General features: G+C 62.4%; 55 protein-coding genes and 2 tRNA genes (2 of these 57 cut by a window edge). 26 read left to right on the forward strand and 31 right to left on the reverse strand.

What is annotated here, in order from left to right:
• Together DGA31_RS03370 and DGA31_RS03375 are read left to right on the forward strand one after the other, a co-directional pair.
• On the forward strand, window positions 1-17 hold the 3' portion of the coding sequence (locus tag DGA31_RS03370; protein ID WP_056839750.1) for a glutathione S-transferase family protein. The gene continues 571 nt to the left of window position 1, outside the view; the window shows 17 of its 588 coding nt (coding positions 572-588); its start codon lies beyond the left edge, outside the window; the stop codon is at window positions 15-17.
• 89 nt (window positions 18-106) lie between these two features.
• Window positions 107-1390, forward strand: coding sequence for an arsenic transporter (locus DGA31_RS03375; RefSeq protein ID WP_056839751.1), 1284 nt, complete (start codon window positions 107-109; stop codon window positions 1388-1390).
• A gap of 22 nt (window positions 1391-1412) precedes the next feature.
• Here DGA31_RS03375 and DGA31_RS03380 read toward each other — a convergent pair whose 3' ends face one another.
• Complete coding sequence (locus DGA31_RS03380) at window positions 1413-1895, reverse strand: OsmC family protein (RefSeq protein ID WP_109511546.1); 483 nt, start codon at window positions 1893-1895, stop codon at window positions 1413-1415.
• Window positions 1896-1943: 48 nt separating this feature from the next.
• Entirely contained in the window at window positions 1944-2246 is a 303-nt protein-coding gene (locus tag DGA31_RS03385; RefSeq protein WP_056839753.1) for a chorismate mutase, read from the reverse strand.
• Window positions 2247-2377: 131 nt separating this feature from the next.
• Between DGA31_RS03385 and DGA31_RS03390 the strand changes: the two genes are divergently transcribed.
• The 3 genes from DGA31_RS03390 (at window position 2378) to DGA31_RS03400 (ending at window position 6367) form a co-directional block, all read left to right on the forward strand.
• Entirely contained in the window at window positions 2378-2800 is a 423-nt protein-coding gene (locus tag DGA31_RS03390; RefSeq protein ID WP_109511828.1) for a MarR family winged helix-turn-helix transcriptional regulator, read from the forward strand.
• A gap of 96 nt (window positions 2801-2896) precedes the next feature.
• Window positions 2897-4192, forward strand: coding sequence for an MFS transporter (locus tag DGA31_RS03395; RefSeq protein ID WP_109511547.1), 1296 nt, complete (start codon window positions 2897-2899; stop codon window positions 4190-4192).
• Between the two features lie 183 nt (window positions 4193-4375).
• Window positions 4376-6367, forward strand: a complete 1992-nt coding sequence (locus tag DGA31_RS03400; RefSeq protein ID WP_109511548.1) for a hypothetical protein — start codon at window positions 4376-4378, stop codon at window positions 6365-6367.
• Window positions 6368-6521: 154 nt separating this feature from the next.
• On the opposite strand, the gene DGA31_RS03405 is transcribed toward DGA31_RS03400, so the two are convergent.
• The 3 genes from DGA31_RS03405 to DGA31_RS03415 all read right to left on the reverse strand — a co-directional run bounded on the left by DGA31_RS03405 (window position 6522) and on the right by DGA31_RS03415 (window position 9562).
• On the reverse strand, window positions 6522-7442 hold the full coding sequence (locus DGA31_RS03405; RefSeq protein WP_109511549.1) for an AEC family transporter: 921 nt from the start codon (window positions 7440-7442) through the stop codon (window positions 6522-6524).
• Window positions 7439-8605, reverse strand: a complete 1167-nt coding sequence (locus DGA31_RS03410) for a pyridoxal phosphate-dependent aminotransferase (protein WP_109511550.1) — start codon at window positions 8603-8605, stop codon at window positions 7439-7441. Before DGA31_RS03410 ends, DGA31_RS03405 begins: the two co-directional genes overlap by 4 nt.
• Before the next feature lie 90 nt (window positions 8606-8695).
• Window positions 8696-9562 carry a LysR family transcriptional regulator gene (locus DGA31_RS03415; protein WP_109511551.1) on the reverse strand — a complete coding sequence of 289 codons (867 nt, stop codon included), beginning with the start codon at window positions 9560-9562 and terminating at the stop codon, window positions 8696-8698.
• A gap of 261 nt (window positions 9563-9823) precedes the next feature.
• On the opposite strand from DGA31_RS03415, the gene DGA31_RS03420 reads away from it, so the two are divergent.
• Window positions 9824-11008 (forward strand): MFS transporter, encoded by a 1185-nt coding sequence (locus DGA31_RS03420; RefSeq protein WP_109511552.1) that lies wholly within the window; start codon window positions 9824-9826, stop codon window positions 11006-11008.
• A gap of 196 nt (window positions 11009-11204) precedes the next feature.
• On the opposite strand, the gene DGA31_RS03425 is transcribed toward DGA31_RS03420, so the two are convergent.
• The 5 genes from DGA31_RS03425 to ribBA all read right to left on the reverse strand — a co-directional run bounded on the left by DGA31_RS03425 (window position 11205) and on the right by ribBA (window position 16533).
• On the reverse strand, window positions 11205-12356 hold the full coding sequence (locus tag DGA31_RS03425; protein WP_109511553.1) for an ABC transporter ATP-binding protein: 1152 nt from the start codon (window positions 12354-12356) through the stop codon (window positions 11205-11207).
• On the reverse strand, window positions 12353-13168 hold the full coding sequence (locus DGA31_RS03430; RefSeq protein WP_056839760.1) for an ABC transporter permease: 816 nt from the start codon (window positions 13166-13168) through the stop codon (window positions 12353-12355). Before DGA31_RS03430 ends, DGA31_RS03425 begins: the two co-directional genes overlap by 4 nt.
• Before the next feature lie 6 nt (window positions 13169-13174).
• Entirely contained in the window at window positions 13175-14143 is a 969-nt protein-coding gene (locus DGA31_RS03435; protein WP_109511554.1) for an ABC transporter permease, read from the reverse strand.
• On the reverse strand, window positions 14128-15153 hold the full coding sequence (locus DGA31_RS03440; protein ID WP_109511555.1) for an ABC transporter substrate-binding protein: 1026 nt from the start codon (window positions 15151-15153) through the stop codon (window positions 14128-14130). Before DGA31_RS03440 ends, DGA31_RS03435 begins: the two co-directional genes overlap by 16 nt.
• Before the next feature lie 270 nt (window positions 15154-15423).
• Complete coding sequence (gene ribBA, locus DGA31_RS03445) at window positions 15424-16533, reverse strand: bifunctional 3,4-dihydroxy-2-butanone-4-phosphate synthase/GTP cyclohydrolase II (protein WP_109511556.1); 1110 nt, start codon at window positions 16531-16533, stop codon at window positions 15424-15426.
• Window positions 16534-16628: 95 nt separating this feature from the next.
• Here ribBA and DGA31_RS03450 point away from each other — a divergent pair, with 95 nt between their 5' ends.
• The 4 genes from DGA31_RS03450 (at window position 16629) to DGA31_RS03465 (ending at window position 19288) form a co-directional block, all read left to right on the forward strand.
• Complete coding sequence (locus DGA31_RS03450) at window positions 16629-16916, forward strand: DUF1330 domain-containing protein (protein ID WP_056839764.1); 288 nt, start codon at window positions 16629-16631, stop codon at window positions 16914-16916.
• A gap of 130 nt (window positions 16917-17046) precedes the next feature.
• Window positions 17047-17478 (forward strand): HhH-GDP family DNA glycosylase, encoded by a 432-nt coding sequence (locus DGA31_RS03455; RefSeq protein ID WP_109511557.1) that lies wholly within the window; start codon window positions 17047-17049, stop codon window positions 17476-17478.
• Window positions 17479-17483: 5 nt separating this feature from the next.
• Window positions 17484-18236: a DUF72 domain-containing protein gene (locus DGA31_RS03460; protein WP_109511829.1), complete on the forward strand. Its 753-nt coding sequence runs from the start codon at window positions 17484-17486 to the stop codon at window positions 18234-18236.
• Entirely contained in the window at window positions 18233-19288 is a 1056-nt protein-coding gene (locus tag DGA31_RS03465) for a M20/M25/M40 family metallo-hydrolase (RefSeq protein WP_109511558.1), read from the forward strand. Before DGA31_RS03460 ends, DGA31_RS03465 begins: the two co-directional genes overlap by 4 nt.
• Here the strand turns inward: DGA31_RS03465 and DGA31_RS03470 are convergent.
• Window positions 19282-20442, reverse strand: a complete 1161-nt coding sequence (locus DGA31_RS03470; protein WP_109511559.1) for a Gfo/Idh/MocA family protein — start codon at window positions 20440-20442, stop codon at window positions 19282-19284. The genes DGA31_RS03465 and DGA31_RS03470 overlap by 7 nt on opposite strands.
• Before the next feature lie 24 nt (window positions 20443-20466).
• Window positions 20467-21390 (reverse strand): sugar phosphate isomerase/epimerase family protein, encoded by a 924-nt coding sequence (locus DGA31_RS03475; protein WP_109511560.1) that lies wholly within the window; start codon window positions 21388-21390, stop codon window positions 20467-20469.
• A gap of 136 nt (window positions 21391-21526) precedes the next feature.
• Here DGA31_RS03475 and DGA31_RS03480 point away from each other — a divergent pair, with 136 nt between their 5' ends.
• Entirely contained in the window at window positions 21527-22579 is a 1053-nt protein-coding gene (locus DGA31_RS03480) for a LacI family DNA-binding transcriptional regulator (RefSeq protein ID WP_109511561.1), read from the forward strand.
• A gap of 281 nt (window positions 22580-22860) precedes the next feature.
• Window positions 22861-24486, forward strand: a complete 1626-nt coding sequence (locus DGA31_RS03485) for an FMN-binding glutamate synthase family protein (protein WP_109511562.1) — start codon at window positions 22861-22863, stop codon at window positions 24484-24486.
• 97 nt (window positions 24487-24583) lie between these two features.
• On the opposite strand, the gene DGA31_RS03490 is transcribed toward DGA31_RS03485, so the two are convergent.
• Genes DGA31_RS03490 through DGA31_RS03505 form a run of 4 tightly spaced genes read right to left on the reverse strand, consistent with a single transcriptional unit; the run spans window position 24584 to window position 28185 of the window.
• Window positions 24584-25426 carry a sugar phosphate isomerase/epimerase family protein gene (locus DGA31_RS03490; RefSeq protein WP_109511563.1) on the reverse strand — a complete coding sequence of 281 codons (843 nt, stop codon included), beginning with the start codon at window positions 25424-25426 and terminating at the stop codon, window positions 24584-24586.
• A complete protein-coding gene (locus DGA31_RS03495) occupies window positions 25419-26669 on the reverse strand; it encodes an NAD(P)/FAD-dependent oxidoreductase (protein ID WP_109511564.1) in 1251 nt (416 codons plus the stop codon). The genes DGA31_RS03490 and DGA31_RS03495 overlap by 8 nt, the downstream gene beginning before the upstream one ends.
• A 42-nt stretch (window positions 26670-26711) precedes the next feature.
• Entirely contained in the window at window positions 26712-27071 is a 360-nt protein-coding gene (locus tag DGA31_RS03500) for a MocE family 2Fe-2S type ferredoxin (protein WP_236709432.1), read from the reverse strand.
• 37 nt (window positions 27072-27108) lie between these two features.
• A complete protein-coding gene (locus DGA31_RS03505; protein ID WP_109511565.1) occupies window positions 27109-28185 on the reverse strand; it encodes a fatty acid desaturase family protein in 1077 nt (358 codons plus the stop codon).
• 560 nt (window positions 28186-28745) lie between these two features.
• Here DGA31_RS03505 and DGA31_RS03510 point away from each other — a divergent pair.
• The 3 genes from DGA31_RS03510 (at window position 28746) to DGA31_RS03520 (ending at window position 32262) form a co-directional block, all read left to right on the forward strand.
• A complete protein-coding gene (locus DGA31_RS03510; protein WP_109511566.1) occupies window positions 28746-29795 on the forward strand; it encodes a LacI family DNA-binding transcriptional regulator in 1050 nt (349 codons plus the stop codon).
• Between the two features lie 93 nt (window positions 29796-29888).
• Window positions 29889-30746 (forward strand): SDR family oxidoreductase, encoded by an 858-nt coding sequence (locus DGA31_RS03515; protein ID WP_056839774.1) that lies wholly within the window; start codon window positions 29889-29891, stop codon window positions 30744-30746.
• An 85-nt stretch (window positions 30747-30831) separates the two neighbouring features.
• The gene (locus DGA31_RS03520) at window positions 30832-32262 is read left to right on the forward strand and encodes an NAD-dependent succinate-semialdehyde dehydrogenase (protein WP_056839775.1); all 1431 of its coding nucleotides are present in this window, start codon (window positions 30832-30834) and stop codon (window positions 32260-32262) included.
• A 342-nt stretch (window positions 32263-32604) separates the two neighbouring features.
• On the opposite strand, the gene pbpG is transcribed toward DGA31_RS03520, so the two are convergent.
• Window positions 32605-33543: a D-alanyl-D-alanine endopeptidase gene (gene pbpG, locus DGA31_RS03525; protein ID WP_056839776.1), complete on the reverse strand. Its 939-nt coding sequence runs from the start codon at window positions 33541-33543 to the stop codon at window positions 32605-32607.
• Window positions 33544-33798: 255 nt separating this feature from the next.
• Between pbpG and DGA31_RS03530 the strand changes: the two genes are divergently transcribed.
• Window positions 33799-34359, forward strand: coding sequence for a hypothetical protein (locus tag DGA31_RS03530; protein WP_109511567.1), 561 nt, complete (start codon window positions 33799-33801; stop codon window positions 34357-34359).
• Between the two features lie 4 nt (window positions 34360-34363).
• On the opposite strand, the gene DGA31_RS03535 is transcribed toward DGA31_RS03530, so the two are convergent.
• Window positions 34364-34546 (reverse strand): hypothetical protein, encoded by a 183-nt coding sequence (locus DGA31_RS03535; protein WP_056840167.1) that lies wholly within the window; start codon window positions 34544-34546, stop codon window positions 34364-34366.
• 188 nt (window positions 34547-34734) lie between these two features.
• A complete protein-coding gene (locus DGA31_RS03540) occupies window positions 34735-35115 on the reverse strand; it encodes a hypothetical protein (protein WP_056839778.1) in 381 nt (126 codons plus the stop codon).
• Between the two features lie 221 nt (window positions 35116-35336).
• Between DGA31_RS03540 and DGA31_RS03545 the strand changes: the two genes are divergently transcribed.
• Window positions 35337-36152 (forward strand): shikimate 5-dehydrogenase, encoded by an 816-nt coding sequence (locus tag DGA31_RS03545; protein ID WP_109511568.1) that lies wholly within the window; start codon window positions 35337-35339, stop codon window positions 36150-36152.
• Window positions 36153-36154: 2 nt separating this feature from the next.
• On the opposite strand, the gene DGA31_RS03550 is transcribed toward DGA31_RS03545, so the two are convergent.
• Both DGA31_RS03550 and nhaR read right to left on the reverse strand, forming a co-directional pair.
• Window positions 36155-36808 (reverse strand): YceH family protein, encoded by a 654-nt coding sequence (locus DGA31_RS03550; protein ID WP_056839780.1) that lies wholly within the window; start codon window positions 36806-36808, stop codon window positions 36155-36157.
• A gap of 310 nt (window positions 36809-37118) precedes the next feature.
• A complete protein-coding gene (gene nhaR, locus DGA31_RS03555; protein ID WP_109511569.1) occupies window positions 37119-38015 on the reverse strand; it encodes a transcriptional activator NhaR in 897 nt (298 codons plus the stop codon).
• Window positions 38016-38147: 132 nt separating this feature from the next.
• Between nhaR and DGA31_RS03560 the strand changes: the two genes are divergently transcribed.
• Together DGA31_RS03560 and DGA31_RS03565 are read left to right on the forward strand one after the other, a co-directional pair.
• The gene (locus DGA31_RS03560) at window positions 38148-38393 is read left to right on the forward strand and encodes a hypothetical protein (RefSeq protein WP_056840168.1); all 246 of its coding nucleotides are present in this window, start codon (window positions 38148-38150) and stop codon (window positions 38391-38393) included.
• Between the two features lie 33 nt (window positions 38394-38426).
• Window positions 38427-39173, forward strand: coding sequence for a TerC family protein (locus DGA31_RS03565; RefSeq protein WP_056839782.1), 747 nt, complete (start codon window positions 38427-38429; stop codon window positions 39171-39173).
• Window positions 39174-39278: 105 nt separating this feature from the next.
• On the opposite strand, the gene DGA31_RS03570 is transcribed toward DGA31_RS03565, so the two are convergent.
• A complete protein-coding gene (locus DGA31_RS03570; RefSeq protein ID WP_056839783.1) occupies window positions 39279-39461 on the reverse strand; it encodes a hypothetical protein in 183 nt (60 codons plus the stop codon).
• A gap of 219 nt (window positions 39462-39680) precedes the next feature.
• Between DGA31_RS03570 and DGA31_RS03575 the strand changes: the two genes are divergently transcribed.
• Window positions 39681-40373, forward strand: a complete 693-nt coding sequence (locus DGA31_RS03575) for a hypothetical protein (RefSeq protein ID WP_056839784.1) — start codon at window positions 39681-39683, stop codon at window positions 40371-40373.
• 152 nt (window positions 40374-40525) lie between these two features.
• Here DGA31_RS03575 and DGA31_RS03580 read toward each other — a convergent pair whose 3' ends face one another.
• Window positions 40526-41809: an NAD(P)/FAD-dependent oxidoreductase gene (locus tag DGA31_RS03580; protein ID WP_109511570.1), complete on the reverse strand. Its 1284-nt coding sequence runs from the start codon at window positions 41807-41809 to the stop codon at window positions 40526-40528.
• Between the two features lie 160 nt (window positions 41810-41969).
• Here DGA31_RS03580 and DGA31_RS03585 point away from each other — a divergent pair.
• A tRNA-Val gene (locus DGA31_RS03585) sits at window positions 41970-42046 on the forward strand.
• Between the two features lie 87 nt (window positions 42047-42133).
• Here the strand turns inward: DGA31_RS03585 and DGA31_RS03590 are convergent.
• The gene (locus DGA31_RS03590; RefSeq protein ID WP_109511571.1) at window positions 42134-43009 is read right to left on the reverse strand and encodes a DHH family phosphoesterase; all 876 of its coding nucleotides are present in this window, start codon (window positions 43007-43009) and stop codon (window positions 42134-42136) included.
• A 226-nt stretch (window positions 43010-43235) separates the two neighbouring features.
• Between DGA31_RS03590 and DGA31_RS03595 the strand changes: the two genes are divergently transcribed.
• Window positions 43236-44735: a GGDEF domain-containing protein gene (locus DGA31_RS03595; protein ID WP_109511572.1), complete on the forward strand. Its 1500-nt coding sequence runs from the start codon at window positions 43236-43238 to the stop codon at window positions 44733-44735.
• A gap of 49 nt (window positions 44736-44784) precedes the next feature.
• Here DGA31_RS03595 and prfH read toward each other — a convergent pair whose 3' ends face one another.
• Both prfH and DGA31_RS03605 read right to left on the reverse strand, forming a co-directional pair.
• Window positions 44785-45399 (reverse strand): peptide chain release factor H, encoded by a 615-nt coding sequence (gene prfH / locus DGA31_RS03600; protein WP_056839788.1) that lies wholly within the window; start codon window positions 45397-45399, stop codon window positions 44785-44787.
• Entirely contained in the window at window positions 45396-46523 is a 1128-nt protein-coding gene (locus DGA31_RS03605; RefSeq protein ID WP_109511573.1) for an RNA ligase RtcB family protein, read from the reverse strand. Before DGA31_RS03605 ends, prfH begins: the two co-directional genes overlap by 4 nt.
• Window positions 46524-46854: 331 nt before the next feature.
• Between DGA31_RS03605 and DGA31_RS03610 the strand changes: the two genes are divergently transcribed.
• A tRNA-Val gene (locus DGA31_RS03610) sits at window positions 46855-46931 on the forward strand.
• Window positions 46932-47027: 96 nt separating this feature from the next.
• Here DGA31_RS03610 and DGA31_RS03615 read toward each other — a convergent pair.
• The 3 genes from DGA31_RS03615 to DGA31_RS03630 form a co-directional block, all read right to left on the reverse strand.
• Window positions 47028-47258, reverse strand: a complete 231-nt coding sequence (locus tag DGA31_RS03615; protein WP_109511574.1) for a zinc-ribbon domain-containing protein — start codon at window positions 47256-47258, stop codon at window positions 47028-47030.
• Between the two features lie 102 nt (window positions 47259-47360).
• Window positions 47361-47723 (reverse strand): NUDIX hydrolase, encoded by a 363-nt coding sequence (locus DGA31_RS03620; RefSeq protein ID WP_056839791.1) that lies wholly within the window; start codon window positions 47721-47723, stop codon window positions 47361-47363.
• Window positions 47724-48029: 306 nt separating this feature from the next.
• On the reverse strand, window positions 48030-48389 hold the full coding sequence (locus DGA31_RS03630; protein WP_056839632.1) for a hypothetical protein: 360 nt from the start codon (window positions 48387-48389) through the stop codon (window positions 48030-48032).
• 221 nt (window positions 48390-48610) lie between these two features.
• Here DGA31_RS03630 and DGA31_RS03635 point away from each other — a divergent pair, with 221 nt between their 5' ends.
• Together DGA31_RS03635 and DGA31_RS03640 are read left to right on the forward strand one after the other, a co-directional pair.
• Entirely contained in the window at window positions 48611-51472 is a 2862-nt protein-coding gene (locus tag DGA31_RS03635) for a sensor domain-containing phosphodiesterase (protein ID WP_109511576.1), read from the forward strand.
• A 168-nt stretch (window positions 51473-51640) separates the two neighbouring features.
• The gene (locus DGA31_RS03640; protein ID WP_109511577.1) at window positions 51641-52186 is read left to right on the forward strand and encodes a hypothetical protein; all 546 of its coding nucleotides are present in this window, start codon (window positions 51641-51643) and stop codon (window positions 52184-52186) included.
• Between the two features lie 129 nt (window positions 52187-52315).
• On the opposite strand, the gene DGA31_RS03645 is transcribed toward DGA31_RS03640, so the two are convergent.
• Together DGA31_RS03645 and DGA31_RS03650 are read right to left on the reverse strand one after the other, a co-directional pair.
• Window positions 52316-53614 carry a glycosyltransferase gene (locus DGA31_RS03645; RefSeq protein ID WP_241509518.1) on the reverse strand — a complete coding sequence of 433 codons (1299 nt, stop codon included), beginning with the start codon at window positions 53612-53614 and terminating at the stop codon, window positions 52316-52318.
• Window positions 53611-53988 (reverse strand): response regulator, encoded by a 378-nt coding sequence (locus DGA31_RS03650; protein ID WP_056839628.1) that lies wholly within the window; start codon window positions 53986-53988, stop codon window positions 53611-53613. Before DGA31_RS03650 ends, DGA31_RS03645 begins: the two co-directional genes overlap by 4 nt.
• Window positions 53989-54244: 256 nt before the next feature.
• Here DGA31_RS03650 and DGA31_RS03655 point away from each other — a divergent pair, with 256 nt between their 5' ends.
• On the forward strand, window positions 54245-55874 hold the 5' portion of the coding sequence (locus DGA31_RS03655; RefSeq protein ID WP_109511578.1) for a response regulator. The gene runs 1883 nt beyond the window's last position; the window shows 1630 of its 3513 coding nt (coding positions 1-1630); its start codon is at window positions 54245-54247; its stop codon lies beyond the right edge, outside the window.

Here is a 55874-nt window from a genome sequence, read left to right on the forward strand (position 1 = left end):
ATCTGCCCAAGCCCTGATTGCGAAAATAGCCCAAGGCCAGTAGTGAATCTTCGTCTGTTGGTGTATTCCAATGCCTCGCCGATCTATCCGGAGCCGAGGTCATCAGATGTGGATTGCAGTCGCAATATTTGCGCTAACGCTGGTGCTGGTGATCTGGCAACCCAAGGGGCTGGGCGTAGGCTGGAGCGCGGCCGGCGGCGCGGTGCTGGCCTTGCTCACCGGTGTGGTGGGGCTGGGGGATATCCCGGTGGTGTGGCACATCGTGTGGAATGCCACGGCCACCTTCATTGCGATCATCATCATCAGTCTGCTGCTCGATGAAGCCGGCTTCTTTGAATGGGCGGCCCTGCATGTGGCGCGCTGGGGGCAGGGTCGGGGCGGGCGCCTGTTCGCCCTGATGGTGTTGCTGGGGGCGGCGGTGTCGGCGCTGTTCGCCAACGATGGCGCGGCGCTGATCCTGACCCCGATTGTCATCGCCATGCTGGCGGCCCTGCGCTTCAGCCCGGCGGCGACGCTGGCCTTTGTCATGGCCGCCGGTTTCATCGCCGACACCGCCAGCCTGCCGCTGGTGGTGTCCAACCTGGTGAATATTGTCTCGGCCGATTTCTTCAAGGTCGGTTTTGTCGAGTACGCCGCCGTCATGTGGCCGGTCAACCTGGTCAGCGTGGCGGTGACCCTGCTGATGCTGTGGCTGTTCTACCGCCAGGATGTGCCGGCCAGCTATGACCCTGCCCAATTGCGTGCCCCGCAGCTGGCGATCCGCGACCCGGCGACCTTTCGCGCCGGCGTGGTGGTGCTGGTGCTGCTGTTGGTGGGACTGTTCGTGCTGGAGCCGCTGGGTGTTCCGGTCAGCGCGGTGGCGGCCTTGTGCGCCTTGATCCTGCTGGTGATAGCAGGCAAGGGCCGCACCATCTCCATCGGCAAAGTGATGCGCCACGCGCCCTGGCAGGTGGTGGTGTTCTCACTGGGGATGTACCTGGTGGTCTACGGCCTGCGCAATGCCGGGCTGACCGACACCCTGACGGCCGTGCTCGACAGCCTGGCCGGGCAGGGGCTATGGGCTGCGACCCTGGGCACCGGGCTGCTGGCCGCCTTGTTGTCCTCGGTGATGAACAACATGCCCAGCGTGCTGATCGGTGCGCTGTCGATCCAGGGCAGCGAGGCCAGCGGCGTGATCCGCGAGGCGATGATCTACGCCAATGTCATCGGTTGCGACCTGGGGCCGAAAATCACCCCCATCGGCAGCCTGGCCACGTTGCTGTGGCTGCATGTACTGGCGCAGAAAAACGTGCGCATCACCTGGGGCTATTACCTCAAGGTCGGCAGCGTACTGACCCTGCCGATCCTGCTGGCCACCCTGAGTGCGCTGGCCTTGCGCTTGAGCATGTAGCGACGGTCGCGAATGCCGCAGATCACAGGTGCGCCTCAAGCAACAGCTCAGGCTCATGGCTGACCGGAAAATTCATCGAGCGGGCAATGAAGCATTTCTCATGCGCCGTGGCCTGTAGCATGAGGGCCTTGTCCAGATCGGATCCGGCCGCCAGTGTCACCCTGGGCCTGAGCACCACCGAGGTGAACTGCCCGGCGCCGCCTGCCTGCTCGATCATGCTTCCCTGGGCGTTGTCCTCATAAGCCAGGACATTGACTCCTGCCTCGGCGCACAGGCCCAGGTACCAGAGCTTGTGGCAGGCCGACAACGACGCCACCAGCAGTTCTTCGGGGTTCCAGCGCGCCGGGTCGCCGCGAAAGGCCGGGTCGGAGGAACCCTCGATTTCAGGCTTGCCGGTAGCCTTGATGGCGTGCGCCCGGCTGTAGCCACGATAGGACGCGGTGCCGGTGCCCTGGTTGCCGGTCCAGACCACCTGGACCTGATAGTGATGGTGTTTGTCAGTCATTGTCGGCCTCTGTATGGGGGGCTTGTCTTGCCTGCGGGCAGAGCCTTGTCAGGCGCGGTTGGCTGTCATTGCCTGGTGCTCGGCCAGCTCGGCCTCGATAAAGGCGCTGATCATGGCGCGGTAGACCTGTTCCACCACCTGCCGATTACCACCGACCTCGTCTGCCAGGGCGTTGACCCTGGCAATGACCTGCTCGACCCGCGCCGGCGCCCGGACATCTTGCGCGGTGCTCTTGAAGGCGGCGGCCTGGCTGACGAATCGTCCGCGCCGGGCCAGCAGCGTGACGATCTCACGGTCCAGGCGGTCGATGTGTTGGCGGACTTCTTCAATGGATCGGCATTGCACTTCCATGCGGTGGACTCCTTTGATTTTGTGACAGACGATCGCTGGCCACACTAGCACGACAGAGATGCACAGTTGCATGCCGGGCGTGCGCAGAGGATTGTGTTGACTTGTGTGTAATTGCACATATGATGGCCCACATGAATACTTCTCTCGGTCCCAGCCTCTGTCATTGCCATGCCGTCAGGCGTAACGCCCGTTTCCTGACCCGGTTGTACGACCGGCACCTGGCCGCGGCGAACCTGTCGATCTCGCAGTTCTCGATTCTGGTGCTGGTCAAGAAGCATCCCGGCATCGCCATTGCCGAGCTGGCCGAGGCGATGGTCATGGAGCGCACCACGCTGGTCAGGGCGCTCAAGCCCTTGCAGGTCGAGGGCTTGATCCATAGCCGTGCCGAAGGGGCGCGTTCGGCGCTCAGGCTGTCGCTGTCTGACCAGGGCCTGGCCAGAGTGACCGAGGCCAGGCCTTTCTGGCTGGCGGCGCAGCAGGAATACGAAGCGCTGGTGGGCGCCGAGCAGGCCGCCGCATTGCGCGAGTCGTTGCAGGCCACGGTGGTGGGCTGATTTTTTTGCGCTTATATGTGCAATTGCACATAAGTAACCGCTGCATAAACAGGAATGTGCCATGAACGTAACCCTCGCCAGACAGGCAGGTGCCCGATGATCTCCACAGTCGTGGCCCGTTCACTGGCACGTCGCCAGGTTCACTACAGTTGGGTCGCCCTGGCGGTGACCTTCCTGACCATGCTGGTCATGGCCGGGGCCATTGGCGCGCCCGGCGTGCTGATCACACCGCTGCGCGCCGAGTTCGGCTGGGACACCGCCGACATTTCCGCCGCCCTGGCGCTGCGCTTTGCCTTGTTCGGGCTGATCGGGCCGTTTGCGGCGGTGTTCATGAACTACTACGGCGTACGCCGGGTGATGCTGGTGGCGCTGGCCATCGTCGCCACCGGGCTGGGCCTGTCACTGTTCATGACCCGGTTCTGGCAACTGGTGCTGTGCTGGGGGCTGCTGGTCGGCTTTGGCACCGGGCTGACCGCCATGGTACTGGGCGCCACGGTGGCCACGCGCTGGTTCAGCCAGCGTCGCGGACTGGCGCTGGGCCTGCTGGCGGCCAGCTCGGCCACCGGGCAACTGGTGTTCATGCCCGCCATGGCTGCGCTGACCGAAGCCTACGGCTGGCGCATGGCGCTGTGCTACGTGTGTGCGGCCATTGCCCTGGTGGCGCTGCTGGTCGGGCTATTGATGCGTAATCACCCCGCCGATCTTGATCTGGCGGCCTACGGTGCTGACAAGGCCGAACCGCCTGCGCCGCGCACCCAAGGCATGGCGCAACTGCTGGTGACACCGCTCAAGGTGTTGGTCCAGGTCAGTTCCAGCTGGACGTTCTGGGTGCTGTTGCTGACCTTCTTCATTTGCGGGGCCAGCACCAACGGCCTGATCCAGACCCACTTCGTCAGCCTGTGCGGCGACTACGGCATCGCCCTGACCACCGCCGCCGGCGTGCTGGCGATGATGGGGATCTTCGATTTCATCGGCACGGTGGGCTCCGGCTGGCTGTCGGACCGCTTCGACAATCGCTGGTTGTTATTCTGGTACTACGGCCTGCGCGGTATCGCGCTGATGCTGTTGCCGTTCTCGGACTTCACCCTGTTCGGCCTGTCGATTTTTGCTTTGCTGTACGGCCTGGACTGGATCGCCACTGTGCCGCCGACGGTCAAGCTCACCGCCCAGCGCTTCGGGCCGGAGCGGGCCAACGTGGTGTTCGGCTGGATCTTTGCCGGGCACCAGTTGGGCGCAGCCTTTGCGGCCTATGGCGCCGGCTGGACACGAACGACGTTCGCCACTTACCTGCCGGCGTTTTTCGTGGCCGGGCTGTTGTGCCTGATTGCGGCTTTGCTGGTGCTGTCGATCCAGCCGGCCAAGGTAGCCAGGTCTGAAGCACCGCAGGCCTGAAAAGCGTCTTATGCGTTATTTCGATCGTATCGCCGAGTTCAGACACCAGCAGGCTGGGTAAAAAGTCCGGCCTTTCTCTGTGCTGTTTGAATACAATCGGCATTGCCATGTGCCATCATCCATCACCCTCTACTGTTGACCTGACCCTTTTGTCCGTCCTGACGCCGCCAGCCTGACTGAACGTTGCTGCTGCGCGTGCTTTCCTTCGATATTTTCTGGATCTATCTGTCCATGGACTTGACTGTCGCGCCACGCATTGTCCGTTTTAAATCTTTTGTGGGCGCGTCGGGCACCTGCCTGGTGCTCGGCGGTTGTGCCGGGGGTGGCGCAACGCTGCCGACCCATATTCCGGACGGATACAATACCCACCGCTATCAGACAGATTTCAGCGCTTTTGACTACACGGGTGATTTTAAAAACAGTCTTCCTAACGGACAGGGCACAGGTCGCGATTTCAATGCCAGCGGTCAACTGATTGCCTCATGCAAGGGGCGATTCGCCTCGACCCGCGAAGGGTATGTCAACGGCCAAGGGGAACTCATACGCCCCGATGGCAGTGTTATCTTTCGCGGCGATCTGATCGGTTTCCTGACTATGGGCAATGGCTGCGTGGGAGGGGGCGACGGTACATACACCTCACCCACAGGGTGGACGTTACGCAGTGACAAGTTCAGCACAGTGTCGCCCACCATCGGCGTGACGCTGCTGTCGGGCGCGCATTGCACGCTTGGCGACCCGCAGGGCAACACATGGACAGGGATCTGCAACCTGCCCGCGTATTCCAGGCACGTCAACATCACCTACGACGGTTACAAGTATATGTTGCCGGAGCTTGAGGTTTATCCCACAGCCATTCGTTTCACCGCAGGCGGCATTGTCAATTTCACTCTGGCCAATGGTCCGGGCGTGATGCGAATGGCCAATGGCGAGCAGATCGAGGGTACATTCGATGTAGGACGTCTTGGCGATGGACCGGTCAATGTCACCTCACCCGACGGTAAAGTCTCCGTTGCACAGGCCCGTGACGGCAGGCTGGGCCCACGGCATCTGGCTGCTGCGCAGGTCATGCGTAGTGGCCAGCCATGCGGTTTTACCGGCTGGCGCATGGTCAGTGGGCGCTGCGAACAGAACAGTTGGTCCGGTGAGGTGGATGCCTACGATGCCAGTGGCCAGGAGCGCATTACCGGTATGTTCGACAAAGGCGTACCGAGCGGAATCGTCAGTTGGTCGCGGCTGGATTCAAACCTGACAGTAAAAGGCAGCATGATCGCTCGTGAAGGTGCACTGGGCTTCACTCAGGCCAGTGTCAGCGTTGCCGGCGCACAGGTCTATGACGGTGAGATGAGCGGTTTTGCGCCCAGTGGGAATGGCATCTGCACGGTCAATGGCAGCCGTGAACGCTGCGAATACCTTGCCGGCGAACGGGTTGATGCGCTTTACAAGACTCGCCAGGAGAACGATCGATTGCGCAGTGATATTGCTGCCAACCAACAGCAGCAGGCCCAGCAAAGATCGCAACAGCAAGCGGCCGCTCGGCGTCAACAACAAGACGAAACCGGGTCAGGCAGTGGCGATCTGTTTGGCAAAATGGTGGCGATTGGTATTGGGGCGGGGGCTGTCAGTTCGGTGTCGGGCGTCTCCAGCACGATTCGTAACCAAATGATCACTGGCATGGCGGCCGATATCCTCACCGATGGCAAGGCCAACGGCATCGCCACGGCGCAGCGCAACCTCGGTACACAGGGGGCGGCAGCTACGATCATACCTGCCGCTTCGTCCTTGCAAGGCGCAAGCATGGGTAGCCAGCCGGGTGCCAAGGGCAGTGCTGCCATGGCCAGTCGCAACGAGGCCGATGCCTTGAACGAGAGTCTGAAGAACATGGCGGGTATGGGCAGTGCAAGCGATGCCTCCCAGGCCCGGCGCAGCCAGGAACTGGATGACATCGTACGTAAAGTAGCGGCCGACAGCGGGATGAAAACCAAAGAGTTCAAATATCAGTGCGGGCCGAATGAGCCCATCAAGAGTGTCAGCGTACCTTACAAAACCGAGGCCTGTGCCGCTGCCAAGCAGAACTGGTTCAACGTGTACGCCTGTAATGACGTCGAGAACATGAGCCAGGCCAACCAGCGCTGCCAGCAAGGTTGCGGTAGTCCAAGTTGTGAGGAGGCGCCATGACTGTCCCAGGCTTTGACTGCCGTTGAATAGGGCAGGTGGGCTTGGCTGCGGCCTGATAATCAAATGACTCACCGATTGGGCGTGGCCGATGATGCCATGGTAGCCCAGGGGCCGTATTCGGCGTTGATGTCGTCGAACAGTCTGGCCCTGTCTGCTACAACGTCAGCGCCAGTCCCATCGCCACCGGCAGGATCACGGCTGCCGCCACGGTCTGGGCCGCAATGATATTGGCCATCAGCAAGGCATCGCCGCCCATTTGCCGGGCCATGACATAGGACGATGAGGCGGTCGGCAAGGCTTGGAAGATCACCGCCACCGCAGCAGCCTGACCGCCAAACCCGGCGCTGCGGCACAGCAGGTAGGCCGCCGTCGGCATGACCAAAAACTTGATCACCGACGCACAGGCAATAGGGCGCAGGTGCTGGCGCAGCGAGCCCAGGCCCAGGGCCGCGCCTACGCACAACAGGCCCAGGGGCAGGGCGGCACTGCCCAGGGACGCGAGCATCGGCGACAGCCAGGCCGGCAGGGTCAGGCCGCTGATCCTGGCCAGCACGCCCAGCAGGCACGACACCAGCAACGGGTTGGTGAAGAGCGAGCGCAGCACCGAGCCCAGCGCCTGGTGGGTCGGGGTGCAGCGCGCAAACACCAGCACACACAGGATGTTGACGGTAGGTACGATGATCGCGTTGGCCACCGCCGCCATGGCCACGCCCGAGCTGCCGAACAGCCCGGCGGCGACGGTGACCCCGATAAAATTGTTGAAGCGGATGCCGCCCTGGAACACCGAGGTGAACGCCGCCCCCTGCTCGGCCATGCGCCCCCGAAAGGCATACAGCAGCGCGGCGCTGCCCAGCGTCGAGGCCAGCAGCACCCAGGCCATGTCTTTGATTGGCACCTGCGAGAAGTTGGCCGTAGACAGGCTGTGAAAGAACAAAGACGGCAGCAGGATGTAATAGCCGATGCGTTCGGCGCCGGGCCAGAAGCTGTCGGCCACAAAGGTCCGGGCCTTGATCACCACACCCAGGGCGATCAGCAGGATGATCGGACACAGCGTGGTCAATACCAGCGCAATCATGGACGGACCTTCCCGAGGTAGTCGACGATGCGCCGGCAGCCTTCGACCAGTTGCGCCTTGTCGGTGGCAAATGACAAACGCAGGGCCTCGGTGACGCCAAAGGCCGAGCCCGGCACCACCGCCACGCCGTGCTCGTGCAACAGCGCATCGGCTGCGGCATCGCCATCGCGCACTGTGCCGGTCAGTGTGGGCAGCAGATAAAAGGCACCGTCGGGCTTGTTGACCACCAGCCCCGGCGCTGTCTGCAGAATCGCCAGCGCCGCATCACGGCGGTCGCGGTACACCGCATTGCGTTCCTGCAGGCACTGTTGCGGTCCATTCAGCGCAGCCGCGGCGGCCATCTGGCTCAGGCTCGAGGTCTGGGTGCAGTTCTGCGACTGCACCGCGTTGATACGGTCAATCAAGAATTGGGGACCGGCGCCCCAGCCCACACGCCAGCCGGTCATGGCATAGGCCTTGGACACGCCGTCCACGGTCAGGATGCGCGACTTGAGTGCTGGCATGGCCGTCAGCAACGTACGCACCGGCTGGCCATCAGCAGCGAAGTGGATGTGAGCATAGATGTCATCCGACAGGATCATCACCTGCGGATGCCGGAGCAGCACCTGGCCCAGTGCTTCAAGGTCCTGAGTGCTATAGGTCACGCCGCTCGGGTTGCCGGGTGCATTGATGATCAGCCAGCGCGTGCGCTCGCTGATGGCGGCTTGCAGGTGTGCGGGCTGCAGGCGAAAGCCTTGTTCGAGGCTACAAGGCACGATGACCGGCACCCCGCCACAGGCGCGGACCATGTCGGGGTAGGAGGCCCAATAAGGCGCTGGAATGATGACCTCGTCGCCGGCCTGAATCGAGGCCAGGAAGGCGTTGAAGATGATCTGCTTGGCGCCGCAGCCGACTGCGATCTGGTTGATATCGTAATGCACGCCAGGGTTGCGCTCGAAAGCCTGCACAATGGCCTGGCGCAGTTCCGGGAGGCCGTTGGCCGGCGAATAGCCGAGTTTGCGGTTGTCCAGTGCGGCATGGGCCGCAGCGAGCACATGGGCCGGTGGAGTGAAATCGGGCTCGCCCAGAGTCAGGTCAATGATGGCGTGGCCGGCCGCCTTCAGTTCGGCGGCACGTCTGGCCATGGCCAGGATGGGGGACGGAGCGGGAAGGGTGAGGCTCATCACAAGGACCTTGTCTGGAAGTACCGACACAGTAGCCAACGCCTTGATTGAATAAAAACGGAATGTTTTAACGTAAGGGTTGAGAAAAACTCAAGGGTTGCTCAAGGCTTTGGCCAGTACGCCGGTCAGGTGCTGCCGGCTGCTTTTGTCATGTTCCAGCAGCACCACGCGACGAATCAGTTGCGGCTCGCCAAAAGGCAGCAGGGTCACGCATTCGAGGGTTACAAGATCGTCGTCCGACAGCGGCACCACCGCCACCCCCAGCCCGCGCGAGGCCATGCGTGACAGGGCTTCCTGGCTGTCCAGTTCCATGGCCTCGGTGACGCGGATGCCCATCCGGTTGAGTTCCTGCTCGATGACCCGGCCGGCCCAGGCGCGCTTGTCGAAGCGTAGAAAAGGCTGGGTGCTCAGCAGCCTGACCAGGCTCTGGCCCTGCAAATGAGGAGCGGCCACGGCCCAGAAACGATCATGGTAAAGCGGCGTCACACTCAGGCTTGGTGGAAACGGCCTGACCGGCTCGGTGGTGATGGCCGCGTCCAGTTCGCCATCCTGCACGCGTCTGGCCAGTTCCGATGACATGCCCGACACCACGCTGATGTGCAGCCTGGGGTGGTGGTTCTTGATCCACACCAGGGCCTCGGGCAGACGGCCGGCCAGGGCGGTCTGGATCGCGCCGATGCGGATCCGGCCGCTCAGGCCGGGGCCCGAGTACAGCTGGTGGGCGAGGTCATCGTATTGCGCCAGGATGATTTCAGCCTGCGCCAGTGCCAACCGGCCGGCCTCGGTCAGCGTGACCTGCCGGCGGGTGCGATCGAACAGGCTGACACGCAGCTCATCTTCCAGCGCCTTGATCTGCAGGCTGATGGCCGAGGGGGTCAGGCTCAGGCTGTCGGCGGCCTTGACGAAGTTGCCGTGCCGGGCGATGGCAACTAGAGAGCGGAGCGCTTTGAGTGACACGAGTGGACCTTGCGAGGCGGGCCGCCAGGATTGGCCAGGCCGGGGTTTATTGTGCCGTGTGCCTGTGCGGGTGGCCAGATGCCGGCCACTGTCTGTGCCACAGCCACAGCCACAGCCACAGCCACAGCCACAGCCATCGCCGGCAAGCCGCCTCCCACAGGCGGCGCAGTGCCTGCCGTTCGGTAATAATCTGCAATGAATATTTGACCGAGTGCTCAACAATCCTTAGGGTGTCCGACCGTTTTTCTGCCTGAGATCCTCATGACTGACCGCTCCAAACTGCCGCCGACCGTCTACTTGCTGGGCCTGACGATCTTTTCTCTGGTCACCGCCGAGTTCATGGTCGCCGGCATGATGCCGGCCCTGGCCCAGGCCTTTTCGGTGAGCCTGGCGCAGGTGGGCAACCTGATTGCGTTCTATGCCCTGGGCATGGCGCTGGGTGGCCCGCCGGTCACCGTGTTGCTGCTTTCACGCGGCATCAGTAACCAGCGCGCGCTGGTCGGCCTGCTGGCAGTGTATGTCGTCGCCAGCGTACTGGCGGCGATTGCACCGACGTATACGGTGCTGGCGTTGGCGCGCATCGTCATGGGCGTGTCGAGTGCGGCCTGTATCGGCTTGTGCATGACCCTGTGTGCCGGGCTTGTGGCGGCGCAGGACCGTGGCCGGGCGATCTCGGTGGTGCTGGCCGGGTTGATGCTGTCGCCGGTGGCCGGTGTGCCGATGACCGCCTGGGTCGAGCATCATTACGGCTGGCGCGCCAGTGCCTGGCTGGTGGTAGGGCTGGCGCTGGTGTGCACTGTGCTGGCAGCCACTCGCCTGCCCGCTGGCAAGGCCGGCAGCGAGCCGGCCCTGGCCCGCCAATGGGCGGCCTTGAAGAGCCGCAGCCTGTGGGCGGCCTATGTCACCAGTGGCTTGATCATCGGCGCAACCTTTGCCGCCTTCAGCTATTGCACGCCGATCCTGATCGAAGAAGTGGGCATCGCCCCGGGGAACGTGGCGCCATTGCTGGCGTTGTATGGCGTGGCCAACCTGATGGGCAACATGCTGATCGGCCGGATTGCCGACAGCCACACCTTCATGGCCCTGCGCGTGGGGCTGGCCGTGATGGTGCTGGCGCTGGCCGGATTTGCCTTGTCCGGCGCGCATCACTGGTTGAGCCTGGGTTGTTTCATCGCCCTGGGCCTGACCGGCGTGGCGTTGAACCCGGCGATGGTGGCGCGGGTGATGAAAGCCGCCGAACCCAGTGCTCTGGTGAACACCTTGCACACCTCGGTGATTACCGCGGGGCTGGCGCTGGGCAGTTGGGCCGGTGGCAGTGTCATCGAGGCCGGCTATGGCCTGCGTGCGCCCTTGTGGGTGGGCGCGGGCATGGCGCTGGTGGGGTTGCTCAGCGTGATGCTACCGAGCATTGCAAGCCGCACGGCAGCGGTCGCCACGCCTTCCTGAAGCGCGGCCTTGCACGACCGGCTGCGGTGTCTGTGCGGCTGCCATCGCCGGCAAGCCGCCTCCCACAAGGGGACGTGTCGTGGCGTTCGCGACCAACGATCGCTCCGGGCAGATTTGTGGCGGATGTCGCCGTCTCGTAGGAGCGACCAACGGTCGCGAACAGGCCTCTCCCACAAGGGGCTGCAAGCTGGGCTGATCAGTGTGCGCCGGCGGCCTTGTTCAGGTCGCCGTCGGCCCATTCGGTGTAGATGCAGGCATCGGTCGTGGCCCAGCGCACTTTGACCGTGTCACCGGCGACCATTGGCATGCCGGTGGCCGACAGGGCCTTGACGGTCATGGCCGTGCCGCTGCCGGTGACCACCGCGCAGGTCTGGCTCTCGCCGAGAAACAGCACTTCAGTGACCTTGGCGGTGACTTCGTTCCAGCCTTCGGCCAAGGGTGTGCTGGCGGCCTGGGCAACGCTCAGGGCCTGGGCCTTCTCCGGGCGGACCATCAGCAGTATGTCCTGGTCGGTCTTCAGGCCTGCTGTCAGGCGGATCGACAAGGGCTGGCCCTCGAAGGTCGCCACCGCGTTGCCCTGGGCCTTGAGGCGCAGGAAGTTGGAGTTGCCCAGGAACGAGGCAACGAACGCATTCGGCGGGTTCTGGTACAGGTCATAGCCGCTGCCCAGGCCGACGATCTTGCCGTGGCTGAAAATCGCGATGCGCTGGCTCAGGCGCATGGCTTCTTCCTGGTCGTGGGTCACGTAGACGATGGTGATGCCCAGCCGGCGATGCAGCTGGCGCAGCTCGTCCTGCAGGTCTTCACGCAGTTTCTTGTCCAGCGCGCCGAGCGGTTCGTCCATCAGCAGGATGCGCGGTTCGTAGACCAGGGCACGGGCAATCGCCACCCGCTGTTGCTGGCCGCCGGACAGTTGCGCCGGGCGCCGATGGGCGAAGGCGTCGAGCTGTACCAGCTTGAGCATGGCGTCGACCTTCTTGTCGCGTTCGGCCGCCGACAGCTTGCGAATGTTGAGCGGGAAGGCAATGTTGTCGCGCACGTTCATGTGTGGAAACAGCGAGTAGCGCTGGAACACCATGCCGATGCCGCGCTTGTGCGGCGGCACGTTGACCAGTGACGAGCCGTTGACCAGAATCTCGCCGCTGCTGGGCGTTTCGAAGCCGGCCAGCATCGACAGGGTGGTGCTCTTGCCCGAGCCGCTGGAACCCAGGAAGGTCAGGAACTCGCCGTCCTTGATGTCCAGGTCGATGTTGTCCACCGCAGCGAAGTCGCCGTAGTGCTTGTTCAGGTTGCGCAGGCGCACCAGGGGCTGGCCGGCGGTGGCAGAATCTTTGATCACGGCGCTCATGAGGTACTCCGGGCTTCGTTACGGCGACGCAGGGTCGCGGCGATGAACATGACCAGCACCGACAGGCCGATCAGCAGGGTCGAGGCAACAGCGATGACCGGCGTCAGGTCCTGACGCAGGGTGGTCCACATTTTCACGGGCAGGGTCTGCAGGGTGGGGCTGGCCATCATCACGCTCAGGACCACCTCGTCCCACGAGACCAGGAAGGCGAACAGGGCGCCGGCGATCATGCCCGGCCGAATGCCCGGGAAGGTCACCTTGTAGATCGCCTGCAACCGTGAGGCGCCGCAGATGACCGCGGCATCCTCGATCGACTGGTCGAACAGTTTCAGCGAGTTGATGATCGAGATGATGGTGAACGGCAAGGCGACGATCACATGGCTGACCACGAAGGAAAACAGCGTGCCGGTGTAGCCCAGTTTCAGAAACAGCGCATAGACCGCCACGGCGATGATCACCAGCGGCACGATCATCGGCAGGGTGAACAGCCCGTAGAGCATGTCCCGGCCCGGAAAGCGCCCGCGTACCAGGGCAAAGGCGGTGGGCAGGCCCAGCGCCACGGCAAAGATCGTGGTCAGGATGGCGACCTTGAAGCTCGACATCGCTGCCGACATCCAGTCGGGATTGGAAAAGAACTGCCCGTACCATTTCAACGTCCAGCCCGGTGGCGGAAACATCAGCCACTGCGAGGAGCCGAACGACAACAGCACGATGAACACAATGGGCAACAAGAGGAACAGGGCGATCAATCCGGTGATGCTGTACAGGCCAATCCGTAGCCGCGAGCCCATCGCGTTGGGGGTCAGGAGCATGCTGGCTTACCTCGCGTTACTGGCGCCTACCGGGGATTCCGGCTGGAGCTTCAGGTAGAAATAGAACATCACCAGGGTGATGGCGACCAACAGTGCCGCGGCGGCGCTGGCCAGGCCCCAGTTGAGGAACGACTGCACCTGCTGGACGATGAACTCGGGCAGCATCATGTTCTGCGCGCCGCCCAGCAGGGCCGGGGTCACGTAGTAACCGAGCGACATTACGAACACCATCAACGCGCCGGAAAACAGCCCCGGCCGGCACAGCGGCAGGAACACCCGGAAGAAGTTGGTCCAGGGGCTGGCGCCACAGATGGAACCGGCCTGCAGCACCATCGGGTCGATGGCCTGCATGGTGGCCTGCAACGGCAGGACGATGAACGGGATCATGATGTAGCTCATGCCGATCACCACGCCGGTCAGGTTATGCACCATCTCCAGCGGTTGGTCGATGATGCCCATCGCCATCAGGGCCTTGTTGATGACCCCCGAGGCCTGCAGCAGCACCAGCCATGAATAGGTACGTGCCAACAGGCTGGTCCACATCGACAGCAGCACGATGTTGAGCAACCAGCGGCCCCAGCCGCGTGGCACCAGGGTAATGGCCCAGGCCAGCGGGAAGCCCAGCAGCACGCTGAACAGCGTCACAAGGCCGGCGACCGAGAAGGTGTTGAACAACACCCGCGAGTAGGCCGAGTTGGCGAACAGTTGTTCGTAGTTGCCCAGCCCCGGCACCGGCTCCAGAAAGCCGCGCAGCAGCAGGCCGATTAAGGGGGCGAAGAAAAACAGGCCGAGAAACAGCAAGGCCGGCAGCAGGTTGCGGCTGCCGCGCCAGCGTTGTGCCAGGGAAGGCTTGGGGGTCATGGTCGCTCGCCTGTTCGCTGCCGGGGCGTGAACCGCGCCGGCGGTGCGCGAGGCACCACCGGACACAGAGGATTGGCCGGATGCAGTGGCCGTCATTTTTACTTGACCAGCCATTCGTTCCACCGGGTCGCGATGTCAGGACCGTTCTTGGCCCAGTAGGCGAAGTCCAGCGTGATCTGATCGGAGACGTAGTTGGTCGGCAGGTTTTTCGCCAGGGTCGAATCCAGGCGCGCCACGCTGTCGGTATTGACCGGCGCATAGGCACTGAGGTTGGAGAAGTCGGCCTGGCCTTTGGCGCTGGTGGCTTCGGCAATGAACTTCATCGCCGCGTCCTTGTTTTTTGCGCCTTTGGGCACGACCAGGAAATCGGCCATGACCAGGTTCTGCTTCCAGCTCACGCCTACTGGCGCGCCGTCTTGCTGCAGGGCGTAGACACGACCGTTCCACATCTGGCCCATCGAGGCTTCACCGGAAGCCAGCAGTTGCTGCGACTGCGCACCGCCGCCCCACCAGACGATGTCTTTCTTGATGGTGTCGAGCTTCTTGAAGGCGCGGTCCAGGTCCAGCGGGTAGAGCTTGTCTTTCTCTACGCCGTCGGCCAGCAGAGCCAGTTCCAGCACGCCAGGGCTCGGCCATTTGTACAGGGCACGCTTGCCGGGGTAGGTCTTGGTGTCGAACATGGCCGCCCAGTTTTCCGGGACCTTGGTGCCGACCTTGCCTTCGTTGTAGCCCAGCACGAAGGAGAAGAAGAACGAACCGGCGCCATGATCCGAGACGAAGCGCGGGTCGATCTTGTCGCGCTTGATGGTGTTGAAGTCCAGCGGCTCCAGCAAGCCTTCGGCGGCGGCGCGCAGGGCAAAGTCGGCCTCTACGTCGACCACGTCCCACTGGACGTTGCCGCTTTCGACCATGGCCTTGAGCTTGCCGTAGTCGGTGGGGCCGTCCTGCACGACGGTGATCCCGCTGGATTTCTGGAAGGGGGTGGCCCACGCCTGTTTCTGGGCGTCCTGGGTCGAGCCGCCCCAACTGACGAAGTTGACGCTTTCGGCGGCCATGGCGGCAACACTCGAGAATGCCAACACGCCAGCGACCAGCACTGCAGTTGCACGTTTGTTCAACACCATTTTCACGCCCTCATTTGTTGTGTTTTGAGCGGGCTTGGGTTATTGCCCGCGTATTCGGAGCAGTAGGTCCAAGGGGACCTGTTGAAACTGGGCGACCGGGTCAGGTGCTGTTGTTATTGGGCTGAGCGGTGACGCGTGCCCTGACAGAAAACTTCGGTCTACGGGATGTCATATTATGGTATTCCAAACTTTCTGCAAGCGTTTTGCCTGCATCGAACCTCCTTCATTTGCCGTTTTTTTTCGTGGGGTCTTTACCCGTGAACGCGAGGTTCAACCGGTGAAAGAAATGCTCTCGACCACTTCCAGGTCGTAACCGGTCAAGCCCGCGTATTTCAGCGGTGGGCCGAGGTGGCGCAGCTTGCCGACGCCGAGGTCTTGCAGGATTTGTGCCCCGGTGCCGACCTCGGAATAAATGCGCGACTGCGAGCGGGTGTACTGGCGCGGTGGCTTGGTCAGTTGCGGCACCCGCTCAAGCAGGGCCTGGGACGATTCATGGTTGGCCAGCACCACAACCACGCCATGGCCCTCTTCGGCGACTTTCTGCAGGGCCGCCCACAGCGTCCAGTTGGCGGGACCGGTGTACTCGGCGCCGACCAGGTCGCGCAGCGGGTCGACCACATGCACGCGCACCAGCGTAGGCTCGTCGCGCTTGATATCACCCATGACCATGGCCATGTGCACGCCGCCTTCAATACGGTCTTCGTAGGTGAACAGGCGGAAGGTGCCATGCACGGTAGGCAATTCACGTTCGCCGATGCGCTCGACCGTGTGCTCGGTGCTCAGGCGGTAATGGATCAGGTCGGCGATGGTGCCGATGCGGATGCCATGTCTGGCAGCAAAGGTTTCCAGGTCCGGTCGGCGCGCCATGGTGCCGTCGTCGTTCATCACCTCGACGATCACCGAGGCCGGGCTGAAACCGGCCAGGCGTGCCAGGTCACAACCCGCTTCGGTGTGGCCGGCGCGGGTCAGCACGCCGCCTTCACGGGCGCGCAATGGAAAGATATGACCCGGCTGCACCAGGTCTTCGGCACAGGCACCCGGTGCCACGGCGGCCTGCACCGTGCGTGCACGGTCAGCGGCGCTGATGCCGGTGGTCACGCCGGTGGCGGCTTCGATGGAAATGGTAAAGGCGGTGGCGAACACGCTGCCATTGCTGGGCACCATCTGCTCCAGGCCCAGGCGTTGGCAATGCTCGTCGGTCAGGGTCAGGCAGATCAGCCCGCGAGCTTCACAGGCCATGAAACTGATGGCTTGCGGGGTGCAACGATCGGCGGCCAGCAACAGGTCGCCTTCGTTTTCCCGGTCTTCATCATCGACCAGCAAGACCATCTTGCCCTGGCGATAGTCGTCAATGATGTCTTCAATACGGTCGAATGCCATGGCTCAGGATCTCAGTGTTATGGGATAAATAAACGTGGTATACCATAAGACAGAATATTTCATGAATTCCCTATCAATGAAACAGTGAGATCGTGATGAAAGCCTACTGGATTGCCCACGTCGATGTGACCGACCCTCAGCAGTACAGCGAATATACCCAGCGCGCGCCGCAAGCGTTCAACTTATTTGGTGGCAGATTCATGGCACGCGGCGGTCGCTCCGAAGCCATTGAAGGCCGCGAGACGCCACAACGCACCGTGGTCATCGAGTTCGACTCCTACGAGCAAGCCCTGGCGTGCTACCACTCGCCGCAGTACCAGGAAGCCATGAGCCATCGCCAGGGCGTGGCCAAGGCCGAGATCGTGATTGTAGAAGGGATTTGAGACAAGCCTGTGTCGGGTGGCGCAGTCAGGCCACCCTGCATCGAATCCGCTGGAATTTTGCCGTTTGCCTGTCCTCTATAAGTCGGTGACTGATTACACCATTGCCCTCAGGCGCTGATAGAGGATGACGATGAGCGCGCGTATCACGGCCCGGACGCTGGGCATCGAGTTCACCCACGACCCTGAAAAAGGGCTGTTTCTTTGGCTGCTGGCCAGCTTTCTGATCGGCAAGCGCATCCAGGCCGATATTGCCGTGAACACCTGGCGGGTCATTGTCGAGCGTTATGGCTGCGACACACCCCTCAAGCTTGGTCAGTGCACTCACCGCGAACGTGTAGCGATGCTGCGCGAAGGCCATTACACCCGCTATGACGAGTCCACCGCCGAGCGCCTGCTGGCGCTGGTCAATACCCTCAGGCGCGACTACCACGGTCAGGTGAGTGGCATTCACCTGGCCAGCGCCGACCGCGATGACTTTGAGAAGCGGTTGCTGGCGCTCAAGGGCATCGGTCCCAAGACTGTGGAAATCTTCATGCGCGAGGCGGCGGAGGTACTCTATTGAGCCCGATTCCAGGCATCCGGCTGGGCTGCGCCGGGTGGGCGCTGAACCGCGAGCGACAGGCCGACTTTGCCAGCCAGGGCACCCACTTGCAGCGTTACGCGCGGGTGCTGAACGCGGTCGAGGTCAACAGCTCGTTCTACCGTGCTCATAAGGTCAAGACCTGGGCGCGCTGGGGGGAGGCGGTGGCCAGTGACTTTCGCTTTGCCGTCAAGGTGCCCCAGACCATCACTCATGAGCAGCGCCTGCGCGACTGTGAGGCCTTGCTCGATGCGTTTCTGGGGGAGTGCACAGCGCTGGGCAAGCGGCTGGGTTGCCTATTGATCCAGTTGCCGCCGTCGCTGGCCTATCAGCCCGTGCAGGTCGCGGTCTTTTTCGAAGCGCTGCGCCAGCGCTTTGACGGTCAGGTCGTCATCGAGCCGCGCCATGCCTCGTGGACGGGGGCGCAGGCGCAACTCATTCGCTACCGGGTGGCGCAGGTGGCGGCCGATCCTTCACGGTTCAGCACCGATGCGCAACCCTCAGGTTGGCCGGGCCTGCAGTACTGGCGCCTGCACGGCAGCCCCGACATCTATTACAGCGCCTACGATCACGAGCGATTGCAAGCCTTGGCCACCCGCCTGTTGCAGGCGGCAGCCGAAGGCATCGAAACCTGGTGCATTTTCGATAACACCGCCGCCGGCGCAGCGCTTGAGAACGCCTTGACGCTGCAACGCTTATTGATAAACGCGATACCCGTTGACCCCGAGGTGCCTGGATGAACGCAAACGAACTGCTTGAACGCCTGTTGTACGCCCGAGGACCGGGTGGTGAAGAGACCGAAGTACGTGACCTGTGTGAATCCGAGCTGCGCAAGCACTGTGACGAGACGTGGGTGGATGACGCCGGCAACCTGATCGGGCTGTTGCGCAGCAAGCATGAGGACGCAGGCGCGCAGGCCACGCTGCTGATGGCTCACCTCGATGAGATTGCCATGGCGGTCAAACGCATCGAAGAGGACGGCACGCTGCGGGTCGTCGCTCTTGGCGGCGCCAATCCGGTCAATTTTGGCATGTGCCCGGTGGACATCATGGGTGACCGTCAGGTGCTGCCCGGGGTGCTGTCGTTTGGCAGCATGCACCAGAGCGCCCAGTCGTCGCAGGGGGCGGATGTGACCCAGGGCAACGTGCATTGGGACGATGTGCATGTAGTCACCCGGCGCTCGCCGCAACAACTGGCCGAGGCGGGCGTACGCCCCGGCACACGCGTGGTGCTGAGCCAGCACTGGCGCCAGCCGTTCAGGCTGGTCGATTGCACGGCGGCGCACTTTCTCGATGACCGTGCGCCGGTGGTGGCAGTGCTCCAGGCCGCCGAGCAGCTGGCGCAGCGTCGCGAGCAGTTGCCCGGCCACCTGTACTTTGCCTTTACCAGCCAGGAAGAGGAGACCAACGCGGGTGCGTTGTTTGCCGCGCACCATCTACCCTGCCAAACAGCCATTGCCGTGGAGGTGGGGCCTGTAGCCGCTGAATACGGCACGCAACTCAGCGCTGCTCCGATCGTCGTGGCGGGTGACCAGAAAGGCCATTACACCCGCGCCGTCACCGATCGCCTGATCGAAGCCGCTCGGCAGGCCGGCCATCCTGCCCAGGTTGCCTTGCTGGTGGAGTTTGCCTCCGATGCCAGCGCCATCCTCGGCAGCGGCGCCCTCGGCCGGGCCGGCTGCATTGCCATCCCGACCGAAAACACCCATGGTTTCGAAATCGTGCTGGACGAAGGCATCCAGGCCTGCGCCCGCACGCTGGTGTGCCTGCTGAGCGACAGACCGGATCAATAATCGACCCACACCCCGCCGTCATCGGCCGACTGCACGCAGCGCTCGACCCAACGCACGCCTTCGATCCCGGCCTCGATGTCGGGGTAACGCATGGGCGCCGGCTCACCCCGGTTGGCGGCGTCCATGGCCAGGGCGAAGCGGTAATAGAGGTTGGACCAGGCTTCGAACAACCCTTCGGGATGGCCGGCGCCGATGCGGTCGTCAAGCAGGGCATTGGCATGCAGGTAGCCCATGCCGCGCTCCAGCACTTGCGCCGGCTGCCCCTGCACCTCGAACGACAGCTGGTTAGGGCGCTCGTCCCACCACTGCAGGCTGGCCCGTGAGCCGATGACCCGGATCAACTGGCCATGCATGGAGCCGGCATTCACCGCACTGGACCAGACCGTGCCCATTGCGCCGCCGGCGTACTGCATCAGCGTGTAGGCGTTGTCCTCCAGCGGCGCACGGCTCTTGACGAAGCTCTGGCGGGTGCACAGCAGCCGCTCGATCTTGAGGTCCGGCAGCATGACGTGCGACAGGTACAAAGGGTGCGTGCCGACATCGCCCAGCACATAGCTGGGGCCCGCCACCTTGGGGTCGACCCGCCATTGTGCCGACGCACTCTGGCTGTCCGCCGCCTGGCTATGAAAGCCGTGGGCGAACTGCATGTGCACCATGCGAATCTCGCCCAGATCGCCTTGCGCAATCATTTCCCGCGCCTGCTCGATCAACGGGTGCCCGGCATAGCCGTAGGTCACGCCCACGACCCGCTGATGCCGGGTGGCCAGTTCGCGCAGTGCTTCAGCCTCGGCGACGGTAAAGCACAGGGGTTTTTCGCAGACCACATGCAGCCCGGCCAGCAAGGCGGCACGGGTGATCTCGAAATGCGTGCCGTTGGGGGTGGCCACCGACACCGCCTCGATGCCGTCGGGCCTTTGTGCTTCGGCCTCGAACAGGCGGCGGTAGTCCGGGTAGCAGCGCTCGGGGTCGACGCCCAGTTGCACACCGAAATCGCGGCCGCGTTGCGGGTCGATGTCGAAGGCACCGGCCACCAGCGCAAAGGACTGGTCGCGCAGGGCGGCCGAGCGATGGATGTAGCCGATCTGGCTGTTCTGCCCGCCGCCGACCATGGCCCAGCGCAGCGGCCGGGCAATACGTTTGCTGCCATTGATCATCAAAGTATTCCTTGTGCGAAAGGGTCAGAAACCGGCTTCGGCCAGCCACTGGCGGCTGGCCGAGATGTCATGCAGGACGCGGGTGGCATTGCGCGGGTCGCGTTCCTGCTCGACGGTGATGCAGCCGGCGTAGCCCAGCGCGTCGAGCAGTTCGCGCAGCGCGGGGTAATCAATGCAACCCTGGCCGATCGGGCACATGACACCTTTGGCGCAAGCCTCGAAAAAGCGAATGCGCTCGCCCAGCACCTGCTCGAACACCGCCAGGTCGATGTCCTTGAAGTGGATGTAGTCCAGGCGATCGGCGTAGTGGCGCAGGGTCGCCACCGGATCCATGCCGGCGTAGTACAGATGCCCGGTGTCCAGGCACAGGCCGGCGATGTCGGCGGGAATGTCCTGCACCAGTTGCGCCAGTTCATCGGCGAACTCGATGTGTCCGCCGGCGTGGGGGTGCACCACGGTGCGCACGCCGTATTCGCGCCAGGACAGTTCGGCGATGGCGCGGATGTGGCTGATCATGGTCTGCCAGTCGTGTGGCGCCAGACGCTTGGCCTGGGCCGAGTGGCCGGCGGCGTAATCGCGGGCTTCATGGCCCCAGTCGATCACCACCAGGTAAGGCGTGGCATAGCGCTGGCCGGGCTCGACCGCCCGCTGTGGCAACTGCTTGAGCAGGGCACAGATGTCATGGGTCTGTTGCAGCAGGCTGGCCAGATTGGCCGGCGCCACCAGGTTATCGAAAATGGTCCCGGCCACCACATGCAAGCCATTCGCCTGCAATACAGTACCGACCTGTGCGGCGTCCAGCGGCAGGTAGCCATAAGGCCCCAGCTCAATGCCGCGATAGCCCGCCTGGGCCGCTTCGTCGAGCACCTGTTGCCAAGGTGGCAGGTGTGGATTCTTGGGGTCGTCGACGCCCCAGCAGCAGGGTGCGGTGCAGATGTGCAGCGTCATGAGAGGCTCCTTGATTGTTATTGTCGAGCGGTGTTCGTGGCACATGACAATCCTGCGACAGGGGCAGCAGGGTTGCTATAGTTGCCCGGCATTACCTGTCATAACCTGTCAAACAGCCGTCAAGAGATATCATTTCATGTCAGAGCCGCCTTTATCGGCCCGTCGTGCCACGCTGGAAGATGTCGCCAGGGCGGCCGGGGTCAGCGTGTCCACGGTCGACCGGGTCATGAGCCTGCGCGCCAATGTCCGCGCCGACACCGCCCAGCGCATTGCCGAGGCGGCTGCGCAACTGGGCTTTTACGGGCGTAATGTGATCGAGCAGCGCCTGTTGCAGCACCGGCCGGTGGTGCGCATCGGCCTGTTGCTGCAAAAGCGTGGGGTGGCGTTCTATCAGGGGCTGGCCAAGGCGCTGACCGATGCCGCTGCCGCCAGCGTGCGCGCCCAGGTGCGGGTGATGGTCGGCTACATTGACGATCTGGACCCGGCCGCCACGGCCGAGCGCATTCTGGCCCTGCAACATGAAATCGATGCCTTGGGCGTGGTCGCCGCCGACCACCCGGCTGTGGCGGCAGCGGTGGCACACCTGCGCGCCGCCGGCCTGCCGGTGATTGCCATGGTTTCGCAATTGAGCGCGGCGGCGGGCGCCGGGTATGTGGGGGTCGATAACCGGCGCATGGGTCGCACAGCCGCCTGGTTCATTACCCGTCTGGCCCGGCAGCCCGGCGCCGTGGCGGTGATGGTTGGCACCCAGCGTTTTCAATGCCAGGAGTTGTGCGAGTTGAGTTTTCGCTCGTGCATGGCTGAGCGAGGTCCCGACTGGGAACTGCTGGCCACGCGCCTGACCCTGGAAGACGCGGCCTTTGCCTATGCCGGCACGCTGGATTTACTGACCAGTGAGCCTGGGCTGGCCGGGCTGTACGTGGGCGGCGGCGGCATCGAGGGGGTGATCAAGGCCTTGCGCGAGTGCAAGGTCCGGAAGGCTGTACGGCCGGTGGTGGTTTGTCACGACCTGACCCCGCTTACCCGGGCGGCCCTGCGTGAAGGCGTGGTCGACGCCGTGCTGTCGCACCCGATCGAAGCGCTGGCACAGGCGACCATCAACCGTCTGGTGCAGGCCGCGATCAAGGTGCCTGATGAATCGGACAACTGCCTGCTGCCGATCCAGATCGACGTGCCGGAAAGTGCCTGAGATAGGGGTCGGCAGCAATTATCGTAGGAGCGACGGTGTCGCGAACGCAGGGTTCAGCCATCGACGATGTTGGATGTGCCAGTTCTTTCGCGACCGCTGGTCGCTCCTACGGGATTTGTGTCGTGCGCTGAGCAGGGTTTGACACGCAATTATCGTAGGAGCGACCAACGGTCGCGAATGCAGGCTGATATAAAACCTGTGGGCGTGAGCCTCATGTACATGCAGACACCCTCCATTTGCAGGTATGTTGCCATGACCGTGCCATGCCATAAGGAAATTCCATGAGTCTGTCTTTGCTGAGCCGCTACGCCTTTTTCGTCGGTTGTGTGCTGTTCACGATAGCCACGTTGCCGTTCGTGCTGCATCACGAGTGGCTCTGGCCCTTCACCCTGGTCGTGGGCACCTTGAGCCTGCTGGGGGTGTTCGATCTGTTGCAGTCGCGTCATGCGGTGCGCCGCAACTACCCGATCCTGGGCAATATCCGCTACCTGATCGAAGGCATTCGCCCGGAGATTCGCCAGTACCTGCTGGAAGCCGATTCCGAAGCGACGCCGTTTTCCCGCGCCCAGCGCGCGCTGGTGTACTCGCGGGCCAAGAGCGAAGCCTCGGACAAGCCGTTCGGCACCTTGATGAATGTCTATGAGACCGGCTACGAATTCATCAGCCATTCCATGCGCCCGGCGCCCTTGAACGACCCTGAACACTTCAGGGTCGACATCGGCGGACCGCAGTGCACCCAGCCGTACTCGGCGTCGGTGTTCAATATCTCGGCGATGAGCTTCGGCTCGCTCAGTGCCAATGCCATCCGGGCGCTGAACAAGGGCGCGAAAATGGGGCATTTTGCCCATGACACCGGGGAGGGCAGCATCAGCCCTTATCACCGCGAACACGGTGGCGACCTGACCTGGGAGCTGGGCAGCGGCTATTTTGGTTGTCGCACCGCCGATGGGCATTTCGACCCTGAAAAGTTCGCCCTGCAGGCCAGTGATCCGCAAGTGAAAATGATCGAGATCAAGCTGAGCCAGGGCGCCAAGCCCGGCCACGGCGGCATCCTGCCCAAGCACAAGGTCACCCAGGAAATCGCCAGCACCCGTGGCGTGCCGATGGGGGAAGACTGCATCTCGCCGTCGTGCCACAGCGCTTTCAATACCCCGCTGCAACTGATGCAGTTCGTGGCCCGCCTGCGTGAACTGTCCGGCGGCAAACCGGTGGGCTTCAAGCTGTGCCTGGGTCATCCATGGGAGTTCATGGGCATCGCCAAGGCAATGCTGGAGACGGGCATCCTGCCAGACTTTATCGTCATCGACGGTGCCGAAGGCGGGACAGGGGCGGCGCCGGTGGAGTTCACCGACCACCTGGGCGTGCCGATGCGCGAAGGCTTGCTGTTCGTGCATAACACCCTGGTGGGCATCAACCTGCGCGACAAGATCAAGCTGGGCGCCAGTGGCAAGGTGATCAGCGCCTTCGATATCGCCAGCCTGCTGGCCATTGGCGCCGACTGGGCCAACGCCGCGCGCGGCTTCATGTTTGCGATCGGCTGCATTCAGTCGCAGTCGTGCCACACCAACAAGTGCCCCACCGGCGTGGCCACGCAAGACCCGTTGCGCCAGCGCGCCCTGGTGGTCGAAGACAAGGCCACGCGGGTCTACAACTTTCATCGCAGTACCTTGAAAGCCCTGGCCGAGATGCTCGCCGCCGCCGGCCTGACCCACCCCTCGCAACTGACGGCACGCCACCTGGTGCGGCGCATGTCGGCCACCGAGGTCAAGCTGTTCTCACAGATGCATGTGTTTCTCAAGCCCGGCGAGTTGCTGGCCGATCAGGTCCGGGGCGAGTTCTACGAGCGCATGTGGCGGGCTGCCCGCGCCGACAGCTTCGATCCGATGCCGGGGGATGAGGCGGCGTAATCGGTAAGCAGCCTCTCAAGCACAAATTGACTGACTGATTTTATCGACGATTAAACTCATGACAAACAATGGCCTGCGCAGGTTTCGCTGGCGGGGATCAGTTGGTAGCCGTTGTGCACTGCGCCCACACCTGGCGGATCCAGTCCTTGAGTTGCAAGGACTCATCCCAGCGGTCGGTCAGTTCCAGGCCGTCGGCATCGGTGATGGCATAGGGTGGCGGGCCCAGTTCGCAGGTGAACGACAGGCTGGTGCCGGCGCTGGCCGGCCTGGCCAGCCAGTCCTGGATACCGTGCTGCCACAAGTCGAGAAACATCTCGACGTAGAGTCGGTGCTGCGCAAACTGCAGCCCGACCTGCACCTGTTCGCAGCTGGCCACCCGACCATGAAAGCCCCAGCTGCGGGCCAGGATCGCGTGCAGTTGCTGCTGGTCGTCGGCCGCCAGTGGCACCGGAATCTCGCGCCCGGCCACATAGTGCGACAGGTCGGCCAGCAGCTTGAGGTCGGGCAGTTCGCGCAGCAGGTCGAGGGTGAAGGGCAGGTCGTTGGTGATCCGGTAGCGGTGGGTTTCCAGCAACACCGGAAAGTCCACCTGCTCGGCCAGGCGCAACCAGCTTTCAACCAGGCTCACCGCCTCGCCCAGCGTGTGCGCACGCACATCGGCCTGCAGGGTCAGGTGATGGCAACCGTGCGGGGCAATGACGTCCAGCGCCCGGGCCAGGTCGTCACGTGTGCGCGGAAACAGCTGTCCTTCAATCTGCAGGCCCAGCGCCTTGGCGGCCGCTGACAGGCGCTGGACAGGGGCGGGCATCCAGAAGTGATCGGTAAAGCCATCGAAGCCGGCGGCAGCAATGCGCTCCAGTTGTGCCTCGACCGGCAGTGCGTTCTGGCCACGATGATCCTGCATGGCCCACAAGGATTGGAATACCAGAAATTCACGCATGGGCTGTCCTGAGCAGGTGTTTGAGGGCGACGCCTGGGTCGGCCAGTGCCTCAGGGTCCAGCGGCACGCGGGCGCTGATCAGCCGTTCGCAGAGCTTGATGTCCTTGGCAAGGGTGTTGCCGGGTGCCCAGCCGCTGGCGCCTTGCAGGCATTGATCGGCATCCAGGTAGAACTGTAGAAAACCGCCAGCGGGCAGGTCGCGCTGGGCCGAGGGTATGCCGGCGTGCGGGCTGCCGACGCTTTGCAGGCTCCAGTCGTACTGATCGGACCAGAAGTACGGCACGCCCCGGAACGGCTGGTTGGCCCCCAGCATGTTCAGCGCCGCATGGCGACCCTGTTCCTCGGCGTTGCGCCAGGTTTCCTGGCGCTGAAAGTCGCCCGCCGGGTGCAGGCGAAACTCGCAGGCATCCCCGGCCACGAACATGTCCGGGGCACTGGCGCGCAGGCATTCATCGACACGGATGCCCTGGCCCACGTCCAGGCCGGCCTCGCGTGCCAGTTCCACCGCCGGCTGGATGCCGATGCCCACCACCAGCACATCGCAGGGCAGCCATGTGCCGTCGGCCAGTTGCACCCGTTCGACCTGCTGTTGGCCCGAAACGTCCTGCAAACCGGTATCAAGATGCACCTCGACGCCATGCTCACGGTGCAGATACAGCAGCGCTGCGGACAGCCTGGGTGACACCACGCGCCCGGCCAGCCGTGGACCGGCTTCGAGCAGGGTCACCGTGCACCCGGCCTGACGGGCGCTGGCGGCCACCTCCAGACCGATAAAACCGCCGCCGACGATGACCACGCGGGCGCCCGGGAGCAATTGCTCGCGCAGGCGCTCGGCATCCTCATGGGTGCGCAGGTAGAGCACGTTGGCAAAATGTGCCGGCACTTGCGCCAGGCGTCGCACCTGGCCGCCGGTGGCCAGCAGCAAGCGCTGGTAGTCGAGTACCCGGCCATCGGCCAGGTGCAGGCGATGCTGCGCCGGCGCCAGGCGCACCACACGCTGGCCGCTCAGGTGCTGGATACCCAGTTCGGTCAATTGCGCCGCCTGGCACAAGCTGAAATCCCCAAGCGTCACCTGGCCTTGCAGCAGGCCCTTGGACAATGGCGGGCGTTCATAGGGCAGGTGGGGTTCATCGCCAATCAGTATCAGCGGGCCGGTATAGCCTTCGGCGCGCAGGGTCAGCGCCGCCCGGCCACCGGCATGCCCGGCGCCGATGATGATCATGGGTGCAGTGTCAGAGATCATGGCAGTACTCTCGGATAGAGGGTTGTGCAGCAGCGGATGCTTTTACGCTTCTGTGGCCAGTTGCACGCGGCCTGCCTCGATGCGCACCGGGTAAGTCTTGAGGTTGACGCACACCGGCGCGCCCAGGGCCTTGCCGGTGCGGTAGTCGAAACGCCCGTTGTGCTTGGGGCATTCAATGACATGGTCCATCACCAGGCCGTCGGCCAGATGGATCGCCTCATGGCTGCACAGGCCGTCGGTGGCAAAGAACGCACTGTCGGCCGAGCGGTAGATGGCGTAGGTGCGCTGGGCGTGGTCGAAGCGCAGCACGTCTTCTTCATCGATGTCGTCCACGGCGCACACATCTATCCAGTCTGTTGCAGGGCAAAGGTCAATCAAGCGGGCATTCATCAGCTCGGTCATGGCGAGGGCTCTTGTTGTTGGAATCAAGGGACAGGCATCAGGCCTGGGCCACAGGCTGGCCGGCGTCGTCAGGCATGCAGGTACCGACCGGTGGTGGACGCCGCACGAAGTACGCCGGATCCTTGCGCTGTTTCCACAGCGTCGGCAGGATTTCCCGGTACGCCTGCAGCAGGCTGGGGTAAGGGGGCGGGCAGTCGTGTTTGATTGCTTCGTGCAGTTGCGGCAAGGCGTGGTAAGGCACCATGGGGAACATGTGGTGTTCCAGGTGGTAGTTCATGTTCAGGTACAAGAAGCGCAGCACAGGATTCATGCGGATGGTGCGGCAGTTGCTGCGATGATCGAGGGTGTCCTCGGCCAGCCCGACGTGCTGCGATACGCCGAACAGGTACGACAGCCATGCCCCATAGAGGGTCGGCAGGCCGATGAACATCAGTGGCAGCCAGGTGCCCAGGTACAGGGCCAGTGCCGTGGTGGCCGCCAGAATCGCCAGCCAGATCCGGGCGGTGAAATACACCTTGGGCAGCTCCGAAGCCGGAATGAAGTCCAGTTCCTGCGCTGTGGCCCGGCCGGCGGCATGGCGCAGCAGCGAGCGCAGGGTGCCGAGGGTCTGCGGGATGCCGATCAGGCTCAGGAGCATCTTGCCCAGGCGAGGTGGGCGTGGCTCGACGATTTCCGGATCGCGACCGACGACAATGGTGTCGGTATGATGCCGGGCATGGCTCCAGCGCCAGACATGGGGCTCGAACAGGGTCATGAAGCTGGCCACCTGATAGACCGCATCGTTCATCCAGCGGGTCTTGAACGCCGTGCCATGCCCGGTCTCGTGCCAGCGCGCATTGGAGGCGGTGCCGTACAGCAGGCCGTAGACAAAAAAGAACGGCACGCAGGCCCAGGTGCCCCAGAACCAGTAGCCGCCAAAGGCAGACAGCACCAGTGCCACCAGCCAGATGGCGGTGTCGCGCAGCGCCGGACCGTCGCTGCGTTGCATCAACTCCTTGAGGCGCTTGCGCGGGATGGGGGTCTGGTGCCAGGTGGCCGAGACCAGGCCCTTCTCGGCAGCCAGTGCCGCTTCAGGGCCGGTGAGGTCGTAATTGCGTGAAAGGGCTTCAGGCATTGTTCTTGTTCTCCGCAAACGATGGACACGCGATCAAGGGCGTCGCTTTACTGGAGAAAAGAGTAGGGCGCAGGTAGAAGGGGCTCAATGGCTTGAAGGGATTCTCTATCAAGCTATCATCGCTGCACCAAGGGCCATGATGGTTTTCTATCATCTGCTCAATAAGCCTGATGCCGATCAGTCAAGCCTTGATGCAGGCCTGTGGGAGGCAGCTTGCTGGCGATGTGCGTGGGACAGGCACCGCAGGTGTAGTGGTCTTGCGGGCCTCATCGCCGGCAAGCCGCCTCCCACAGGATTGATGTCGCCCAGAATCTCGTGCCTGACACCGGACTGTGGGAGGCGGCTTGCCGGCGATGGCTATGGGACAGGTGCAGCAGATGTATGGGCCTTACTGGCCTCATCGCCTGCCGCCTCCCACAGGGTTGATGTCGTCCGGGAATTCGTGCCTGGCATCAGACCGTGGGAGGCAGCTCTGCTGGCGAATGCGGCGGTACAGGCGCAACAGAGGCGCCTGTTCTCAGTAAGCCTTATAAACCCAAGAACAAGGGGTCGTCAGAACCGTGGACAAGAAAAGCAAACGCCCGACCATTGCCACAGTGGCCGCTCACGCGGGCCTGAGCGTCGCCACCGTTGACCGGGTACTCAATGCACGGGCGCCGGTGAGCGAACACACCGCCGAGCAGGTATTCCAGGCCGCCGAGGCCGTGGGCTATTTTGCCGCGCGCCTGATTGGGCAGCGCATTCGCGAGCGTCGCCCGCATTATCGCTTCGGCATCCTGCTGCTGGGCACGGCGCAGGCCTTCTACGCCAACCTGGCGGCGGCCATCACCGACGCGGCCCGTGAACAAGGCCAGGCCAGCCTGATCTGCCACTTCGATTACATCCACGACCGCACCCCGGCGGTGATCGCCGCGCAGATCGAACAGTTGGCCGTGCAGTACGACGGCGTGGCGGTAGTGACGTTTGCCCATCCGTTGATCAACCAGGCCATCGTTCAGGTGCGCGCCGCCGGCGTGCCGGTGGTGACCCTGCTCTCGGACATTCACCAGGAGCCTGAGGGACCCTATGTCGGGCTCGACAACCATGAAGTCGGCCGCACCATGGGCTGGCTGGTGCGGCACACCTGTGGCCATGCCCATGGCAGCGTCGGGGTGCTGCTGGGCGGGCATCGCTTTCTCGGGCATCAGGCCCGTATCGATGGGTTGCGCGACGACCTGGCCGCGTACGCCCCCGGGTTGCGCCTGCTTGAGGCCGTGATGAACATGGACAACAGCGACATCACCGAAGAGGCCACCCTGGAGCTGCTGGCACGGCACGATGACCTGCGCGGGCTGTGCGTGGTCGGCGGCGGTGGCGACGGCATCATCAGGGCCCTGGCGCAACTGCCACCGCAACCCGGACTGTGCAGCATCGTACTGGAGTCGACGCCGCTGTCACGCCAGGCGCTGGCCGACGGGCTGGTGCGGGTGGTGATCGATTCGCAACCGGCCTTGCTGGCCCGGGCCTTGATCAAGGTGCTGGTGCAGCTTCAGGACACCGGCGTGTTTTGCCCGGACGCGCACTGCATCCGGGTGCCGCTGCAGATCGTCACGGCGCAAAACGCACGCTGACCATTCGTCAGGGTTGCACGAAATTGCGTTGAACAATGCGCCTGCGCACGAGGCCACAAAGAGGTCACGTCCTTACTACTCAGGAGAAATTCGATGACTGATTATCCTCGTCCGCCTTTCCCCAAGCAGAGCCAGCCGGTGCCTGGCAAGCAAGGCAAGATGGACCCGTACCCGGACTGCGGCGAAGAAAGCTACACCGGCTCCGGCCGCTTGCAGAACAAGATCGCGCTGATCACCGGCGCTGACAGCGGCATCGGTCGCGCCGTGGCCATTGCCTTTGCCCGCGAAGGCGCCGATGTGGCGATTGCCTACCTTGATGAGCATGAAGACGCTGAAGAAACCGCACGCTGGGTCAAGCAGGCCGGCCGCCAGTGCTTGCTGCTGCCCGGCGACCTGGCCAGCAAGGCCGTGTGCCAGGAAACCGTGCAGAAGACCGTCGATGAGTTCGGCCGCATCGATGTGCTGGTCAACAACGCCGCGTTCCAGATGACTCACGAGCGCTTCGAAGACATCCCTGATGAAGAATGGGTGCGCACCTTCGATATCAATATCACCGCGATCTTCCGCATCTGCCAGGCCGCCGTGCCGCACATGCCCAAGGGCGGGTCGATCATCAACACCAGTTCGGTCAACTCGGACATGCCCAAGCCGACCCTGCTGCCGTACGCCACCACCAAGGGCGCGATTGCCAACTTTACCGGCGGGCTGGCGCAGTTGCTGGGCGAGCGGGGCATTCGCGTCAACAGCGTCGCGCCTGGTCCGATCTGGACACCGTTGATCGTGGCCACCATGCCCGAGGATGAAGTGTCCCAGTTCGGCAGCAACACCCCGCTGGGCCGTCCCGGCCAGCCGGTGGAAGTGGCACCGCTGTATGTGTTGCTGGCCAGTGACGAAGGCAGCTACCTGTCGGGCGAGCGCTTCGGCGTCACCGGGGGCAAGCCGATTCTTTAGTCGGGGTTGTGCACTGATCTGCTTGACGAGGGCCACTCAATAGTGGCCCTCTGTTTTACTGTCTGACTGCCACTGGAGATTTGCGATGTACCCTGACGTACAGCTTTATATCAACGGTCAATGGCGCGCCGCCCACGATGGTCGCACCCAGCCGGTCCTGGATCCGGGCACCGGCCAGATCATCGGTCAGGTGGCCCATGCCGACATCAGTGACCTGGATGACGCGCTGGCAGCCGCCGAGCATGGCTTTGCGACCTGGCGAGCGGTGTCGGCCTTCGAGCGCTACAAGATCATGCGCAAGGCGGCGGTGCTGGTGCGCGAGCGCGCCGATTCGATTGCCCGCATCATGACTCAGGAGCAGGGCAAGCCGGTGGCCGAGGCTCGCGCCGAGGCGCTGTCGGCCGCCGACATCATCGACTGGCTGGCCGAGGAAGCCCGGCGCAGCTATGGACGCCTGGTGCCGTCGCGTGGCGCCAATATTGAACAGAAGGTGATCAAGGAACCGGTGGGCCCGGTGGCGGCGTTCACGCCCTGGAACTTCCCCATCAACCAGGTGGTGCGCAAGCTGTCCTCGGCGCTGGCCGCCGGCTGCTCGATCATCATCAAGGCCCCGGAAGAAACCCCGGCGTCCCCGGCCGAACTGATCCGGGCCTTTCATGATGCCGGCGTACCAGCAGGTGTGATCGGCCTGGTGTATGGCGATCCGGCGCAGATTTCCGGTTACCTGATCCCGCACCCGGTGATTCGCAAGGTCACGTTCACCGGCTCCACCCCGGTCGGCAAGCAATTGGCAGCGCTGGCCGGCCAGCACATGAAGCGTGCCACCATGGAGCTGGGCGGCCATGCGCCGGCCCTGGTGTTCGAAGATGCCGACCTGAACCTGGCGGCGCGCACCCTGGCCACCGCCAAGTTCCGCAACGCCGGGCAGGTGTGTGTCTCGCCTACGCGCATTCTGGTGCAGCGTTCGGTGTTGCAGGCCTTTACCGAGCAGTTCGTCGGGCTGACCCGCGAAATCAAGGTGGGGCATGGCCTGGAGGCCGACACCCAGATGGGGCCGCTGGCCAACGAACGCCGTGTGCCGGCCTTGCGTGACCTGGTCGAAGACGCCGTCAGTGCGGGTGCCAAGGTCGAGACCGGGGGCAACGCGGTCGCGGGCGAGGGCTGGTTCTTCGAGCCGACCGTGCTGAGCGGCCTGACGCCGGCCATGCGCATCATGAATGACGAGCCCTTTGGCCCGGTGGCCTTGCTGGTGCCGTTCGATACGCTGGAAGAGGCGATTGCCGAATCCAACCGCGTGCCGTTCGGGCTGGCGTCCTATGCCTTCACCACCTCGATGAAGACAGCCCAGGCCCTGAGCCATGGCATCGAAGCGGGTATGCTGTCGATCAACCACCAGGGCATCGGCCTGCCGGAAATACCGTTTGGCGGCATCAAGGACTCGGGCTATGGCTCCGAAGGCGGTATCGAAGCCATCGAGGCGTACCTCAATACCAAGCTGGTGACGCAGTTCAATTGATCGGCCTCATCATGCCGGTCAAGGCTGACGCGGTTTATTGGGGGAGGGGGCTCTGCTTCGGGCGGTGATCCGATGATGAGGCCAGCAAGGCCCATACGCCTGCTGCGCCTGTCCCATTGCCATCGCCGGCAAGCCGCCTCCCACAGTCTGGTGCCAGGTCTGAAACTCAGGGTCACATCAACTGAGTGTCAGACGCAAAAGGTGAAAACTGGCTTAACTGATCGGCATCACGTCGCAGGAGCGGCTTAAGCCGCGAAGAAGGCTGCACATTCGTGCCCTTTTCGCAGTTAAAGCGGCTCCTGCAAGGTGAGATTGCGGCGGATCGCCAGGCTGCGTCTGCGGCTATTCCTTGGCCTGTTGCAGGCCGTTCTGGCGCAGGGCCAGGTTCTTGTCCTTCTTGTATTGCAGGGCCACTTCCGGCACCGGGCCACTCTGGCCGGTTTCCAGCCATTTGCGCAGGCGGCTGGCGTCGGCAAAGTGGGTCTGCTTGCCGAAGGCATCGAGAATCACCACCGACACCGGGCGCTTGGCCATATTGGTCAGCAGCACCAGGCAATGCCCGGCCTGGTTGGTGAAGCCGGTCTTGGTCAGGCGAATATCCCAGTTTTCACGGTGCACCAGATGGTCGGTGTTGCGAAAGCCCAGGGTGTAAGTGGGCTTGGTAAAGCGCACGGTCTTTTCTTCGGTGGCGCTCAGTTCGCTGAGCAGCGGGTATTTGCGCGCTTCAAGCAGAAGTTTGGTGAGGTCGCGTGCGGTCGAGACGTTGTAGACCGACAGGCCGGTAGGCTCGACATAGGCGGTGTGCTTCATGCCCAGTGCACGCGCCTTGGCATTCATCGCCAGGATGAACGCCGGATAACCACCTGGATAGCTGTGGGCCAGGCTGGCGGCGGCGCGGTTCTCCGACGACATCAGGGTAATCAGCAGCATGTCGCGGCGACTGAGCTGGCTGCCGAGCTTGACCCGGGAAAACACGCCTTTCATTTCGGCCGTGTGGGAAATATCCACCGGTATGACTTCGTCCATCGATTGCCTGGCATCGATGACCACCATGGCGGTCATCAACTTGGTGACCGAGGCAATGGGCACAATCACATCCGGATTGTTGGAATAGAGCACTTTATTGCTTTGCAGGTCGACGACCATGGTACTGCCGGAGGCCAGGTGAAGATTGGCCGGGTCGCGTGCCAGGACGGCCGATTCATTGGCCAGGACCGGGTTGCCAAGCAGCGGGCCGGTGAGTGCAAGAAAAAGGCCCAGAAGCGTATGACGAATATTCAAGTAAGCTCACTCGATGAATGTGCGCAGGTGCACGGAAACAGAAAATAAAGTGGGCATTTTAGGAGGCGGTCTTACCGGCGTCGATGGGGGCGCACGGGCATTTCGTCCTTTAATTGAACAATAATGGCCTTATTCAGACACGGTTAAGTGGGCAGGCTGTTTTAACGCGCTGTTTTTCGATAGTCGTGGTATCGAATGCCGACAGCGATTAGCATCCCAGCCCTATTGAACATCACTGTTGCAAGGAGTCAGGTAATGCCCAAGGGGTTGATCGGCAAGGATTATGCGGTGCTGGTAATCGTGACACTGGCCATTGTTGTCCTGATGCTGGGTGCGGGCTTTTTCATCAAGCCTGTGGACTGGGCCGGTTGGGTGCAGGCGATGGCCGTGACCGTGGGGCTGTTGCTGGCGGTGGCGGTACCGGCGATCCAGCGTCAGCAGGAAGCCCGTGAAGCCGCACGACTGCAGCGCATCCGTGATGTCGGTTATGCCCGGCGCATTCAGTACCTGTGCGGTGAACTGAGCGAAATGCACGGGCGCATCAGCCTGAACCTGCCGCACTTGCGTGCCAATGACCGGCACCGCTTGAAGTTCACCTTGCAGGATTACCTGCACCGGGTATTCGAGTCGCACAAGGAGGACTTGAACGATGACCGGATCGTGGTCGCCCATGAGTTGCGTCAGGTGGCCAATAATCTGATCGAGGAACTCGACAGCGGCCGCACCGACCGCACCGAGTACATGGCACTGGAGCGGCGCCTGCAGAAACTGACCCAGCGCTGCCAGTTGATCGTGGTGATTGCCGAACGTTCCTGATGGCTCAACTGTTGAGCCTGGGTGCCTCGAGTTGTTCGGAAATGGCCTGTGCCTGAGGGCGTGAAGTGAATGGCCCGCCAATCGGCTCGCCGTCGCGTATCAGGTACCAGCAGGCCAGCAGGCCTTGCGCTCTGAGCGCGCCGGGTACGGCACTGCCAACCACAGACATGATGTGTACTTCGTTCATGATGGCCTCCATCGATTCATGCTGGCCACTCTACTGAACACTGATGGCACCGAGAAATCAACCTTTTCGATAGTGGTCATTGATGGAGGCAGGGGTTTTGGCACCAGACTGTGCGTTGGTGCAAAAAATGGCCCCGCCGGTCGCGGCCAGGCCAAAAAAACCCCGCCGCACGGGCAGGATCTTTTTGTTTACCAGCGGCGCGGATGGCCGTAGTACACCGGTTGTGGCGGTGGGCCATAGCGATGGTAGTAGCCAGGCGGCGGGCCGGGGTAGCGCTCGACCACTTCATAGGCCGGGCGGTAGTAGACCGGCGGTGGCGGCGGGGCGTAATACACGGTGCGCGGTTCCTGCACATAGACAGGCTGGCGCTCGATGTACACAGGCTCGCGCTCGACATACACCGTGCGGTCGCGGTCACGACCCGAAGACACGGCCGCTCCGACGACGGCGGCGCCCACGATGGCGCCTACGATCGCCGGGCCTCCCCAATTACGACCACCGGCACTGGCCTGGCCTGCCAGGGCCAGGGCGCCTATGAACAAGGCAATCTTGGGTAAATGACGAATCATGATGGTGTTCCTCGGCTTTCGACCCGTTATCGCGTGGCACCGGCTGCGGTGCGGCTACGGGGTTAATGCTAAGACAGCGGTTTTGATCAGATCTGCGAAGCGCGTGGGTAAAGTTTGTGTAAGGTAGGAGCCTTCGCGACATACCGTTTTCAGCTTCGTCTGATGGGTGCGAGTGTACGCTTGTCATACCGATTTTAGCCAATACCGTTCAGGAGATTTACATGCCCGTCACTGCCAGCAAGGACACGCTGTTGTGCATGTCGCTTGCCGCCCGTCCCGGCCACTTCGGGGTTCGCTTCCACAACCACCTGTACCGCGAGCTGGGCCTGGATTTCTATTACAAGGCATTTGCCCCCAACGACCTGGCCGGCGCGGTCACCGGCATGCGCGCCCTGGGCATACGCGGCTGCGGGGTGTCGATGCCGTTCAAGGAAGACTGCATCGCCCTGGTCGATGAACTGGATGCTTCGGCAGCGGCCATCGACTCGATCAACACCATCGTCAATACGGGCGGTCATCTCAAGGCCTACAACACCGACTACATCGCCGTGGCGCAGTTGCTCGATGCCCACGCCGTGCCGCGCACGCCGTTCGCCCTGCGCGGCAGTGGCGGCATGGCCAAGGCCGTGGCCTGTGCCATGCGCGATGCCGGCTTTACCGAGGGGTTGATCGTGGCCCGTAACGAAGCGGCCGGACGGCGCCTGGCCGACGCCTGCGGGTTGCGCTGGCAGCCTGAGCTGGGCGATGAGCGGCCGCCCTTGCTGGTCAATGTCACGCCGCTGGGCATGACCGGGCCGCAGGCTGATGAACTGGCCTTTGACCTGGCGGCCATCGAGGCTGCCCAGACCCTGTTCGATGTGGTGGCCACGCCGGCCGAGACCCCGTTGATCCAGGCCGGGCGCCGGCTCGGCAAACAGCTGATCAGCGGTGACCAGGTGGCCGCGATCCAGGCGCTGGAGCAGTTCGTGCTGTACACCGGCGTGCGCCCCACCGAGGAGCAGTACCAGCGTGCGGCGGCCTTTGCCCGGGCGGTTTGAGGTCAGCCCTCCAACTGCGCCAGTCGTTCTTCCAGGGCGGCAATGCGCGCCTCCAGCTCGTCCAGGCGCTCGGACGACGGCGGCGGCGCATGGCGCTCCGGGGCTTGCTGACGGTTGACCAGCAGGGCCTGCAGGTCCTGCTCGCTGCCCATTGCATGCATGTAGCGATCTTCGCGCTGGCCGCTCTGGCGTGGCAGCTGTGAAGCCAGGCCACGGGCGATCAGGCGGTCGAGCTGGTGCACGACCTGTTCGGCGTCTTCGAAGTCGTGCATGCGGTTGCTGCGGGTCAGCAGTTCGTTGACGGTCTGCGGGCCGCGCAGCAGCAACAGGCCGGTCAGGATCAACTGCGCCGGCACCAGTTCCAGGTGCTTGTCGGCCCGGTGTTCCCAGCGATCGGCGCGACTGCCCATCACCAGGCGCGCCAGGCCGAGGTTTTCCAGGCTGCGCAGGCTCTGGCCGATCTGGCCCTGGGTCAGGTTCATGACCGGGTCGCGGCTGGTTTTCTGGTTGCAGGCCAGCATCAGCGCATTGAGGGTCAGCGGGTAGGTTTCCGGGTTGGTGGCCTTTTTCTCGATCAGGCAACCGAGCACCCGGACCTGGCTGCTGTCCAGTTGCAGGCCTTGAGAGGCTTGAGGGGTTTCGAGGGTATCGGACATGCTGTACTCCCTGAGCGATGGCAGGCCGCCAGCCTAGGGTCTGGCGCGGATTATTACCAGTGGGCAACGTATTGCCGGGCAAAAAGTCGCAACGAACGGCTCGCCCGGACGTCTATAATCGTCCAGGCCGTCACCTGTATAAACCCCACCCTCGTGTCCTGTTCATTCTGTGCTTTATCGCCCATGCCGCGATAAGGCGCGTCGTTGTGGAATGTTGTCCATCGTTCTGTTGTCAGCGGCCGGCATCATGCTGCTCGCGATCCTGCTGGCGCTGGGCATGATTAGGGTCAACGTGCCGGCCATGGCCTGATCATTCGCTGAACAGCTTGTTGCGCGCCCCCTCGGTAATCGCCACGACGCCGGGGTGGCGCACCTTGCGCTCGACGGTGATGGCATAGAACGATTCTGTCACCGCATCGGTCTGACCGATCAGGCGCACGCCGTACTGGGCCTGGACTTCGTCAGCGATCACGCTGGGGGCCACGAATACACCGCTGCCGGACTGGCCAAACGCTTTCATCAACGCACTGTCGTCGAATTCGCCAATGATGCGCGGCCGCAGCTTTTGCTCGGCGAACCAGCGCATCAGTCGCCCGCGTACCACCGTGTCCTGGCCCGGAATCAACAGCGGGGCATCGTTTAAGGCCATGGGGAAATCGGGGTGCAGACGTTGGGCGACTTCTTCGGTGGCAAAGAAGCTGATGCCGCATTCGCCCAGTTTCTGGCTGTAGCCGCGGATGTCCAGGTGCGGGGGCATGGGGCTGTCGGAGACGACCATGTCCAGACGCTGGATGGCGAGGTCGGCCAGCAGGCGCTCCAGCTTGTCTTCGCGGCAGGTGATGCGCACCGGCTCGCTCAGTTCCATGGTCGGCGCGATAAGCCGGTAGACGATGGACTTGGGCACCACGTCGGCCACACCGATGCGAAACAGGATCTGCTGCTCGTCAGGCCGCGAGCGCAGCACGGTTTCCAGTTCGTTGCCCAGCTGGAACATCTGCTCGGCGTAGGGCAGGGCCAGGCGTCCCGCCTCGGTCAGCTCCAGTTGGCGACCCACGCGCTGAAACAGGTCGACGCCCAGGGTCTGTTCCAGCAGGCTGATCTGCCCGCTGATGGTCTGCGCCGTAAGGCTTAATTGCTCGCAAGCGCGTACGATGCTGCCAGTCCGGGCGACCACCCAGAAATAATGTAATTGACGGTAATTAAGCATGGACTTGTAACACTTCGTAAAAACCGAAGTATACACCTTAAAAATGCGAATTTTCCTGATGTTACAAGGTCTCTAGAATGCTTCCTCATCGCCATGCCGCTCACGCGGTCGGCCCTGATGAACGAGGAAGCCATGAAGCACCCCATCTATGCTGCATTATTGTTGACATGTTCTGTGGTTGTAATGAGTGGCTGCGACCAGGTTGAAACAACCGGCAAGCAGATGCTCGACACGGCGGCCAGTTCCGCCAAGCAGGCGATCGACGACACCCACAAGGCGGCCACCGAGGCGCTGGAAGAGGCTCGGCAAGAGCTGTCGGTCGCAGAGCCTGCGGCAAAGCCAAAAGAATCCGGCACTCAGGCCGGGCAGGAAATCTGACGTTATTAACCTTGGCTTATTCGGGACATACATATGGAATACCTGTTGGAACTTGCGGCAAGTCCGGCGGCCTGGGTGGCGCTGGCAACACTGGTGGTGATGGAGGTCGTGCTGGGCATCGACAACCTGATCTTTATCTCGATCCTGACCAACAAGCTGCCTGAGCATCAACGTCCCAAGGCCCGTCGACTGGGTATCGGCATGGCGCTGATCATGCGCCTGGGCCTGCTCAGCACCGTGGCCTGGATCGTGCAGTTGACGGAACCTGTCATTGAACTGTTGGGGCAGACGTTCTCCTGGAAGGACATGATCCTGATCGCCGGTGGCCTGTTCCTGGTCTGGAAAGCGACCACGGAAATCCACCACAGCATGGATGAGGCGCACGACAAGGAAGACACGGTCGGCTCCAAGGTAACCCTGAGCATGGGCGCGGCGATTGCACAGATCCTGATGCTTGACCTGGTGTTCTCCATCGACAGCATCATCACCGCCGTGGGCATGACCGAGCACTTGCCGATCATGATCATTGCGGTCGTGGCTGCGGTCGTGGTGATGCTGGTAGCGGCTGACCCGCTGGCCAAGTTCATCAATGACAATCCAAGTGTCGTGATGCTGGCGCTGGGTTTCCTGATCATGATCGGCATGACGCTGATCGCCGAAGGCTTTGGTGCCCATGTGCCTAAAGGCTATGTGTACGCGGCGATGGCTTTCTCGGCCCTGATCGAGGTGCTGAACATGCTGGCGCGTCGTTCCAAACGCAAGAAATCCGCAGCGGCCTGATCAGGGTTGCAGCAACGGCCGGGCTGACACACGCCAAGGCTTGAAGCAAAAAAACGGTCGGTCCTGTCATGGGGCCGGCCGTTTTGCATGAGGGCGTATGAAGATTCAGTGTGCGGTGGCCGGTCGGGTCTTGCAGGGTCTGGCCGGTTTTTGCGGTCGGGCGGCAGGCGCGGTCTGGGTGGGATGAGGGTGATGACGACGAGCAATGCGCATCACACCCCACAACATGGCGCAGGCAACAGCCAGCCAGGCAGCGATCAGCATCACAATGGTCATTTCCAGGTTCATGAGTACACCTCCACAGCTGCAATCTGTTGCAGTCTTAGTAACCGACAGTCTAGACCGGGGGGTGTTTCGCCGGCTTGACAAGTGGTCACGCGCTTCGACCGTTTTGGTCTATGCAGGCCAAGTGACAGACCCTTGGGCTATACCGGCAGCTTGCACCGCTCTATGATCGGCATTCCCGCCAGGTCAGAGGTCGCCTGGCGTTCGATCAAGTGAGGGAACATGTTGCCGGTATCATTTGCGTCCAGAGCCGTCACGGTTGTGCTGGCGGTTGCCATGCTGGCGGTCATGGGCGGTTGTTCGTCGTCGCGTACGCTGCACGCGCTGCCACCTGACCCGCAGGGGCTGCCCGACCGGGTCGAACTCACCTCGATGCCGTTCTTTCGTGGCAATGCCTTCCAGAGCGGCCCCGGTGCCCTGGCCACGATGCTGGCGCACCAGAACATGGGCACCACGCCGGGGTTGCTGGAAAAAAACCTGCAATTGCCCGGTGCCGAAGCGCAGCTTGAACAGAACCTGCAGCGCGTGGCGCGTGAATACGGCTTTGTGGTCTACCCGCTGAGTGATCAGGTGCGCGACCTGAAGGCGCAGGTAGCCGCCGGTTATCCGGTGCTGCTGCGTTTTACTGAAGGGTCGGCGTTCTGGAAAGAGCCGCGCTATGCGGTATTGGTCGGTTATGACCGTTACCGCGACGGGATGTTGCTGCAGGCCGGCATGAACCGCCGGCTGTTGATGAAGTTTGACAGTTTCGCTTCGGCCTGGGAGAGCGCCGGCCATTGGGCGGTGCTGGTCCAGGGGCCTCGCCAGTTGCCCGCCAACGTTGATCGCCAGCGCTGGCTGCAGGCGGCCGAGGCACTGGCCAGGGCCGGTCAGGAGCAGGCGGCCGGTGAAGCGGTCAGGACCATCGGCCGTTAGGCTCTGTACGAAAAGTCGGTGAGCGAAGGCCAGGCAAGGCAAAAAGCGGCGAGCAAGCGCAGTTGACATGTGTCAATGAGCATTGCGAGTCGCTTTTTAACGCAGCATGGCCGAGCGCAGCCACTTTACGTACAGAGCCTAGGGGCTGGTGTTCAGAACCCCAGCCTATCCCGCAGGCTGTAGTACCAGGCACCCAGCGCGGTAAAGGGCGTGCGCAACAGTTGTCCGCCCGGGAACGGATAATGCGGCAGGTTGGCAAAGGCGTCGAAGCGTTCGGCCTGGCCGCGCAGTGCTTCGGCCAGCACCTTGCCGGCCAGGTGCGTATAGGTCACACCATGCCCGCTGCATCCCTGGGAATAATAGATGTTGTCGCCCAGGCGGCCGACCTGGGGCAGGCGCGACAGGGTCAGCAGGAAGTTGCCGGTCCAGGCGTAATCGATCTTCACGTCCTTGAGTTGCGGGAAGACCTTGAGCATTTTCGGCCGGATGATCGCCTCGATATTGGCAGGATCGCGCGCGCCATACACTACGCCACCGCCGAAGATCAGGCGCTTGTCGGCGGTCAGGCGGTAATAGTCCAGCAGGTAGTTGCAGTCTTCGACGCAGTAATCCTGGGGCAGCAGCGTGCGGGCCAGTTCATCGCCCAGCGGCGCCGTGGCAATCACCTGGGTGCCGCACGGCATGGACTTGGCCGCCAGCTCCGGCACCAGATTGCCCAGGTAGGCATTGCCCGCCACGATCACGAAGCGTGTCCGTACCCGGCCTTGCGCCGTATGCACCACCGGCGTGGCACCGCGGTCGATGCGAATGGCCGGCGACTGCTCATGGATGACGCCGCCCAGCGACTCCACTGCAGCGGCCTCGCCCAAGGCCAGGTTCAACGGATGGATATGCCCGCCGCTCATGTCCAGCATGCCGCCCACATACTGGTCGCACTGCACCACCTCGCGCATGCGCGCGGTGTCCAGCAGTTGCAACTGAGTATGGCCGTAGCGCTCCCACAGGCGTTTTTGCGCTTCCAGGTGGCCCATCTGCCGGGCGTTCAAGGCTGCGAACACACCGCCGTCTTTCAGGTCGCACTGGATGGCGTAGCGCGAAATGCGCTCGCGAATGATGCGCGCGCCTTCGAAAGCCATGTGCCCGAGCAACTGCGCCTGATCCGCACCCACGCTGCGTTCGATCACATCGATGTCGCGGCTGTAGCTGTTGACGATCTGCCCGCCATTGCGCCCCGAGGCGCCAAAACCGACTTTCGCCGCTTCCAGCACCGTCACCTTGAACCCGTGCTCAAGCAGAAACAACGCGCTGGAAAGCCCGGTATAGCCGGCACCGATGATGCACACATCGGTGTCGATATCGCCTTGCAGGGCAGGGCGCTCAGGCACCGGGTTGGCTGAGGCTGCGTAGTACGACTGGGGGTAGGCCATGCTCGCCATGCGGATGCTCCGTTTAAAATTCTTGACGAATAGTGGCGATCCTACCCGAGATCCTCAAGGATGCAAAACGCATAACCTGCAAAAAGTTTTCGAATTCAGTGGCTTAGCGAAAAAAACGTTTGACAGGGTTTTGAAAATCCGTAGAATGCCGCCTCACAGCAGGCACGTAGCTCAGTTGGTTAGAGCACCACCTTGACATGGTGGGGGTCGTTGGTTCGAGTCCAATCGTGCCTACCAGACAAAACCCGCGCAGTGCGCGGGCTGGGAAGGGAGATCAGAAATGATCTCCCTTTTTTATTGCCGGTTTTTTGTAAATCGCCCGTCTCAAGTGGCGTCCGCCATCAAATACCGCGTCAGCTCATGCCCATACGGCACACTGAAGCCCGCCGCATTGCGATGCCCGCCGCCGCCGAACCGTTCGGCGATGGCGGCCACGTCCTCGCCTGCATTAGTGCTGCGCAAAGAGAATGAGCGGCCTTTGGGTGTGTCCCAGTAGACGGCAGCAAAAGGCTCACCGGTGCACATCAGGTGTCCGGCATCGCTGGCATGCGTAAATGGCAGGTTGGCGGCCGGCACGTCGAATCCCTCTATCACCATCCGGCGCCGGGTGGCGCGCAATAGGCCCGCCAGTTCTTTCTGCCGGCTGCGCTCGATCGCCACGCCTTCTCTATGCAACGCGCTGACCGGCGTCGTCATGAGTTCATCCCAGCGCTCGAAATCGTGCGGATGGCTGAACAGTGCTGCCGTGATTTCCCGCGTGCCTTCGAGCGTGAAGCGCCATAGGTCGCGATCTTCGATATGGTTGATAAGGTCCGGGCGCGGCGTGCCTTTGAAATAGTAATCCCAGGTCAGGCCGGCGCCTGAGCGGTTCATGTCGAATACCGCGTGCAGTCCTGTCAAGGGTGCTTGCTGCCAGTGCTCAGGGGCTGGCGCGACATTGGCCAGTTCGGCTTGGGCAGTCTTGTGATGATCAATGACCAGAACCGACAACGCTGTACTGGCCATCGTGGTCAGGACGTCGAAGGAATAGGCAAAGTCCACGATCACGACATGTTTTCCAGAAGCGTCGGGAGCCGGTTCGCCATGACTGGCGGCGTAGCACTCGACATCGGAGCCAAGCCTGCGGCGCACCACCCAGGCGGCACCGAAACCGTCGGCGCAATGGGCGTGGTAGATGCACAGTGTTGAGGGTGTGGTCATGGGGCTCCTGCTGCGGGTGGGGGGCGCCACCCTTTGTCGGGGAGTAATAAGACACTTCATCCAATACCCTTCCCAAGTCATTGATTTTACCGTTGTGGCATACGGCTATTATCTGCGCCAGTGCTACCATGCGCCCTGACGGGCCAGGGTTGGCTCACAGTACCAAGGCCTCCTTTCAAGGGGCGGTCGCGGCAGATTGGACTGGAAAGGGCTGTCAGGTGTTCAAGTGAAACGTGATCTTCAGCTCGTCATTGTGCTTTTATTGATCGTATGTTGTTCATTGGTCTTGATCACGTTCTGGAAGGTCATGGCTGCGCGGGAGAGGGCCTTGAGCAATGTCAGCGTCAATGGCGCCAATCTGACGCAGGCGCTGGTGACCTATTCGGAAGGAATCATGCGCCAGAGCTCGACGCTGCTCAACGGTATGGTCGAGCGGCTCGAAACCGACGGTTTCGGCCCGGCGCAGTCTGGTCGGCTGCAAAGTCTGTTGCAGATTCAGCACCGTGCCATGCCGCAACTGAGCGGCCTCACCATCTATGACAAGGAAGGCAACTGGCTGCTCTCATCCAGCAGCCCCGGTGTGCTCAGGTTCAACAGCAGCGACCGTGTCTATTTTTCTCATCATCGCGCTGACCCGTCCCGGGACATCTTCATCGGTCCGCCCATACAGCATCGTTCGAACAAGGAGTGGGTGATCACCATCAGTCGCCGGGTCGATGACGAGCGCGGTGACTTCGCCGGTGTCGTAGCGGCAACCCTGGGAATCAGAAACTTCCTTGAACTGTACGGCAAGATCGATGTGGGTGATGACGGCGCGATTTCCCTGACGCTTGCCAACGGCCAGTTGTTGGTGCGCTACCCCTTCCGTGAGCAGGACATGGGCAAGGACTTTTCTCAATCGGCAGACTTCAGGAAGTATTTCCTGGGGCGGGAATCGGGGAAGGCGTCATTTACTTCGTCGCTGGACGGCGTCGAGCGCTTGTACACCTTTCGCAAGAGTGAAAACTTTTCATTGATCACTACCGTGGCGCTTGGCAAAAAGGAGGCTTTGCGCAGTTGGCGGTTCGAAGCCTTGTTGTCGCTGACGGTACTGGCTGTCCTGATCCTGTTCACGCTTGGCACCGGTTGGGTGCTGTTCAAGCTCATCAAGCGCAGGATCGAGACCCAGTCCCAGTTGCTGATGGCGCGCCAGCAATTGCTTGATGCCAATGAAAAGCTCGCGCAACTGGCCGCGCAGGATCAGCTGACGGGCCTGGCCAACCGGCGCTGTTTCGATGAGACGCTGGCGTTGGAGGCCAGGCGCGCTCAGCGGGCGGGCACATCTTTATCCCTGATCCTGATGGATATCGACCTGTTCAAGTTGTTCAACGACACCTATGGGCATGTTGCGGGCGATGAGTGCCTGCAGGCAGTCAGTTTTGCTGTCGCCGATTGCGTACGCCGCCCTTCGGACCTGGTGGCCCGCTACGGCGGGGAAGAGTTGGCGGTCATCCTGCCGGACACTGACCTTGAGGGGGCACGCCAGTTGGCTGCCGCGATGCAGCAGGCGTTGGCCGAGGCCGGTATCGCCCATGCCGCCAGCCCGTGTGGCCGTGTGACCATGAGCATCGGTATTGCCTGCATGTCAGGGGATGAGGCAGTGCTGTGTGCGCCTTCGATTGTCGAGGTGGCGGACTGTGCCCTGTACAGGGCCAAGGCGGGCGGGCGAAATCGGATCGAGAGCTGAGATAGTTGAATAAGTGTGCAGGCCACCAAAGGGCGGCGGCCTGCGTGTTTCATGCGGGTATGAAGTCCTCACCGACAAAGCGCCTGCCTGCATTGCCGCGTTCGACACGCTGATGAGACAGATGCCGTGACGTTTTAAGCTCGGCTTGCCGGGCATTGTGCAAGGTTTGCAGTCGCTGGCCGATCAGCATGACGGCCAGGCGCTTGTTGGCGTGCTGGCTACGCTCGCTTTGTACCTTGACCGTGATGCCGCTGGCCACATGGGTGGCGCGTACGGCAGAGTCGGTGGTATTGACGTGCTGGCCACCAGGTCCGCCGGAGCGGGTGGTTTCAAAACGAATCGCCGTGCTCAGGTCTGTCTGCGGCGCAGAAAAGTGCTCGGCTCCGAAGTACCAGTTCTTGCGCCGATGACCTGGGCGATATGGGCTGGCGCATACCCAGCACAGGTTGCCGTGCCATTGACTGGCCAAGGCCTGCGCCTGCTCGCCCTCCAGGCACAGCAGCACCGAGCGCAGCGTGCCGCCGTGCTGGCCGGCCTGTTGCTCGACCACACTCAGTGATACCGCGCAGGCCCGGGCCTCATGTTCCAGGCGTTGCAGGGCCTTGGCCACGGCGCGCTCGCATTCGGCCGGTCCCTGTGCCGAAGACAATTGCAGCAGAATCATTCGCAGCACCCCCGGCGTTTGTAGGTCAGTACCGGTTTCAGGCGCGCCAGCAGGGTGACCAGTCCGGCGTCGACCAGGCTGCCGACCACCGAATCGATGTTTTTATAGGCTTGGGGGGCTTCTTCATACATCAGCGCCTTGTCTTCACAAATCACCCGGCTGCCCAGCGCAGTGCGCTTGAGCTGATCCAGGCTGTAGCGTTGTGCCAGGCGATCCTTGCAGTCGGTGCGCTGCCATTTGCGCCCGGCCCCGTGGGCCAGGGAGTTGAGTGACAGTGGCGAAGGGTGGGCGTCGACCAGGTAGCTGTAGTCGCCGCGCGAACCGGGTATCACCACCGGCCCTTGGTCGGCGGGTGTAGCCCCTTTGCGGTGCAGCCAGCCGGCAACGCCCTCGACGGTGTCCGGCAGCACCATGTTGTGGTTGATGTCCAGCAGCCGTCGGCCCTCGCTGCGCAGGTTAAGCAGGATGCGCTCGGCGATCAGTTGCCGGTTGCGCTCGGCAAAGCGCAGCGCCTGATCATGCTGTTGCAGGTAGTCCTGGCCGTCGTGACTGCCCGCGGCAATGCCGGCATGGCCAAAGCGCTCGATATGCTGGCGCAGGATACGTTCGCCCAGCCCGCGCGAACCGCTGTGCACCAGCAGCAGCAAGGCCTTGCGCTCCAGCCCCAGTGCTTGCACGGCAGCGGTGTCGTAGAGGGTATCCAGTTGCTGCAGTTCGGCGAAATGGTTGCCACCGCCGATGGTGCCGGCGCTATGGCGTTCGGTGGTGTCCAGGCCTTCAAGCGCTTCGGTCCAGTTGTCATCAAGCGGCTGATCGATATTGCCGATGCGCTTTTCCAGCTTGTCCAGGTCCAGCTTCGCCAGTGCGATGCCGGTCTGCCACAGTGCCATGCCGCAGCCAATGTCATTGCCGACCAGTGCCGGGTACAGCAGGTCTGTCGAAAAGAAGGCGGCGCCTACCGGATAACCCCGGCCCGGGTGCAGGTCCGGCATGCCGGCGACCTGGTGCATGCCTGGCAGGCGTGCGGTGGTCTGAAGTTGCTGGATCGCTTTTCCTTCGATCCAGGTGTCGTCCGAGGCGATGAGAGAGACGCCCGGCGACAAATTGCGGATGCAATTGCCCATGTCCAATTCCTGATTGGAAAAATAAAAAGTCAGGTGGGCAGGCCGCAGCCGGGCAAAGCATGTCGCTGGGAAAGCGAAGGGAGCGTTACGCCTGGCTCGTCCTGCAAAGGGTGATGATGTATTTCATGGTCAATCTCCTGTTTGCTGGTGAGTGGGAAGAGGCGCGCAGAGTACTGAGCGTTGCGTGCAGATGCAAGGGCGGCCAGTGGTCTGTCATGGCTTCAAAAGGCTCATAAACGTGGCAGGGCAATAAAAAATCCGTTTTTTCAGTGGCTTACTGAAAAAACTCGTTGACAGGGTTTTGAAATTCCGTAGAATGCCGCCTCACAGCAGGCACGTAGCTCAGTTGGTTAGAGCACCACCTTGACATGGTGGGGGTCGTTGGTTCGAGTCCAATCGCGCCTACCAAACAAATCCGCTCTGCTGGGCGGTAAGAAAAAGGCGACCCGAAAGGGTCGCCTTTTTTGTGGCCGGTTTTTTCCAGGGCCTGTCTGATGCGCGGGTCTATCTGAATATCAGGACCGCTGCCGTGGCAATCACGAACACCACGCCAAATACCATCCGGGCGATCCAGGGCGCGGTCAGCCAGACGCCGGTGGCGCCGGCGATCTGACCGATATTCTTCTCGCTGAGCAGACGATTGCCGGCTGGATTTATCGGGTGGCCGCAGTGCGGGCAGGCGTAGGCCTTGTCAGAAACACGGGCGGCGCATTCGGGGCAGTCGATCAGGCTCATGAGCGTGTCCATCGTGGCTTCGGGAGGGCGTTCTGATTCACCCTCAAAGACCTCGAAAAGGCCCGAATGTTCGCCCAGGGTGTGAGCCGGTTGGCAGTTTGCTCAGGCCTGGCGGGCAAAGGCCTTGAGGATCGATTTGGTCGTGTCGCTGGCCTTCAGCTCGCTCCACTGTTCGTCCGCCAGCCATTTACAGGCGCTGATTTCGTTCCTGGGCCTGGGCTTGTCATGTTTGGGAACGTCAGTCACGAACACGTAATGACGCACCTGTTCACCGGTGAACTCATTCAGGTACAGCAGTCGCAAATCACGCAGTCCGGTCTCTTCGCGCAGTTCGCGCGTGGCTGCCTGTCGCGGGGTCTCGCCGGCTTCGATCTTGCCGCCAGGCAGGTTCCAGCGCGATTTGGCCTTGCGTACACCCAGGATCTGGTTGTCGCGTTTACAGATGACAGTGGCTCGGTCTTTCATAAGGCTATAGGTGTCCTGAGAGAGGGGCACGTACGCGCCTGGCAAGCTTTGTCCCCTGCTGAGGCCAAAGGTTCAGAGCGGGCTTTTCGATACGCGTATAAAAAGCCCGGCAGACACCGGGCTTTTGGGGGCGTGACGCTGCATGGTTCAGGCGTTGCTGGTGTCGTAGGCCCTGTACGTAAGTGGCTGCGCTCGGCCATGCTGCGTTAAAAATCGACTCGCAATGCTCATTGACACGTGTCAACTGCGCTTGCTCGCCGCTTTTTGCCTTGCCTGACCTTCGCTCACCGACTTTTCGTACAGGGCCTAAGGCATACCGACATGGCGGGCCATGCGCCGGAAGGTCTTGTCATCGGTGGCGGCCAGCAAGGTGCGGCCTTCCTTGAGGTTGACCATGAACGTGACTTCCTTTTCTTCCCGGGCGAGCATCACACCGGCCGCTGCACCGACCGGGCCGAGCATCAGTGCCCCGGCCAGTCCCAGGCCGATGGCACCGTCGATTTTCTTGTTGCTGCCCTGGCTGGCGATTTCCATGGACTTGATATCGCTGTGCTTGAAACTGATACCGGGCCATGGAAACAGTGGGGTTACGAGCGTGAGGGTGCCAGCGCGATACTCCCCGTCACCTTGAAGAAAATCCCCTGCTAAAACATTGATCTTAGCCATGTTCATTTCTCCTTGTTCTTGAGCAGGCGCATATTGCGCGCCTCCAGGACTGGGGAGTCAAACGCCGGGAGACGAGGTGCGCTGACGTTCGTCAGGTCAATACGGGCCTGCCCGGTCTTGTGCAGGGCGTGCAGTCGCATAGAATGACTGCGCTTGCCCCGCAGCGTGGGGTACGGGTCCCTCGGCAGTGGGCGCAGAAGGTTAGCGGGTGTGATGCTTGAATGAATATTCCTCCTTTGGTCGTTGAAATGCGCCACCCTTTCCAGTTGCCTGATCTGAGCCTGGCCGGCGATCTGCCCTCGGTCCTCGCAGCGATCGGCGGCCTGCTGCAAGCGATACGCAGTCATTACCCAAATGCCTGCTGGGCTGTCTATGGTGTCGGTGAGCACAAGCGTCTGCTTGGCCAGGATGCTGCAGGGTCCGACTGGCCGGAATCGATTGCCAGCGCAGACTTTGACGCATTCTGCCAGGCGCGCGGCCTGTACCGTTGGGTCGCCGGAATGGGTGAGGATGTACTGGGCTGGGTGTTGGCACCGCACGCCCAGGCCCATGCATCGTGGCTGGCAGACATGGCCCTGCGCCTGGGCTCGCTGCTGCAGACGGCTGCCCTGATCCGTACCCAGAGCACGCAGCGGGTGCTCTACCAGATCAGCCATCTGGCCAGCTCCACGCGTGATCGCAGCACCTTTATCAAGGGGGTCCATCGGCAGTTGTCGACCCTGATCAATGCCGAGAATTTTGCCCTGGCCTTGTACGACCGAGTGCACAACACGATCACCTATCCCTATTATGTCGACAGCATCGATGGCGAGGCGCCCACGCCTGATGCCTTTGAATTTCTCGACCGCACCCGCATGTCCCTGACCGGCTATGTGCTGACCCATGGCCGCTCATTGTTTGTCGATGCGCCAGGCATCGAACAGGCCGAGCGCGAAGGGCGCTTCCAGTGTGTCGGGCATCGTCCGCAATTCTGGATGGGCGCCCCGCTGAAGAACGCCGCCGACGAAGTGTTCGGCATGCTGGCCATGCAGGTCTACGATGCCAGTCGAATCTACAGCCTCGAAGACCGTGCGCTGTTCCAGGTGGTGTCCCGGCATGTGGCCATGGCCCTGGACCGGTTGCTGCACCGCGCCGACCTTGAGCAGACCGTATTGTTGCGCACCCAGCAACTGTCGGCGGCCAACGATGCCTTGCGTCAGGAAATCGCCGAGCGCGAGCGTGCCGAGCACTTGCAAAGTGCCTTGTTCCAGATCACTGAATTGTCCAGCCAGCCCGGTGACATGGCCGAACTGTTCCCGCGCCTGCACCGGATTGTGGCCGAGCTGCTGGTGGCGCTGAATTTCTACATTGCGCTGTACGACAACACCACCGGGGAGGTGGCGTTTCCGTACTTCGTCGATGAGAAAACCGCACGGCCCCGTTCGCGGCGTGGCCAGCGGGGCTTTACCGAATACGTGATCCGTCAGCGACGTCCGTGCCTGATCAACCGTGAAGAGGCTTTTCGGCTGGAGGCACTGGGTGAAATCGAGGCGCAGAAAGAGTCGCAGCGCTCCTGGTCATGGCTGGGCATTCCGTTGTTCGAAGGCGATCAGGTGCGTGGGATCCTGGTGGTGCAAAGCTACTCGCCCGAGGTCAGCTATACCCTGCGCGACCAGGAATTGCTGACCTTCGTCTCGCGACATATCGACACGGCCTTGTCGCGGCGCAGCGCAGCCGAAGCCATTCATGCGGCCAATCTGCAACTGGAAGCGCGGGTCCAGGACCGCACCCGGGCCCTGGATCATGCCAACGCCAAGCTGCAACACGAAAACGCGCACGATGCCCTGACCGGTCTGGCCAACCGCAGTCACCTGCAGCAGCGCCTGCAAGGGTACTGGCATGAGTTCTGCGAACAGGGGCGGCCACTGGTGGTGATGTTCATCGACCTGGACCGCTTCAAGCTGGTCAATGACAGCCTTGGCCATCATTGTGGTGATAACCTGCTGATCCAGGCCGCCGAGCGTTTACGCAGTTGCATGCGTGGCAGCGACCTGCTGGCGCGCCTGGGGGGAGATGAGTTTGCCGTGCTGGCGGTGGGCGCCTCGCTGGAGATTGGCAGCGGGATTGCCGAGCGCATCCTGGCCAGTTTCGACCTGCCGTTCTTCATTGATGGCCATGCGGTGTTTTCTTCATGCAGCATCGGTGTGGTCGGTGCTGACAGCCAGTTCCATCGCGAGCCTGCCGATCTGCTGCGTGATGCCGATATCGCCATGTACCGGGTCAAGAACGCCGGGCGCGACAGCTTTGCGCTGTTCAATCAGGCCTTGCGCCGCGAAGTGTCCGACCAGGTCGAGCAGGAAGGTGCGCTGCGCAATGCGCTCAAGCGCACTGACGAGCTGATTCCGTATTTCCAGCCCATTGTTTGCCTCAACAGCGGCAAGCTGTTGGCGCTGGAAGCCTTGATTCGCTGGCACCAGCCCGATGGCCGGATCATCGCGCCGGGGCACTTCCTGCCGGCGCTTGAGGGTTTGCGCCTGATCGGGCGTCTTGACGTCTACATGTTGCAGCAAGTCATTGCCATCCTGGCACTGCCGGCCAACGCCCACTGGCCGACGGTGCACGTCAACTGCTCCAGCTACAGCATTACCCGGCCGGAATTTGCCGCCGACGTGCTGGCCATGCTGGCCGGGCAGGGCGTGGCCCCCTCGCGCATCTGCCTGGAACTGACCGAAGGTGCACTGGTGGCCGAGCCCGAGCAGGCGCGCCAGACCATGAAGCACCTGGCCGATAATGGCGTGTCGGTGGTGCTCGATGACTTCGGCGCGGGATTTTCGTCCCTCAGTTACGTGCACCAGTACCACTTCAGCGGGCTCAAGATCGACAAGTCGTTCATCTTCGAGCTCAGCACCAGCGCCCGTAGCCGGGCCATCGTGCGCGCCATCGTGCGCATGGCCGAGTCGCTGGACCTGACCGTGGTGGCCGAGGGGGTCGAAGACCAGGCCACCCTGGAATTGTTGCGTGACATTGGCGCCGGGCAGGCGCAAGGGTACTTTTTCTCCGTGCCCATGCCACAGGATGACCTGCAGTTGCACACCACTCTCTGATCGGCAAGCCCTTGCCGCCTCTGGCAACCGCTGTCCGGGCCTGGTCATTGGCCATCATCTGCCAGGGCCTGCCAATGCACAGGATGATGCTCTTTAGGGCGCTGGCATCCATCTTGCTGGGCTACAGGCCGGGGCTGGATCGCCCCGCTACAGCAGGAGATTACTCACATGCTAGTCAGCAATAGCACGATCGAAAACCTGGCCTCCAGGTTTGCTGTCGGGCGCGGGGCGCTTGACGAACTTTCACAGGCGTCGTTCAGCCTGGTTGCACCGCCCCCTGTCCAGGCGGCGGCCGCAACGCTCAGCTCAAGTGCCGACCACAGTGCCTCGCACAAGGGCGCCGGTGGCAGTACCGCCTATGACGAGTCTTTTGCCCGGATGATGCTCGGGCTCAAGACCCAGACCGAAACAACAGTGTCGGACGCTGTCGCCGAGCGCGACAACGCGGCCAGTGGGGATACGGCACTGGCCGCCAATGACACGACCTACACGTCGGCCCAGCAGCAGTTTCTCGACTACATGAAGCTGCCAGCCGAAGACCGGCTGCGCGAGCAGTTGACTGGCGTCAGCAAGGAAGAATACGAGGCCATGAGCCCCGAAGAAAAGCGCGGCGTGGACGAGAAATTCAAGGACGCGCTCAAGCAACAGCAGGAAGTCGCCCAGCAGGACATCAATGTGCGCATCAAGGCGCTCAAGGCCGGCTTGATCGGTTAATGGCTGGCCTCCACGCGGACACTTGCGGGAATTGGGTCGAGCCCTCAACAAGCGCTCGCCCCAAAACCCGTAGGCGCGACCAGCGGTCGCGAACGCAGGCCTCCAGGCGTCAGATTCGTCCGGGTGGGTCTAGGAAGCGCGATTCTTCGCTTCGATCCATTGGGCCATGTACTGCGTGCTCTTGTGCTGATGATGGCGCAGCATGGCCCCGGTAAAGTTGCGCAGGCGATGCCGGGGAAGGTCGAGGCGCAGGGCTTCGATGCGTTCAATCAGGTTTCGGGCATGCTCGCGGTACTGATAGCGCGCCTGCAACAGCGCATGACCCGCATGCCGGGCCTGCTCCCATAACGCCTGATCCTGATACAGCCGCACGGCAGCCGCAGCGATGGCTTCGGCACTGCCTTCAACCAGGCCCGGCCAGGACCAGGTGCCCTGCATGGCTTCCGCGCCGATCGGCGTGGTGACCGAGGGTGTGCCGCACAGCATGGCGTCGATCAGCTTGCCCTTGATCCCCGCACCAAAGCGCAACGGCGCCAGGCAGACCCGCGCCTGACTCATGACGGCCAAGGCGTCTTCGGCCCAGTCCATCACATGAAAACCTTGCGCGGCATTGTGCAAGGCGGTGGCCTTGGGCGGGGTGTAGGCGCCATACACATGCAATTGCGCCCCTGGCAGTTGCTGGCGGATCAACGGCCAGATGGCTTGTTTCATCCACAGCACCGCGTCCCAGTTGGGCGCATGGCGAAAATTGCCGATGCTCAGAAAGTGCGCGCGGTCTTCGAAGATCGGCGTGTCGATCACCGGGTCTTCGACCATCAGCGGGCACCAGTGCAACAGCGCCTCTGGCAGGCTGAACTGCTCGGTCAGCAACTGCATTTCCACATCTGACGTCATCAGGTTCAGGTCGCAGCGGTACAGCGCGGCGATTTCGCGCTGCGCCAGGTCAGTCCCGGCCATCTGCTCAAACAACGTCTCGAATGACTGGTTGAAAAGACCTGGGCATTCATCGGCCTGCCGCGGATCCTTGAGCAAGTCCTTGAGGTGCTGATGGCGTGCGTGGCGCAAGCTCTGCAGGTCCGACGTTTCCAGGATGCGCAAGGCGCCGGGGCAGTGTTTCTCGACGCGCCAGCCGAACTGCTCCTCAATCATGAACTGATCGAACACTACGACATCGGGCGCCAGTTGGCAGACAAACTCATCAAAGCTGCTGCTATTGAGCTCGATGGTCTGCTCATCAATGCCAAGGCTGGCCAGGTCGGCCTTGTGGGCGCCTTCGCTGGCAGGGCTGGCGAAGGTGATCTGCCAGCCCTGATCAAGAAAGCTCTGGATCAGTTGCATCACATGCCCACTGGCGGCCGAAGAGCGAGGCTCCGGCCAGACATAGCCAATCAACAGCAGGCGTACAGGGCGGGAGGAGGCAGCAATCACGTGGGGTAAGTCATGGCCTGGCCAAGAATGGCGACCACCTTGTCACGCAATTGATCGATGGAAAACGGCTTGCCGATCAGGTGCATACCGGCCGGTACGTCGATGTTTTCTGAATAACCGCTGGCGAACAGCACCGGCAGTTGTGCCCGCAGCCTGCGAGCGGCCACAGCCAGGTCCGTGCCTTTCATGTCAGGCAGGCCCTGATCGGTCATCAGCAGGTCGATAGGGGTGTCGCTTTCGAGCGTTGTCAGTGCTTCTTCGGCGTTGGCGGCTTCAAGCACCTTGTACTCCAGCTCTTCAAGGACATCGACGATCAGCATGCGCACGATGTCGTCGTCTTCGACCACTAGAATCGTGCTGGTTGGATCGGACATGGTTAACTCCCCTGGAAATGGTCATGAAGGCGGCGTTATCGTGCTGCCTTCTGAATCTGTAAGTAAAACACCCCAAGAAGTTCCATAACTAGCCTGCGCCATGCATGCCTGCTCTAAAACAGTCGGCTTTCTGTGATGTGGGCGAGCTTATCGCCGATTTATGTCTGGAATTTCAATCCCGTACGGCCGAAAGGCGAGTCTTTTTGTCAAGTTTGCGGCAAACTCCGTAGTTTCACTGAGCCATCAGGGACTTTTCATGAACCGCCTTTCCAACATCGACGCGCAGCGCTTTCGCAAGCTGCTGGGGCGTAACGTCGGTCTGCCGCTGGGTGTCGGCGTGCTCAGCGCCGTGTTTTTCATCATTCTGATCAACTACCTGCTGCAGGCCATCCAATGGGTCGAGCACACCGACCGGGTGATCAACAACATCAACCGCTCGATGAAGCTGTCCATCGACATGGAAACCGGCATGCGCGGTTACCTGTTGGTCGGTGACGAGCATTTTCTCGACCCTTATGAGGTGGCCCGGCCGCTGCTCAAGGCCGAACTGGACGGGTTGCAGGGGCTGGTGGCGGACAATCCGACCCAGCAGGACCGCATCCGCCGGTTGTCTACCCTGCAGGCCGAGTGGGATAACTTCGCCCAGCAGATGATCAACCTGCGCCGCGACAACGGTGATTACCTGACGCCTACGGCGTCCGGGCGCGGCAAGCGCATCACTGACCAGATGCGCACCGAATACGACCTGGCCGTATCGATGGAGCAGCAGCTGCGCCTCAACCGCAATGCCGATGTGACCCGTACCACGGTGCTGTCGGTCACCTTGTACCTGATTTTCGTGCTCAGTGTCAGTGGCGCGCTGGCCTGGGTGGGACGGCGTGACCTGCTGTCGCTGTCGACCACCTATGACGCCAACCTCAAGCTGCAACAGGTCAACGCCGAGCGCCTGGAAAAGGTGGCATGGCTGCGCAACGGCCAGAGCGCGCTGGCCGAGCAAGTGCTGGGGCAACTGACCCTGAACCTGGTCGGGCGCAATGTGTTGCAATTTTTTGCCCAGTACCTGGGCGCCGTGGTGGCTGCGGTCTACGTGCGCCAGGAGCACGGCGGGCTGGTACGGGTCGCCTCCTATGGCTTCTCCCGTGAGCAAGAGCAGCATGAACAATCGATCTATGCCGATGAGGGCGTGATCGGCCAGGCCGTACAACAAGACCGTATCATCACCCTGGACAATCTGCCGGGTGATCACTTCAAGGTCAGTTCAGGCCTGGGCCAGAGCGAGCCGTGCAGCGTGGCGATCGTGCCGACCAGCAATGACAATCAGGTCAACGCCGTGGTCGAGCTGGGCTTCTTGCGTCCCTTGACCGAGCGTGACCTGGAGTTTCTCGAACTGGTGTCCGACAACGTCGGCACTTCGGTCGAGGCGGCGCGCTATCGCCAGCGCCTGCAGGAAGTGCTCAGCGAGACCCAGCAGCTCAATGAAGAGTTGCAGGTGCAGCAGGAAGAGCTGCGCACCGCCAACGAAGAGCTCGAAGAGCAATCGCGGATTCTCAAGGAATCCCAGGCGCACCTGGAAACCCAGCAGGCCGAACTTGAACAGACCAACCAGCAACTGGCCGAGCAGGGCCAGGCACTGTCCGAGCAACGCGATGCGCTGGACCGCAACAACGAAGCGTTAAGCCATGCCCAGGTGCAGTTGCAGGCCCGTGCCGATGAACTGCAGCGCTCCAGCCGCTACAAGTCGGAATTTCTGGCCAACATGTCCCACGAGCTGCGCACGCCGCTCAACAGCTCATTGATTCTGGCCAAGCTGTTGTCGGAAAACCCCACCCGTAACCTGACCGATGAGCAAGTCAAGTTTGCCGAGTCGATCTATTCGGCGGGCAATG

Source organism: Pseudomonas ovata (genome assembly GCF_003131185.1).
Lineage (GTDB): Bacteria > Pseudomonadota > Gammaproteobacteria > Pseudomonadales > Pseudomonadaceae > Aquipseudomonas > Aquipseudomonas ovata.

Bases quoted from the DNA above. Each gene is read 5' to 3' on its own strand.
- DGA31_RS03435 (WP_109511554.1), bottom strand. From the start codon at position 14,143: ATGGCTGGTCAAGTAAAAATGACGGCCACTGCATCCGGCCAATCCTCT.
- DGA31_RS03650 (WP_056839628.1), bottom strand. From the start codon at position 53,988: ATGTCCGATCCAACCAGCACGATTCTAGTGGTCGAAGACGACGACATC.
- DGA31_RS03480 (WP_109511561.1), top strand. From the start codon at position 21,527: ATGTCAGAGCCGCCTTTATCGGCCCGTCGTGCCACGCTGGAAGATGTC.
- DGA31_RS03580 (WP_109511570.1), bottom strand. From the start codon at position 41,809: ATGGCGAGCATGGCCTACCCCCAGTCGTACTACGCAGCCTCAGCCAAC.
- DGA31_RS03545 (WP_109511568.1), top strand. From the start codon at position 35,337: ATGCCCGTCACTGCCAGCAAGGACACGCTGTTGTGCATGTCGCTTGCC.
- DGA31_RS03465 (WP_109511558.1), top strand. From the start codon at position 18,233: ATGAACGCAAACGAACTGCTTGAACGCCTGTTGTACGCCCGAGGACCG.
- DGA31_RS03495 (WP_109511564.1), bottom strand. From the start codon at position 26,669: ATGATCTCTGACACTGCACCCATGATCATCATCGGCGCCGGGCATGCC.
- DGA31_RS03425 (WP_109511553.1), bottom strand. From the start codon at position 12,356: ATGAGCGCCGTGATCAAAGATTCTGCCACCGCCGGCCAGCCCCTGGTG.
- DGA31_RS03515 (WP_056839774.1), top strand. From the start codon at position 29,889: ATGACTGATTATCCTCGTCCGCCTTTCCCCAAGCAGAGCCAGCCGGTG.
- DGA31_RS03640 (WP_109511577.1), top strand. From the start codon at position 51,641: ATGCTAGTCAGCAATAGCACGATCGAAAACCTGGCCTCCAGGTTTGCT.
- DGA31_RS03630 (WP_056839632.1), bottom strand. From the start codon at position 48,389: ATGGCTAAGATCAATGTTTTAGCAGGGGATTTTCTTCAAGGTGACGGG.
- DGA31_RS03535 (WP_056840167.1), bottom strand. From the start codon at position 34,546: ATGAACGAAGTACACATCATGTCTGTGGTTGGCAGTGCCGTACCCGGC.
- DGA31_RS03490 (WP_109511563.1), bottom strand. From the start codon at position 25,426: ATGCGTGAATTTCTGGTATTCCAATCCTTGTGGGCCATGCAGGATCAT.
- DGA31_RS03635 (WP_109511576.1), top strand. From the start codon at position 48,611: ATGAATATTCCTCCTTTGGTCGTTGAAATGCGCCACCCTTTCCAGTTG.
- ribBA (WP_109511556.1), bottom strand. From the start codon at position 16,533: ATGGCATTCGACCGTATTGAAGACATCATTGACGACTATCGCCAGGGC.
- DGA31_RS03505 (WP_109511565.1), bottom strand. From the start codon at position 28,185: ATGCCTGAAGCCCTTTCACGCAATTACGACCTCACCGGCCCTGAAGCG.
- DGA31_RS03520 (WP_056839775.1), top strand. From the start codon at position 30,832: ATGTACCCTGACGTACAGCTTTATATCAACGGTCAATGGCGCGCCGCC.
- DGA31_RS03390 (WP_109511828.1), top strand. From the start codon at position 2,378: ATGAATACTTCTCTCGGTCCCAGCCTCTGTCATTGCCATGCCGTCAGG.
- DGA31_RS03430 (WP_056839760.1), bottom strand. From the start codon at position 13,168: ATGCTCCTGACCCCCAACGCGATGGGCTCGCGGCTACGGATTGGCCTG.
- DGA31_RS03375 (WP_056839751.1), top strand. From the start codon at position 107: ATGTGGATTGCAGTCGCAATATTTGCGCTAACGCTGGTGCTGGTGATC.
- DGA31_RS03615 (WP_109511574.1), bottom strand. From the start codon at position 47,258: ATGAGCCTGATCGACTGCCCCGAATGCGCCGCCCGTGTTTCTGACAAG.
- DGA31_RS03560 (WP_056840168.1), top strand. From the start codon at position 38,148: ATGAAGCACCCCATCTATGCTGCATTATTGTTGACATGTTCTGTGGTT.
- DGA31_RS03440 (WP_109511555.1), bottom strand. From the start codon at position 15,153: ATGGTGTTGAACAAACGTGCAACTGCAGTGCTGGTCGCTGGCGTGTTG.
- DGA31_RS03380 (WP_109511546.1), bottom strand. From the start codon at position 1,895: ATGACTGACAAACACCATCACTATCAGGTCCAGGTGGTCTGGACCGGC.
- DGA31_RS03385 (WP_056839753.1), bottom strand. From the start codon at position 2,246: ATGGAAGTGCAATGCCGATCCATTGAAGAAGTCCGCCAACACATCGAC.
- DGA31_RS03605 (WP_109511573.1), bottom strand. From the start codon at position 46,523: ATGGGCAATTGCATCCGCAATTTGTCGCCGGGCGTCTCTCTCATCGCC.
- prfH (WP_056839788.1), bottom strand. From the start codon at position 45,399: ATGATTCTGCTGCAATTGTCTTCGGCACAGGGACCGGCCGAATGCGAG.
- DGA31_RS03475 (WP_109511560.1), bottom strand. From the start codon at position 21,390: ATGACGCTGCACATCTGCACCGCACCCTGCTGCTGGGGCGTCGACGAC.
- DGA31_RS03420 (WP_109511552.1), top strand. From the start codon at position 9,824: ATGACTGACCGCTCCAAACTGCCGCCGACCGTCTACTTGCTGGGCCTG.
- DGA31_RS03455 (WP_109511557.1), top strand. From the start codon at position 17,047: ATGAGCGCGCGTATCACGGCCCGGACGCTGGGCATCGAGTTCACCCAC.
- DGA31_RS03485 (WP_109511562.1), top strand. From the start codon at position 22,861: ATGAGTCTGTCTTTGCTGAGCCGCTACGCCTTTTTCGTCGGTTGTGTG.
- DGA31_RS03575 (WP_056839784.1), top strand. From the start codon at position 39,681: ATGTTGCCGGTATCATTTGCGTCCAGAGCCGTCACGGTTGTGCTGGCG.
- DGA31_RS03450 (WP_056839764.1), top strand. From the start codon at position 16,629: ATGAAAGCCTACTGGATTGCCCACGTCGATGTGACCGACCCTCAGCAG.
- DGA31_RS03470 (WP_109511559.1), bottom strand. From the start codon at position 20,442: ATGATCAATGGCAGCAAACGTATTGCCCGGCCGCTGCGCTGGGCCATG.
- DGA31_RS03620 (WP_056839791.1), bottom strand. From the start codon at position 47,723: ATGAAAGACCGAGCCACTGTCATCTGTAAACGCGACAACCAGATCCTG.
- DGA31_RS03500 (WP_236709432.1), bottom strand. From the start codon at position 27,071: ATGACCGAGCTGATGAATGCCCGCTTGATTGACCTTTGCCCTGCAACA.
- DGA31_RS03530 (WP_109511567.1), top strand. From the start codon at position 33,799: ATGCCCAAGGGGTTGATCGGCAAGGATTATGCGGTGCTGGTAATCGTG.
- DGA31_RS03590 (WP_109511571.1), bottom strand. From the start codon at position 43,009: ATGACCACACCCTCAACACTGTGCATCTACCACGCCCATTGCGCCGAC.
- DGA31_RS03570 (WP_056839783.1), bottom strand. From the start codon at position 39,461: ATGAACCTGGAAATGACCATTGTGATGCTGATCGCTGCCTGGCTGGCT.
- nhaR (WP_109511569.1), bottom strand. From the start codon at position 38,015: ATGCTTAATTACCGTCAATTACATTATTTCTGGGTGGTCGCCCGGACT.
- DGA31_RS03410 (WP_109511550.1), bottom strand. From the start codon at position 8,605: ATGAGCCTCACCCTTCCCGCTCCGTCCCCCATCCTGGCCATGGCCAGA.
- DGA31_RS03550 (WP_056839780.1), bottom strand. From the start codon at position 36,808: ATGTCCGATACCCTCGAAACCCCTCAAGCCTCTCAAGGCCTGCAACTG.
- DGA31_RS03395 (WP_109511547.1), top strand. From the start codon at position 2,897: ATGATCTCCACAGTCGTGGCCCGTTCACTGGCACGTCGCCAGGTTCAC.
- DGA31_RS03565 (WP_056839782.1), top strand. From the start codon at position 38,427: ATGGAATACCTGTTGGAACTTGCGGCAAGTCCGGCGGCCTGGGTGGCG.
- DGA31_RS03540 (WP_056839778.1), bottom strand. From the start codon at position 35,115: ATGATTCGTCATTTACCCAAGATTGCCTTGTTCATAGGCGCCCTGGCC.
- DGA31_RS03405 (WP_109511549.1), bottom strand. From the start codon at position 7,442: ATGATTGCGCTGGTATTGACCACGCTGTGTCCGATCATCCTGCTGATC.